Raw genomic sequence first — 56,758 nt, 5'->3', positions numbered from 1 at the left:
ACCCTTGAGCGCCCGGGCGACCCCAAGCCCAAGGAGCCGAAGCACAAGCGGCCCGGACGCGCGAAGCGCCTCCTCGAGCGCGCGCTGCACGGCGACCCGCCGCCGGAGGACGCGCTCGACTCGTACGAGGCGGACGAGGCCTTCGCCCACGCAGCGACCGTCGACCACAGCGAGTTCGACGCGATCATCGACCCCGAGGCGTCCCGCCGCGCCGTCACCGAGCAGATCTCGCCCTACGAGATGGCCGAGGACGTGCCGCCGTGGGACCCCGCGCCCGACGCGGCCGTCGCTCCCGACGATGCGGCGACGCAGCTCATCCAGGTGCCGGGCGCCGAGTCCGGCGACCCGCACCTGCCGCCGGCGACGCACGTCGTGCCGCAGGGGGAGCAGGGCGAGCTCGAGAACTCCAACCCGTACCTGCTGCCCTCGCTGGACGTCCTCGCCAAGGGCGCGCCGCACAAGGAGCGCTCCGCGGCGAACGACCGGGTGGTCGCGTCGCTGCGCGACGTGCTCGAGCAGTTCGGCGTCGACGCGGAGGTCACCGGCTTCACGCGCGGCCCGACGGTCACGCGCTACGAGGTCGAGCTCGGCGCGGGCGTGAAGGTCGAGAAGATCACGCAGCTGAGCAAGAACATCGCCTACGCGGTGGCGAGCGCCGACGTGCGCATCCTGTCGCCGATCCCGGGCAAGTCCGCGATCGGCATCGAGATCCCCAACGTGGACCGCGAGACCGTCGCGCTGGGCGACGTGCTGCGCTCGCAGGTGGCGACCCGCAACGACCACCCCATGGCGATCGGCATCGGCAAGGACGTCGAGGGCGGCTACGTCATGGCCAACCTCGCGAAGATGCCGCACCTCCTGGTCGCGGGTGCCACGGGCGCCGGAAAGTCGTCGTTCGTCAACTCGATGATCACGTCGATCCTCATGCGCGCCACCCCCAACGAGGTGCGCATGGTGCTCGTCGACCCCAAGCGCGTCGAGCTCACGATCTACGAGGGCATCCCGCACCTCATCACGCCCATCATCACCGACCCCAAGAAGGCCGCCCAGGCCCTCGAGTGGGTGGTGAAGGAGATGGACATGCGCTACGACGACCTGGCGCTGTTCGGCTTCAAGCACATCGACGACTTCAACAAGGCGGTGCGCGCCGGCAAGGTCAAGCCGCTGCCGGGCTCCGAGCGCCGCATCAAGACGTACCCGTACCTGCTGGTGATCGTCGACGAGCTCGCGGACCTCATGATGGTCGCGCCGCGGGACGTCGACGAGTCGATCCAGCGCATCACGCAGCTCGCGCGTGCCGCCGGCATCCACCTCGTGCTCGCGACGCAGCGCCCGTCCGTCGACATCATCACGGGCACGATCAAGGCGAACGTGCCGTCCCGCCTCGCGTTCGCGACGTCGTCGCTGGCGGACTCGCGCGTCGTGCTCGACATGCCGGGCGCGGAGAAGCTGATCGGCCAGGGCGACGCGCTGTTCCTCCCGATGGGGGAGTCGAAGCCGATGCGCGTGCAGGGCTCGTGGGTGTCCGAGAGCGAGATCCACGCCGCCGTCGAGCACGCCAAGAAGCAGGCCGACCCGGAGTACCGCGACGACGTCGTGGTCCAGCAGCAGAGCGCCGTGGTCGACGCCGACATCGGCGACGACCTCGACGACCTGCTCGCCGCCGCGGAGCTCGTCATCACGACGCAGCTGGGCTCCACGTCGATGCTGCAGCGCAAGCTCAAGATGGGCTTCGCGAAGGCCGGCCGTCTCATGGACCTGCTCGAGACCAGGGAGATCGTCGGACCGTCGCAGGGTTCGAAGGCGCGTGACGTTTTGGTCACACCTGACGAACTCGCGTCCACGCTTGCTGTCCTGAGGGGTGACTCTGGCGCTACGGTGGGCACGACCACGGCACACCGCGAGCCAGAGGACGGGGAATGGGTGGAGTCCTAGAGCTCTTCGCGCAGCCGGCATTCGTGGCCGGCGTCGGCGCTCTCCTCATCCTGCTCGCGCTCAACGCGTTCTACTTCTTCTGGCGGTCCGGACGCGAGCGCGACGCCCGCGACGCGGCGCTGGCGCAGGAGCGTGCGCTGCGCCGCCAGTTCGAGGCAGTGATGACCTCGTCGCGCGACGGCGTCATCATCGTCACGCAGGCGGGCGAGGTCGCGCTGGTGTCCGACACCGCGTGCGCGATCCTCGGGCTGCGCCAGTCGGACTCGGTGGGCAAGGCCGTCTCGCGCCTGCCCATCCGCGCCGTCGACGCGCACATGCGCCCCATGGTCCCCGCCGCGGCCCTCGCCCGCACCGAGGACGGCCGCCCGCGCGTCATCGGCGTCCCCGGCCGCCGCGGCGCGGACGACATCCGCTGGCTCCACGTGCGCGCCCGTCCCGTGGACGATGCGGCGGACGGCCGTCCGCTCACGATCGTCACCGTGATGGACACCACCGGCCTGCGCGAGGCCGCGGAGGCGCTGAGCCGCTCCGACGCGCAGTTCCGCCGCGCGATGGAGAACGCGCCCACCGGCATGGCGCTCATCGACCTCGAGTGGCGCCTCATGGAGGTCAACCGGGCGTTCGCCGAGATGATGGGCTCGACCGTCGCTGCGCTGCGGGGCACCCCGTTCAGCGCGCTGTCGCACCCGCAGGACCTGCATGCCGAGCGCGACCAGCTGCAGCGCCTCTACGACGGCCACCAGAACCACTTCTCGGTCGAGAAGCGGTATGTCAAGGCCGACGGCAACGTCGTGTGGGCCGTGCTCGACGTGGGCCTCGTGCGGTACGCGGGCGGCGCCCCCGACCACTACGTCGTGCAGGTGCGCGACACCACCGAGGTGCGCATGCGCTCGGAGCTCATGCAGCACCGCGCGATGCACGACCCGCTCACGGGCCTCGCGAACCGCAACCTCTTCAACGAGGTGCTCGGCGACCTGCTCGCGCAGCCCGACGCGGACTCGCGCGTGGGCGTGATCGCGGTCGACCTCGACGGCTTCAAGGGCCTGAACGACCGCTTCGGCCACGCGATCGGCGACAACGCGCTCGTCCACGTGGCGGGCGTGCTGCGCACCGCCACCGGCGGCCGCGGCACCGTCGCACGCCTCGGCGGCGACGAGTTCGTCATCGCGGTGCAGGACACCGACTGCTCGAAGGCGCTCTTCGAGATCGCGGCCGCGATCCACGACGGGCTGCGCTCCCCGCTCGCGGTGAAGCGCCACCAGATCCAGCTCGCGGCCTCGCTCGGCATCGCGATGGCGGACGAGGACACGATCGCGGGCGGCTCGGCCGCGCTGCTCGGCGCCGCCGACGCCGCGATGTACCGCGCCAAGGCGGCCGGCAAGAGCCGCACCGAGGTCTACGAGCCGTCGATGCGGATCGCGGACGACAACCAGACGGCCCTCGCCGCGGAGCTCGCCCGCGCGATCGAGAACGGCGACCTGGTGCTGCACTACCAGCCGATCCTCGAGCTCGCGACGCGCACCGTCGTGGGCTACGAGGCGCTCGTGCGCTGGCAGCACCCCACGCGCGGGCTGCTGCTGCCGGGCGCGTTCCTGCCGCTCATCTCCGACCGCGGGCTCGCCTCGACGGCGGGCGCCGCGCTCGTCGAGCAGGCGGCGCAGTTCCTCGAGCGCTCGCCCTCCGACACCGTGTGGGTGTCGCTCAACGTGTCCGCCGACCAGCTTGGCGACTCGGCCTTCGCGGACGGCGTGCTCGCCGCGATCGGGCGCCACCACCTCAGCCCGCAGCGCGTCGTGGTCGAGCTGACCGAGGCGTCACTGGTCAACCCCAACACCCGCATTCGCCACGAGCTCACCGAGCTGCGCAACGCGGGCGTGCCGATCCTCCTCGACGACTTCGGCACCGGCGTCTCGCCGCTGTCCTACCTGCGCGACCTCCCGGTCTCCGGCGTCAAGCTCGACATGTCCTTCGTCGCCGGCATCCCCGAGGACCCCGCCGGGGCGCGGGTGTCCCGCGCGCTCGGCGCCCTCGCGCGCGAGCTCGGCCTCGCGACCATCGCGGAGGGCATCGAGACCGAGGCGCAGGCGCAGTTCCTCGCGGACTGCGGCTGGCGCTACGGGCAGGGCTGGCTCTTCGGCGTCGCGCAGCCGGCGGCTACCGCGCTGTCGCAGCACCCCCACACCGGGACGAGCCTCATCGACCCGCGGCCGGCCGAGCCGGACCCGGTGCTGGGCGACCGCTAGCGGCCCCGGGCCTCAGCCTGCGTCGCGTCCCAACGCGACCGCCCTGAGGTCGTCCTCGATGGCCCGTGCCGCGGTGGACAGCCGCTCGACGGCCGTCGCGGTGTCGAGCCCGGAGCGGCCGGACACCGTCGCCACGCCGATCGCCGCGTCGACGCCGTAGGCCCCACGGACGGGCACCGCGATCGACCGCAGGCCGTCCTCGAGCTCGCCGTCGACCTCGGTCCACCCGCGCAGGAGCGTGCCCCGCAGGATCTCGCGCAGCGCGTCCGGATCGGTCACGGTGCGCGGCGTGCTGGCAGCAAGGCGCGCGGTGCGGAGGACCCGTTCGCGCGACTCCTCGGGCAGGCGCGCGAGCAGCACCCGTCCCATCGCGGTCGCGTGCACCGGCAGACGGGTCCCGACCGCGATCCTCACGCTGGTGATCCGGCGCGCGGCGGCGCGCGCGACGTAGACGATCTCGCCGCCGTCGAGCACGGCTGCGGAAGCGGACTCGCCGAGCTCCTGCGAGAGCCGCTCGAGGTGCGGTTGCGCGACCGCGGGAAGCCCGAGGGACGACAGGTAGCCCATGCCGAGCTCGAGGACGCGCGGAGTGAGCGCGTACGCCCGTGCCTCGTCGCGGACGTAGCCGAGGCGTCCGAGGGCGTCGAGCGCGTCGCGCGCGGCCCCGACCGCGAGACCGCTCCGTTCCCCGACCTCGTCGAGCGTCAGCGCGGGCCGGCTCGCGTCGAACGCGCGGATCACCGAGAGACCGGTGGCGATGGCGTCCGCCAACGCGTCGGGGGAGAGGGCGGCGTCCTGCTCGACGCCATCCTTCCCGCCGCCCGGTCCCGTCATGACGCGGCGGGCCCCGGCACGCTCGGCGCCGCGCTCAACCACGCGGCGACGACATCCCCGATGATGCGGCGGTGATGGTCGCGCAGCGCCGGATCGAGGAGGTCGCGGTCGAACAGGTGGCCGAAGGTGTGCCGGTTCGCCACCTGGAAGAAGCAGTACGAGCTGATGACGAGGTGGACGTCGAGCGCGTCGACGTCGTCGCGGATGACGCCCTGCTCCCGCCCGCGCGCGAGCACGCCGTCGAGGATGCCGAGCGCGTCGCGGTTGATCTCGCGCAGCGAGCCGAGCCGCGAGATGTACTGCCCGTGGTGGATGTTCTCGATCGAGACCAGGCGGATGAAGTCGGAGTGGCTCAGGTGGTGGTCGTAGGTGAGCTCCGCGAGCCGCCGGACGGCCTCGAGCGGGGGAAGATCGCCGGGGTGGAGGTCGTGCTCCGCCGCGCGGATCCCGCGGTACGCGTGCTCGAGCACCGCGAGGTAGAGCTTCTCCTTCGACCCGAAGTAGTAGTAGATCATCCGCTTGGTCGTGCGGGTACGGTCCGCGATGTCGTCGACCCTGGCACCCGCATAGCCCGAGGCAGCGAAGACCTCGGTCGCCACCGCGAGGAGCTCGGCCCGGGTGCGCTCGGCGTCGCGCCGTCGCGGCGTCGTGTCGGTCACGGCGTCAGCCTACCGATGCGGCTCACGGGCGCCGGTGTGCGTCGCGGGATCATGCGGCCTCCAGGATCCGTCGGGGGTTCGCGACCATCAGCGTCGCGAGAGTCGCGTCGTCGACGCCGGCGTCGCTCAGGCGCGGGAGCACGGTCGTCGGCAGGTGGTCCATCCGCCACCGCGGCGTGACGCGCGCCCGCCACGACGGCGGGGTCACGCGCGAGAAGACCGCCGCATCGTGGGACAGCACGATCCGCTCGGCGTAGCCGAGCTCGAGCAGCGCGAGGAGCGTGGCGATCCGCACCTCGTCCGACTGCACGTGCTCCATCCCGAACCGGTCGAACCCCAGGTAGGAACCGCGGTCCGCCAGTCGTCGCAGGTAGTCCAGGTCGTCCGTGTCGCCGCAGTGGCCGATCACGACGCGATCGAGCGCGACGCCGTGGGCGGCCAGCAGATCCTGCTGCGGCACCCCGCCGTGGGACGCCGCGTGCGAGTGCGTCATGATCGGGGCGCCCGTCCGGCGATGCGCCGCCGCGGCAGCGGAGAACACCCTGGTGACGTCCGGGGTCAGCCCGGCGACATCCGAGACGACCTTGACGACGGCCGCCCTGACGCCCGTGCCTGCGATGCCCTCCTCGAGGTCGCGGACGAAGAGCTCCTCGAGCGGGTCGGCCCCGGCGAGCAGCCGGCCGGGCCCGTGGGTGCCGAAGTACGGCGGGAGGGCGTGCGTCGCGTACCAGCCCGTCGCCGCGACGATGTGGACCGGAGCGCCCTCGGCCGCACGTCTCACGCGCGCGACGTCCCTGCCGATGCCCGGGACGGTGAGATCGACGACGGTGCGGATCCCGAGCTCCGCGAGCCGTGCGAACGTGTCGCGCGCCGCGGTGACCGCGGCCTCCTCGTCCCACTCGGGGTGCGGCAGGTCGCGGTCGAGCTGCGGGTCGAGCACGAACACGTGCTCGTGCATGAGCGTGGTGCCGAGCTCGTCGCCCGGCACCACGCCCATCACGGTGGGCACGTCACGCGCCATGGTGTCGTCCGTGTCAGCTCGCGGTCGCCCGCATCGCCTCGTAGACCTCGAGCGACTCGCCCGCGAAGGTGTCCATGAAGAAGGCCTCGGCCTTCTCGGAGAACGCGTCGCGGTCGACGTCGTCGACGATCTCCCACTCATCGCCGTCGCGCCATTCCTGAAGCGTGACCTCCTCGTCCGCGGTGACGCACCCGGTCACCTCGGTCACAGCGGTCTCGACGGCGGCGGTGAGCGCCTCCTGCTGCTCGGCCGAGAGCTCCTGCCAGATGGGGCTCATGATCACGAGGTTGGTGTTGAGCTGGTGGGCGGACAGGCTGAGGTAGTCCTGCACCTCTGCGAAGTTCTGCGCCACGATGTTCGTGATCGGGTTCTCCTGGCCGTCGACGGTGCCGTTCTGCAGCGCGAGGTACAGCTCCTCGTACGCGACCTCGGTCGCGGTCGCGCCCAGCGCCTCGGCGTTGAGGAGGTACTGCGGCGACCCCGGGAAGCGCATGCGCACCCCGTCCAGGTCCTCGGGCGTGCGGATGGGCGCGTCGACGGTGGTGAAGTGCCGTGCGCCCGCCGACCAGGCGCCCAGCGTCTGCACGCCCGTCGCCTCCGCGAAGCCGTCGATCAGCACCGAGGACTCGTCGCTCGCCATGAAGGCCGCGAGGTGGTCGGCGTCGTCGAAGCCGAAGGCCGCGTCCAGGACGCTGATCGGCTCGTACACGGCGCCGAGCGCCGATGCGCCCTGGATGTCCATGTCGATGTCGCCCGACACCACGGACGCGATGCGGTCCGCGTCGCCGCCCAGCTGGCTCGCCGGGAAGATCTCGATCGTGAGGCCGACATCGGCCGCCGCGACCTCGTCCGCGATGACCTGGGCGCCGCAGCGGTGCTGCGGCTGGTCCTCGGTGTAGCTGTGCGCGAGGGTGATCTCGATCGTCTCGGCGGTCTCCATGCCGGCGTCGGCGGTGCTCGACTCGTCGTCGGTGCTCCCGGCGTCGCCGCTGGAGCATGCGGCGAGCACCAGTGCTGGTGCGGCCGCGAGGGCGATCCACGTCGATCGCCGGGCTCGTGTTGCGGTCATTCTGCCTCCCCTTTCCTATGGCCCCGCGTCGCGGGGCTCCCGGCCGCCTCGGCGGCGATCAGGTCCTCGAGATCCGCGAGCATCGCCCGCCGATCCGCAGCTTCTCCGGTGAAGATCTCGAACGCATCGGCGGCCTGGTGCATGGCCATGCCGGTGCCGGCCATCACGCGGCATCCTCGAGTGCGTGCGCCCGCGAGGAGCGCCGTCTCCACCGGCCGGTAGACGACGTCGGCGACGAACATGGCCGGCCGCAGCAGCGCGGCGTCGACGGCGGCGCCCGGGTGCGCCTCCATGCCCATCGGCGTGGCGTTGACGAGCCCGTCGGCCTCCGCGAGAAGCGCCGGAAGGTCCGCCTGCTCCGCGGCGCGGGCGCCGCAGGACTCCGCGAGCGCGCGTGCGCGGCCGTGGTCGACGTCGACGATGACGAGGTCCGACACCCCGCGGTCGATCAGGGCGCCGGCGACCGCGGCGCCCGCGCCGCCCGCGCCGAGCAGCACGACATGCTCGCGCGCGCATCCCGCCAGCTCCTCGTCCATCGCCGCCCCGAAGCCGGTGACGTCCGTGTTGTGGCCGACCGTCCGGTCGCCGTCGAACACCACCGTGTTGACGGCGCCGACCGCGGCTGCGCCGGGCGACAGGGCGTCGAGCGCGCCGAGCACGGTCTGCTTCGCGGGGTGCGTGATGTTGAGGCCGTCGAAGCCCATCCGACGCGCGGACCCGAGCAGCGCGGCGACGTCCGCGGGCGCGGCCTCGCGCGCGCTGATCTCGATCGTCCGGTAGACGTAGTTGAGGCCGTGGCGCGCGCCCTCGAGCTCGTGCAGCGCCGGCGTGAGGGAGGGGGCGATGCCCTCCCCGATGAGCCCCACGAGGACCGAGCGGCGGCGGGCCGTCGAGGTCGTCATAGCCCGAGCACCCCCGGGAGCCACAGCACCGACGACGGCGCCAGGATGACGACGAGCACGATCAGGGCGATCGGCACGATGAACGGGAGGGTCCCGCGGAAGACCTCGCCCACGCGGGTGTGGGAGACGGACGCGGTCACGAACAGGACGGTGCCGACCGGCGGCGTGAGGAGCCCGATCATCAGCGACAGGATCAGCACGACGCCCATCACGATCGGGTCGACGCCGAACTCGGTCGCGATGGGCAGCAGGATCGGGACCACGAGCACGAGGATCGCGGTCGCGTCGATGACCGTGCCGAGGATCAGCATCATGATCGCGGACAGCAGCAGGAACATGACGGGGCTGCTGGTGACGGAGAACGCGAGCTCGGTGAGCATCTGGGGGAGCCGCTCGCGCGCCAGGATGTAGCCCAGCAACGACGCGGTCGCGACGATCAGCATGATGCCCGCCGTGGTGGTCACGGCGTCCTTGAGGGCCTCGATGAAGCCCTTCAGGCTGAGCGACCGTTGGATCACGCCCACCACGATGATGAAGACGACGCCCACGGCCGCCGCCTCGGTGGGGGTGAAGAAGCCGCCCAGGATGCCGCCGAGGATGATCACGGGCGCCAGCATCGGCAGGAGCACGCCCTTGGCCGACTCGCGCAGCTCGTGCACGTCGAAGTCGCCGGCCGTGACCGTCTCGCGCCTCCGCACGAGGATGTAGACCACGATGCAGAGGCCGACGGCGATCGCGAAGGCGGGTACCACCGATGCGGCGAAGAGCGCCCCGGTCGACACAGCCGCGAGACCCGCGAAGATCACGGCGGGGATCGACGGCGGCATCACCGGCGCCACCAGGGAGGACGATGCGGACACGCCGGTCGCGAAGCGCCGGCTGTACCCGTGGCGCAGCATCGCGGGGATCTGCACCTTGCCGAGCGCGGCGGCGTCGGCGACCGCGGAGCCGCTCATCCACGAGAAGGCCAGGCTCGTACCGATGGACACGTATCCGAGTCCTCCCCGCACGCGGGCGAGCAGTGCGAGCGCGAAGCGGAAGAAGCGCTCGGCGATCCCGGCGTGGTTGGCGAGCGTGCCCAGCAGGACGAAGAGCGGCACGGCCAGCAGCGGGAAGCTCGCGGCCGCGTTCGTCACGTGGCGCAGCGACATGCCCGTCGACTGGCCGATCGTCGCCATGTAGACGAGGGACGGGCCGAGGAACGCGAAGGCCACCGGCACGCGCAGGTGCAGGAGCGCGGCGATGGCGAGCGCCATCAGGGCGAGCGTCATGCGGCCGCCCCCTCGGACTCGGTGGTGTCCCGCAGCACGGGTCCGTGGATCGCGACGTCGACTGCCGCGACCGCCGCGCGCACCGTGATGGAGATGGCCCCGAGCAGCACCGGGACGTACACCCACGACATGGGCAGGCGGAGCACGGGGGACTTGATGATCCCCTGGGTCGTGACGAGCGCCCACGCCTCGACGGTCAGCCCCACGCCTGTCGCGGCGACGACTGCCATGGCGAAGACCTGCACGGCGCGCACGACCATGGGCCGGGGGATCGCGTCCGCGATCTCGAGGGTGATGTGGCCGCGCATCGTCACGAGCAGGCCGGCCACGATGAACGTGAGCCATACGAGCGAGAAGCGCGAGATCTCCCCGGTCCATGCGATCTGGTCGATGGGCAGGTAGCGCTGCAGCGCCTGGTGGAACACGAGCACGAGGATCGTGAGCATCGCGAGTGCGCCGAGCGTCAGCTCGACGGCGCCCATCACGGCTCCGATGCGCCGCAGTACGCGGAACCGGTGCGCGCCAGCGTCAGTGTCGGTCACGAGACGTCCTTGTCTCCTCCGTGGGCGCCGCGGGGTCGGCGTCCCGATGTGAACGTACCGGTGATTACATTAGCCGCGCAAGGGCCGTGACACGATTGTCACCAATCTATGTACCGTCTGTTACATTGCGGACATGCGCACCTCGATCGCGACGGTCTGCCTCTCCGGGGGGCTGGTCGAGAAGCTGCACGCCTGCGCGGAGGCGGGCTTCGACGGCGTCGAGATCATGGACGCGGACCTCATCGCCGCGCACGAGTCCCCCGAGGAGATCCGTGCCCTGTGCGACAGGCTGGGGCTCCGCATCGAGATGTTCCAGCCCTTCCGGGACCTCGAGGGCGTCGACGACGTCACGTTCGCCGACAACCTGCGCCGCGCCGAGGCGAAGCTCGAGGTGATGGAGCGGCTCGGCACGGACCTGCTGCTGGTGTGCAGCAACGCGGGGACCGCGACGGTCGGCGACGACGCGGTCGCGGCCCGCCAGCTGGCGGCGCTCGCCGACCTCGCCGCGCCGCGAGGGATCCGCATCGCCTACGAGGCTCTCGCCTGGGGGCGGTACGTCTCCGACTACCGCCACGCATGGCGGCTCGTGCAGCTCGCCGATCGCCCGAACCTCGGCACCTGCCTCGACAGCTTCCACATCCTGTCGCGAGGCCACGACCCGGCGGGCATCGAGGAGATCGACGGCGACCGCATCTTCTTCCTGCAGCTCGCGGACGCGCCGGCCCTCCGGATGGACGTGCTCTCGTGGAGCCGCCACCACCGCCTCTTCCCGGGCGAGGGCGCCTTCGACCTCACCGGCTTCCTCGGGCACGTGCTGCGCGCCGGCTACGGCGGACCGCTCTCGCTCGAGGTGTTCAACGACACGTTCCGCCAGACGGACGTCGTGCGGACGGCCGCGCACGCCCGCCGCTCCCTCACGTGGCTCGCGGACCGCACCGCGGCGCGTGCGGGCTGGACGGCGGACCGGCTCGAGGAGCCGCAGCCCGCCCGCGGGGTGGACTTCGTCGAGATCGCCGGCGCCCGCCTCGACGAGGTCGATCGCGTGCTGGACCAGCTGGGCTTCACGTTCCGCGGACGCCACCGCAGCAAGCCCGTGCGCCTGTGGAGCGCGGGCGAGGCGCGGCTCATCCTCAACGAGCAGCGGCAGGAGGAGGCGCCGGCCCTGACCGCGATCGGGCTGACGGTCGACGATGCCGCCGCCGCGGCGTCGCGCGCCCGCGCGCTCGGCGCGCCGTCGGTGTTCCGCCGCACGTATTCAGGGGAGCAGGAGCTGCCCGCGGTCGCGGCGCCGGACGGCACCGAGGTCTACTGGAACGACCGTCCCGACGACCGCTCGTGGATCGGCGAGTTCGTCGGCGGCGAGGAGGTCGCCAGGCCGCTCGACGGCGTGGTCGACCACATCAACCTCGGCTACCGGTGGCAGGACTTCGACGAGGCCGTGCTCTTCGCGAGCTCCGTCCTGTCGCTCACGACCGAGTCGACCGAGGACGTCCCCGGGCCCGTCGGCCTGCTCCGCAGCCAGGTGATGCGCACGGCCGACGGCGTCGTCCGGGTGCCGATCAACCTCGCACCCGCGGCCGCGCCGGCCCCGGCGCGCCACGTCGCGATCCGCTGCGACGACGCGCTGGCCGCCGCGCGCCGCGCGCGCGCCGCGGGCCTGGAGTCGCTCGCGGTGCCGGACAACTACTACGACGACCTGCGTGCCCGTTTCGGGTCGTCGCTCGACCCGGCGCTGCTCGACGAGCTCCGCGAGCTCGGCCTCTTCTACGACCGCGATCCGAGCGGCGAGTTCCTCCACTTCTACTCGCCGATCGTCGGCGGTGTCTTCGTGGAGATCGTCGAGCGGCGCGGGGCCTACGACGGCTATGGCGCCGCGAGCGCGCCGGTGCGGCTCGCGGCACAACGCCCTCGCCCGGCCTGAGGCGTCGTCAGGCCCCGGTCCGCGGCACGACGACCACGTCGTCCGCGAGGGACCTCACCGGCTTCCGGCGCATCGGCGCCTCGTCGCCCACCGCGTCGCGCACCGCCGTGAGCCGGCTGGTCACCTCCGCGGCCGACAGGGTGCCCGCGCCGTCGCGGATGTCCGTGAGCACGTGCATCGCGTGGCGGTCGAGCCGGTCGACGGTGGTGGCGGTCCAGGCCGCGTCCACCGCGACCTCGCCGTCGGGATCCACCGTGAAGGCCGCGGACAGCAGCACGCCGTTCGAGGTCGCGGCCACGCAGCACTGCGTGCCCTGGTTCGACAGGAAGTTGCCGAGCCCGAACGCGGTCCACATGCCGTTGCCCGACGGTCCGCCGGGCAACAGCTCGATCGGCTGGGGCACGTGCGCGTGGTGGCCCACGTACAGGTCGACCTGGCCCGACTCGGCGATCTGCGTCGCGATGGACCGCTGCGCGTCGGTGGGCTCGGTGCGGTACTCGACGCAGCAGTGCACCGACGCGATCACCACGTCGGCGCCCTGCTTGCGCGCCTTCCTGGCGGCGTCGATGATCGGCCCCGCGTCCGCATCGTCCGCATCGAAGAGGCCCACCTGCCACGGCGACGCGACCGGCATGCCGTTGGTGCCGTACGCGAAGCTGATGTTCGCGACGGTGACCGTGCGGTCGCCGGACGTCACCTCGTACATCGCGGTGGTGGCCGCCTCCTTCTTGGTGCGCGCGGACCCGGAGTGCTGGAGGCCGGCGGCGTCGAACGCGTCGAGCGTCGCCTCGACGCCCGCGGTGCCGCGGTCGACGGTGTGGTTCGAGGCGGTAGAGCAGCCGTCCCAGCCGACCTTCGCCAGGTCCCGCACGAGCGCCTTCGGGGCCGAGAACAGCGGGTAGCCCGACGGCTCGACCCCGCCGGGGGAGACGGGCACCTCCATGTGGCACAGCGCGAGGTCGGCGCCCGCGATGTAGCGCTTCACGCCCTTCATGAGCGCGGTGTAGTCGTACCCGTCGGCGGTGCGCGCCGAGTCGTTCACGGGGGTGTGCGGCAGCACGTCGCCCGCGGCGACCAGGGTGAAGCGGACCGGCTCCGGCTCGGGGCTCGGCGTCGGCGTGGGGCTCGCGGTCGCGGGGGACGATGCGGCGGCGTCGGGCTCCTCGGCCGTCGCGGAGGCGGTGGCGACCGCCGCGACGGGGGACCCGTTCGCCAGCGGCTCGGCCGACGCCGGCCGGGTGACGTCGCGCGCGCTCAGCAGGCCGACCGCCGCGCCGGCGACCAGCGCCACGGCCGCCGCGGCGGCGAGGCGGGGGGCCGCGCCGCGCGTGCGGGCATGACCGGGGCTCGCGGGATGGGGCATGGCTCCAGTATCGCCGCCCCGGGGCGGGTGCCTTCGCACCCCGCCGCGGCGTCGGCGCGACCTCGGCCGCATTAAGGTGGTGCGCGTGACTTCCGCAGTTCCGAACGTGCTCACCGTCGCGCGCCTCATCATGGTGCCGGTGGTGCTCGTCCTGCTCGCGCTCGACGCGGGCGAGGAGGGCCCGCTGCGCTGGTGGGCGCTCGTGCTGTTCATGATCGCGGCGGCCACCGACTTCTTCGACGGCTATCTCGCGCGGCGCTGGGGCGTCGTCAGCCCGTTCGGCAAGCTCGCGGACCCGATCGCGGACAAGGCCCTCGTGCTCGGCGTGCTCGCGGTGCTCGTCGTGGTCGACGGCATCCCGTGGTGGCCGGTCGCGATCATCGCGGTCCGGGAGCTGTGGGTGACCGTGGGGCGCCTGCTCGTCGCGGCGGGCACGGTGATCCCGGCGTCCCCGGGCGGCAAGGCGAAGACCATGGCGCAGCTGCTCGCGATCTGGCTGTACCTCATCCCCGGGACCCCGGCATGGGTCGACTCGGTCGCGTGGTGGGTCCTGCTCGTCGCGACCGCGCTCGCGCTCGTGACGGGGGTCGACTACACCGTCAAGATCGTCCGGGCGGCGCGCGAGCAGCGCGCCGAGGGTCATGCCACGGCCTGACGAGGTCGTCGCGCGCCTGCGCGATCTCGGCGTCACGATCGCCACGGCCGAGTCGATCACCGGCGGCGCCGTGTGCTCCGCGCTCGTGTCGGTGCCGGGCGCCTCGACGGTCGTGCGCGGCGGCATCGTCGCCTACACCGCCGCCATGAAGGCGCGCCTGCTGGGAGTGGATCCCGACGTCATCACCGAGGCCGGGCTGGTGTCCGAGGACGTCGCCGAGGCGATGGCCCGCGGCGCGCGCGAGGCGACCGGCGCGACCCTCGCCGTGGCGACCACCGGCGTCGCCGGTCCGGAGCCTCACGACGGCGCGCGCCCGGGGTGCGTGTGGGTGGCGGTCGCGGGCCCGGCGGGGGAGGCCAGCAGCCGCCGTGACATCCCCGGCGATCGCGCCGCCGTGCGCGCCGGCACGGTGGACGCCGCCCTCGCCCTGGTCCTCGAGTCCCTTGCGGGGGATGTCACATTGCTGTAACCCCCTCGCGACCGGGGCGGAACAAGGGTGGGGTATGGTGCGTTGTGTCAGCATGGACAAGGGCCGCATGACGACGATGAGGGGAGGGCGCATGCCTGTGCTTCGCAACGAGATCGGCGAGGTCCTCCGCGACGCGCGCCTCACGCAGGGCAAGACCCTGCGCGACGTCTCCTCGGGAGCGCGCGTGTCCCTGGGCTACCTCTCCGAGGTCGAGCGCGGCCAGAAGGAGGCGTCCTCCGAGCTCCTCGCGTCGATCTGCGACGCGCTCGAGCTGCCCATGTCGACCATCCTGCGCGAGGTCTCCGACCGGTTCGCGCACGCCGAGTCCCTCACCGACGTGCCCGTCATGCCGTCGATCCCCGACACGGTGCCCGAGCTGCTCAGCTCGATGCGGTCCCGCTAGGGACGTGCGGCTCAGCGAGTTCTGGTCCCTGGCCGACGCGGTCTTCGGGCCCGCCTACTCCCGCACGCTCGCGGGCGAGCTGTCCCTGGACGCGCTCGACTCGCTCACGCCCGCCGCGGCGCTCGAGGCGGGCGTCGCGCCGAGGGACGTGTGGCACGCCTGGTGCGAGCAGATGGACGTGCCCGTCGACCGCCGCGACGGCGGCGACCGGGAGCGCATGGTCCCCCCTCCGCGGTGACCCGACACGCCCGGGCGGCGTGTCGTTTCCCTTCGAACAGTTGTTCGATATACCGTGATCCCCAGGACGCCGCGCGACGGCGGCGCCTCCCCAGGGAGGGCCGACGCCGTCGCGGTGTCGGAGGGTCGGCGTAGCGTCGTCCTCGACACACGGCAGACCAGCCACGGATGGATGTGAGGAAGCGACATGGCAGCAGCAGCGGACCGCAGCAAGGCCCTCGAGGCGGCGCTCGGACAGATCGACCGCCAGTTCGGCAAGGGCTCGGCCATGCGCCTCGGCGAGCAGCAGCGCGTCGCGGTCGAGGCCATCCCCACGAGCGCCCTCGCGCTCGACATCGCGCTCGGAATCGGCGGCCTGCCGCGCGGTCGCATCGTCGAGATCTACGGCCCCGAGTCCTCCGGTAAGACCACCGTCGCGCTGCACGCCGTCGCGAACATGCAGAAGGCCGGCGGCACCGCGGCGTTCATCGACGCGGAGCACGCGCTCGACCCCGAGTACGCGAAGAAGCTCGGCGTCGACACCGACAACCTCATCGTCTCGCAGCCCGACACCGGCGAGCAGGCGCTCGAGATCGCGGACATCCTCGTCCGCTCGGGCGGCATCGACATCCTCGTCATCGACTCGGTCGCGGCCCTCGTGCCCAAGGCCGAGATCGAGGGCGAGATGGGCGACAGCCACGTCGGCCTCCAGGCCCGCCTCATGTCGCAGGCGCTGCGCAAGATCACGGGTGCGCTCAACACCACGGGCACCACCGCGATCTTCATCAACCAGCTCCGCGAGAAGATCGGCGTGTTCTTCGGCAGCCCCGAGACCACCACGGGTGGAAAGGCGCTCAAGTTCTACGCGTCGGTCCGTCTCGACGTGCGCCGCATCGAGACCCTCAAGGAGGGCACGGAGCCGGTCGGCAACCGCACCCGCGTCAAGGTCGTGAAGAACAAGATGGCCCCGCCGTTCAAGCAGGCCGAGTTCGACATCCTCTACGGCCAGGGCATCTCGCGCGAGGGCGGCATCATCGACCTCGGCGTCGAGCACGGCTTCGTCAAGAAGTCGGGCGCCTGGTACACGTACGAGGGCGACCAGCTGGGCCAGGGCAAGGAGAACGCCCGCAAGTTCCTCAAGGACAACCCGCAGCTCGCGGACGAGATCGAGCGCAAGGTCAAGACCAAGCTCGGCGTCGGCGTCCCGGTGGGCGAGGAGAGCCAGGAGGCGCCCGCGCCCGAGGAGGCCGCCGCCTCGGCCCGCGGCAAGAAGGACCGTGGCGCCGACTTCTAGGCCATGACCGAGCAGTCCGACAGCCCGCGCGGGCGGCGTCGCAGCCGACGCACTCCCGCGCGGGACGAGGCGCCCATCACGGACCCGGAGAAGGCGCGCGAGATCGCGCTCGGGATCCTCACGCGCGCCTCCCGCTCCACCACGCAGCTGCGCGACGGTCTCGTCGCGCGACGCGTCGAGCCCGGGCTCGCCGAGGAGATCGTCGCGCGCTACGTCGAGGTCGGACTGGTGGACGATGCGGGGCTCGCCGCGACGATCGTCCGCACGCGTCACGCGGAGCGCGGGCAGTCGCGCCGCGCGATCCGTGTGGAGCTCGCGCGCAAGGGCTTCGACGAGGGCGCGATCGGCTCCGCCCTCGACCAGATCGACGAGGACGACGAGCGCGAGCGCGCCGCCGCGCTCGCCCGCCGGCGCTGGGACCAGCTCGCCGCGCATCCCCCCGAGGTACGCACGCGCCGGGTGGTCGCCATGCTCGGCCGCAAGGGATATCCGAGTTCTCTCGCTTTCGCCCTCGTGAAACACTTGCGGGATGCCGATAGCGAGGATGACTAGTCTCGCGCGACAGGGAAGGAGCGGCCGGTGGGGCAGACCCTGACGATCCTGGTGCTCCTCGGCGCCAGCCTCGTCGCGCTGCTGCTCGTCGTCTTCGCGCGGCGCGAGGCGCGCGCCGAGCGCGACGCCGGCCGCCGCGAGGTCGAGCTGCTGCGCGAGGACGCGCAGGCGAGGCTCGCGGACGCCAAGCGGCGTGAGGACCTCGCGCACGAGCGCGAGAAGGAGGTCGCCAGCGACCACCGGCACGCGCAGCAGTACGCGCGCCTGCTCGAGGAGCGCGCCGCGGTCGTCGTCCGCGACGAGAAGCGCCTCGCCGCCGAGCGCGCGCGCATCTCCCAGGACCGCGCGAAGGCCCTCGCCGAGGTCGCGCAGACCACCCCCGAGGAGGCCCGCGCCGAGCTCATCGCGGAGCTGGTCGACTCGGCCCGGCACGACGCCGAGGTCAAGCTCCGTCGCCTCGAGCGACGGACCGAGGCGACCGCGGACAAGCGCGCCCGCGAGATCCTCGTGGAGGCGATGCAGCGGCAGGCGGCGGCGTCCTCCGCCGAGCACGCGACCACCTGGATCGAGCTGCCGAGCGACGAGATGAAGGGCCGCATCATCGGCCGCGAGGGCCGCAACATTCGCGCCTTCGAGGCGCTCACCGGCGTGACGGTGCTCGTCGAGGAGGGCGTCAACGCCGTTCAGTTGTCGAGCTTCGACCCCGAGCGCCGCGAGATCGCCGAGGTCACGCTGAACGCGCTCGTCGAGGACGGCCGCATCCAGCCGCAGCGCGTCGAGGCGGCGTACGCACGCGCGGTCGCGGGCGCCTTCCAGCGTCACCGCGCGGCGGGGCTCGACGCGCTCACCGAGGCGGGGGTCTCGGGCGTCCCCTCGGAGATCGTCGACGTGCTCGGCAAGCTGCGGCTGCGCACCTCGTACGGCCAGAACGTGCTCGCGCACCTGGTCGAGACCTCGCAGATGGCCGCTGACATCGCCGCCGCGATCGGCGCCGACGTCGAGCTGGCCCGTCGCGGCGCTCTCTTCCACGACCTCGGCAAGGCCTTCACCCACGACCAGGCGGGCACGCACGCCGCGCTCGGCGCCAGGTTCCTCGCCGAGCACGGCGAGGAGCCGCTCGTCGTGAACGCCGTCGCCGCGCACCACGACGAGGTGCCCCAGGAGTCGCTCGAGGCTGTCATCGTGCAGGTCGCGGACGCCCTCTCGGCGGCCCGGCCCGGCGCACGCCGCGAGGACCTCGACTCCTACATCAACCGCATGGAGAACCTCGAGAAGCTCGTGCTCGAGCACCACGGCGTCACGCGGGTGCTGGCGATGGCCGCGGGCCGCGAGGTGCGCGTCATCGTCGAGCCGGAGGAGATCGACGACGAGGGGACCCAGGCGCTGGCGCGTACAATTGCCGAGCACATCAGCAAGGACTTCACCTTCCCCGGAGAGATCAAGGTGACGGTGATCCGCGAACTACGGGCGGACGCCGTCGCAGGTTAGAGCATGACCCAGACTTCCCCCGCACCCACGTACCTCGTCAGGACGCTCGGGTGCCAGATGAACGTGCACGACTCCGAGCACATGGCCGGCCTCCTCGAGGGAGCCGGCTACGCGGCCGCCCCCGCCGATGCGGACGTGGCGGACATCGTCGTCATCAACACGTGCGCGGTCCGCGAGAACGCGGCGACCCGCCTCTACGGCAACCTCGGCCAGCTCGCGTCCGTGAAGGCCCAGCGGCCCGGCATGCAGATCGCCGTCGGCGGCTGCCTCGCCCAGAAGGACCGTGGCGAGATCGTCAACCGCGCCCCCTGGGTCGACGTCGTCTTCGGCACGCACAACATCGACGTGCTCCCGGTGCTGCTCGAGCGCGCCCGCCACAACGCCGAGGCGCAGGTCGAGATCGAGGAGTCCCTCAAGGTCTTCCCGTCGACGCTGCCGTCGCGCCGCGACGCGATCGCGTCCGGCTGGGTGTCCATCTCCGTGGGCTGCAACAACACCTGCACGTTCTGCATCGTGCCGTCGCTGCGCGGCAAGGAGCGCGACCGTCGCCCGGGCGAGATCCTCGCCGAGGTGGAGGCGCTCGTGTCGCAGGGCGCCGTCGAGGTGACCCTCCTCGGCCAGAACGTCAACTCGTACGGCGTCGAGTTCGGCGACCGCGGCGCGTTCGCCAAGCTGCTGCGGGCCTGCGGCGAGATCGAGGGCCTCGAGCGGGTGCGCTTCACCTCGCCGCACCCGGCCGCCTTCACCGACGACGTCATCGAGGCGATGGCCGCGACGCCGAACGTCATGCCCAGCCTCCACATGCCGCTGCAGTCCGGCTCCGACCGGGTGCTGCGGGCGATGCGCCGCTCGTACCGCTCGGAGCGCTTCCTCGGCATCATCGACCGCGTGCGCGCCGCGATGCCCGACGCCGCGATCACCACCGACATCATCGTGGGCTTCCCCGGCGAGACCGAGGAGGACTTCCAGGAGACGCTCCGCGTGGTCGAGGCCTCGCGCTTCACCTCCGCGTTCACGTTCCAGTACTCGCCGCGCCCCGGCACCCCCGCCTACGAGCTCGAGCCGCTGCCCAAGGCCGTCGTGCAGGAGCGCTTCGAGCGGCTGATCGCGCTCCAGGAGCGCATCACGCTCGAGGACTCGCACGCGCTCGTCGGCCGGGACCTCGAGCTGCTCGTGCTCGACTCGGGCGGCCGCAAGGACGGCGAGTCGGCGCGCATGAGCGGCCGCGAGCCCGGCAACCGGCTCGTCCACTTCGCGGTGCCCGAGGGCGCCGAGGTGCCGCGCCCCGGCGACATGGTGCGCGTGCGCGTCACGCACGGCGCCCCGCACCACCTCATCGCCGACTCGGGCCTCGACTGCGGTCCCTATGAGGTCCGCCGTACCCGCGCGGGCGACGCGTGGGACGCGGCGCAGGGCGGCGAGCACGACCATGGCGGCTCGTGCGGCACCGGCGACGGCGCGCCCGCGGGTCCCGTCGGCCTCGGCATACCGACGCTGCGCCGCGCGTGAGCGGGGACGATGCGCCGGTGATCGTCGCGGTCGTCGGCGCCACCGCGACGGGCAAGTCCGCGATCAGCCTCGACCTCGCCGAGGCGCTGGACGGGGAGATCGTCAACGCTGACTCGATGCAGTTCTACCGCGGCATGGACATCGGCACCGCCAAGCTCCCCGTCGCGGAGCGCCGCGGGATCCCTCACCACCAGCTCGACATGCTCGACGTCCACGAGGACGCCTCGGTCGCGCGCTTCCAGGAGGAGGCGCGCGCGGACATCGCCGCGATCCACGCCCGCGGGCGCCGCGCGATCGTCGTGGGCGGCTCGGGCCTGTACCTGAGGGCGCTGCTCGACCGCTTCGAGTTCCCCGGCACCGACCCGGAGCTGCGCGCCGCCCTCGAGGCCCGCGCCGACCGCGAGGGGCCCGGCGCGCTCCACCGCGAGCTCGCGGCCCTCGACCCCACGGCCGCGGCGAAGATCCCCGCCCAGAACGTCAAGCGACTGGTGCGTGCGCTCGAGATCATCGCGCTGACCGGAGCGACCCAGAGCTCGCTGCCGCGCCACGAGTACCACGCGCCCGCGCTCACCATCGCGCTCGACCTCCCGTACGAGCTGCTCGATCCGCGCATCGACGCCCGCGTCGACGCGATGTGGGAGCAGGGACTCGTCGACGAGGTGCGCGCGCTCGAGGCGCGGGGCCTGCGCGAGGGTGTGACGGCGCGCCGCGCCGTCGGCTACGCCGAGACGCTGCGGCATCTCGACGGCGAGCTCGACGCCGCCGAGACCCGGGCGCTCATCGCGCAGCACACGCGTCGCCTGGCCCGCAAGCAGGCCCAGTGGTTCCGCCCCGACCCGCGGGTGCGCTGGATCGACGCGCCCCGCGACCACGGCGACATCGCGCGCGCGGCCGAGGACGCATCGTCCCTGGTGAGGCAGGCCGACCGGGACCGCGCCGCGCGCTGACTACGCTGGTGGGCATGACGCTCGCCTTCACCAAGGGACACGGCACCGAGAACGACTTCGTGCTGCTGTTCGACCCCCGCGGGGACCTCGACCTCAGCCCCTCGCGGGTGCGCTTCCTGTGCGACCGGCGCGCCGGGATCGGCGGCGACGGCGTCATCCGCGCGGTCCGGGCGGGCGCGCTGGACGCGGGCGCAGGGCTCGAGCCGGCGACGTGGTTCATGGACTACTGGAACTCCGACGGCACCACGTCCGAGATGTGCGGTAACGGCGCGCGCGTGTTCGGGGCGTTCCTCGAGGCCGAGGCGGGGGAGGACCTCGCGGCGGGCCTCGAGTTCGGGACGCGCGGCGGGCCGCGCACCGTCACATCGCTCGGGGGCGGCCGCTACGCGATCGGCATGGGCCGCTACGTCGTCGGCGACGCGACCGAGGGCTTCGACTCGGAGGTCGCGGCGCGCGGCCTCGACCCCGTGCGGCCCGCGCTGTCGGTCGACATGGGCAACCCCCACCACGTGGTCGCGCTGCCCGACGTCGACGAGCTCCGCGGCCTCGACCTCACCGAGGCGCCTCAGGTGCACCCGGTCCCGCCGCACGGGACGAACGTCGAGTTCGCGGTCGCGCTCGGCCACGCCGAGGTCGACGGCGAGGCGCACGGCCGCGTCCGCATGCGCGTCCACGAGCGCGGCTCGGGGGAGACGCGGTCGTGCGGCACCGGCGCGTGCGCGGTCGCACTCGCGATGCGCACGTGGGCCGGCGCCGGCGCGCCCGACGTGTGGGACATCGAGGTGCCCGGCGGCGAGGTCACCGTGCGGATCGTGGGGGACACGACCGTGCTCGAGGGGCCCGCGGTGCTCGTCGCGACCGGCGAGGTCGACGCGCCCGCCTGACATGCATCCGATCGAGCCCGGCGAGGACGGCGCCCGGAGGATCCACCCCGAGGACGCCGACGAGTGGCGTGCCTGGCTCGCGGCCCACCACACCGACACCACGGGCGTGTGGGTCGCGACGTGGCGCAAGGCGTCGGGGAACGTGGGTCTCACATACGACGAGCTGGTGCGCCAGGCGCTGTGCTTCGGCTGGATCGACGCGGTCACGCGGAAGCTCGACGACGACAGGACGCTGCAGTACTGCGCGCCACGCAAGCGCGGGTCCGGGTGGGCGCGCACCAACAAGGCGCGCCTTGAGGAGCTCGAGGAGGCGGGGCTCGTCATGCCGGCGGGCGCGGCCGTGATCGCCGCCGCGAAGGCCGACGGCTCCTGGACGCTGCTCGACGACGTCGAGGACCTCATCGTCCCCGCGGACCTCGCCGCTGCGCTCGCCGCCCGTCCCGGCGCGCGCGAGCACTTCGACGGCTTCCCGCCGTCGGCGCGCAAGCAGATGCTCGCGCACGTCGCGCTCGCCAAGCGGCCCGCGACCCGCGACGCCCGCATCGCCGCCATCGCGGACGCCGCGGCGCGCGGCGAGCGGCTCTGACGGCTCCCCCCGCGGACCCCGCCATACCGCTGAGGGTGCGTTTCCGGCCCTCGTCGGTCCTTCCCGTACCGCTGAGCGTGCGGTGGCGGGATGAGCGAGTCGTGGCACCCGGACCCGCGTTGCCCGAAACGGTCGCAGCTCAGCATCACGGCCGGCCGGGAGACCGACACGAATCGGCACCACAAGGCCCTCGCGCCGCCACCAAGCGACACGATCCCCGGCCTTAGGCAGGACGCAGGTGTGGAGGCGCCGGGCGGCGGCACCCAGGAGGCGTCGCTACGCCGAGATGCGCAGGACGCGGAAGCCCTTGGAGCTGCCGACCTTCTCGACCGTGCCCCAGCCCTGCTCGGCGATCCATCGCGCGAGGGAGTCGGCGCCCAGGTTCTTCTGGACCACGAGGTAGGCCTCGCCGCCGGGCGCGAGGCGCGGCAGCCACGTGGTGAGGAGCGCGTGCAGCGCCTCCTTGCCGATCCGGATGGGCGGGTTCGACCAGATGGTGTCGAAGGTGGCCCCTGCGGGCACGTCGTCGGGCAGCGCGGCCGCGACCGCGACACCGAGCCGCGCCGCGTTGCGCCGCAGCAGGTCCAGCGCGCGCTCGTTGACGTCGACGGCCGTGACGGAGTCGGCGCCGCGCAGCGCCGCCTCCAGAGCGATCGGCCCCCAGCCGCAGCCGACGTCGAGGACGCGGCCCCGGGGGTCCGGCACCTGGCGCAGCAGCACCTGCGTGCCGAGGTCGACGTGGCCGGGGGAGAAGATGCCGGGCGCCGTCTCGACCTCGACGTCGCGTCCCGCGAGCGTGACGCGGATGGTGCGGCGCTCGTCCGCGGAGGCGGGGCGCGCGGTGAAGTAGTGGTCCTCGGTCACGCCCCCGAGCGTATCGCCAGCGTGGGCCGCCCGGCCGCGCCGCGCATCGTCCCTCCGGCGACCTGGGGAGGCGAGAGGGGAGGTCGGACGGGGGTGAGACAATGGAGGGGTATGAGCGACACAGCAGCAGACGACCAGGACATGCCCGCGACCAGCCGCGCCGACGCGGTGATCGACCGGGTGCTCTCGCGCGCCGGCACGGCCGTGGCCGAGGGCGGCACCGCCGCGACCGACTACGACGGCGACCAGTACGACCGCGAGGAGCGCGCCGCGCTGCGTCGCGTCCAGAACCTCTCGACCGAGCTCGAGGACATCACCGAGGTCGAGTACCGCCAGCTGCGCCTCGAGAAGGTGGTGCTGGTGGGCCAGTGGTCGCACGGCAGCGCCGAGGACGCCGAGATCTCGCTGCGCGAGCTCGCCGCCCTCGCCGAGACCGCGGGCTCCGAGGTGCTCGACGGCGTGCTGCAGCGCCGCCCTCACCCGGACCCGGCGATGTACATCGGCAAGGGCAAGGCGCGCGAGGTGTGCGACATCGTTGCGGCCGTCGGCGCGGACACCGTCATCGTCAACGACGACCTCGCCCCCAGCCAGCGCCGCGCGCTCGAGGACGTCGTCAAGGTCAAGGTCATCGACCGCACCGCGCTGATCCTCGACATCTTCGCGCAGCACGCCAAGTCCAAGGAGGGCAAGGCGCAGGTCGAGCTCGCGCAGCTCGAGTACCTGCTGCCGCGCCTGCGCGGCTGGGGCGAGTCGATGTCCCGCCAGGCCGGCGGCCAGGTCGGCGGCGCCGGCGCGGGCATGGGCTCGCGCGGTCCCGGTGAGACCAAGATCGAGCTCGACCGCCGCCGCATCCACACCCGCATGGCGCAGCTGCGGCGCGACATCAAGGCCATGGAGCCGGCACGCCAGGTCCGCCGCGAGAAGCGCCTCGGGCTGCCCAACGTCGCGATCGTGGGCTACACGAACGCCGGCAAGTCGTCGCTGCTCAACCGCGTGACGGGCGCCGGCGTGCTTGTCGAGAACGCGCTGTTCGCGACCCTCGACCCGACCGTGCGCCGGTCGCAGACCCCCGACGGGCGCGAGTTCACGGTGTCCGACACCGTCGGCTTCGTGCGCGACCTGCCCCACCAGCTCGTCGCGGCGTTCGCGTCGACGCTCGAGGAGGTCTCGTACGCGGACCTCATGCTGCACGTCGTGGACGCGTCGCACCCGGACCCCGAGAGCCAGATCCGCGCCGTGCGCGACGTGCTGTCCGACGTGCCGGGCGCGGACCAGGTCAAGGAGATCCTGGTCCTCAACAAGGCCGACATCGCCGACCCCGAGACCCTGATGCGCCTGCGCGGCCGCCGCGAGATCACCATCGAGGTCTCGGCGCTCACGGGCGAGGGCATCGACGAGCTCATGGAGCTCATCGGCCGCGAGCTGCCGCGCCCCGAGGTCACGGTCGACGTGGTGGTGCCCTACACCCGCGGCGACCTCGTGAGCGAGGTGCACCGCCACGGCGAGGTGCTCGCGCAGTCGCACGTGCCGGAGGGCACACACCTGACCGCGCTCGTCGACGCCGGCCTCGCCGCGCGTCTCGAGGAGGCCGGCGTCCCCTCGGCCTCCGTGTGAGCGGGCACGACGCCGACGCGCTGCTCGAGAGCGCCGTCGGTGCCCTCGGCGGCGAGCCGCGCGAGGGCCAGCTGCTCATGGCGCGCGCCGTCGCCGACGCGCTGAACGACGACGAGCACGCGCTCGTCCAGGCAGGCACGGGCACGGGCAAGTCGCTCGGCTACCTCGTGCCCGCGGTCGCGCACGCGGTCCGCACCGGCAGCCGCGTCGTGGTGTCCACCGCGACGCTCGCGCTGCAGCGTCAGATCTTCACCAAGGACCTCCCGCTCGTCGCGGAGGCGCTCGAGCCGGAGCTCGGCCAGCGCGCCCGCATCGCGCTCCTCAAGGGCCGCGGGAACTACCTGTGCCTGCACAAGATGGCCGGCGGCTACCCCGACGAGGGCGACGACGACATGCTCCCCATCGGCCCCACCAGCGAGCTCGGGCGCGAGGTGGTGCGCCTCAACGAGTGGGCGGACGAGACCGACACCGGGGACCGCGACGACCTCGTGCCGGGCGTGAGCGGACGCGCGTGGGCGCAGGTCTCTGTGACCGGACGGGAGTGCCTCGAGTCGAAGTGCCCCGTGCTCGCCGAGTGCTTCTCCCAGCGGGCCCGCGAGTCCGCCGCGAAGGCGCACGTGGTCGTCACCAACCACGCGGTGCTGGGCGTCCAGGCCACCGGGCACGACATGCTCGGCGACCACAGCGTCCTCATCGTCGACGAGGCGCACGAGCTCGTCTCCCGCATCACGTCCTCCGCGACCCACGAGCTCACCGTGATCGCCGTCGACCGCGCCGCGCGCGACGCCCGCCGCTGCGGCATCGTCTCCGAGGACCTCGACCGCGCCGCCCGCCACCTCGACGGCGCGCTCGGCGACTGCACGCCCGGGCGGCTGCGCCTCGGCCTTCCCGAGCCCCTCGCCACGGCTGTCGAGGAGGTCAGGGCCGCCGCCCGCGCGCTCGTGTCGGAGCTCACCAAGCGTTCCGAGGAGCTCGGCGCCGGCGGCAAGGTGGCCGGCGCATCGCTCGGCACCATCGTCGACGTCTGCGAGGAGCTCCAGGGCGAGCACGGCCGCTACGTCATCTGGCTCGCGCCGCGCGACGGGGACTACGACGCGCCCATCCCCGAGCGCATCGTCGCGGCCCCGCTCGATGTCGCGGGCCTGATCCGCGAGAAGCTGCTGGACGAGAAGGCGTCCGTGATGACGTCCGCGACGCTGGCGCTCGGCGGCGACTTCGGTGCCATCTCGCGCCACCTCGGCGTGGACCACGCCACCACCCTCGACGCGGGCAGCCCGTTCGACTACCCCAAGCAGGGCATCCTCTACGTCGCCAAGCACCTCCCGAAGCCCGGCATGGGCGGCATCTCGGAGGAGGCGCTCGACGAGCTCGCCGCCCTCATCGAGGCGGCCGGCGGCCGCACCCTCGGCCTGTTCTCGTCGCACAAGGCCGCGCAGATGGCCACGGAGGCGATGCGGGAGCGGCTCGACGTGCCGGTCCTCTACCAGCTCGACGACCAGCTGCCCACGCTGGTGTCGCGGTTCAAGGAGGACGAGTCGGCCTGCCTGTTCGGGTCGACGTCGCTGTGGCAGGGCATCGACGTGCCCGGGCGCACCGCGAGCCTCGTGGTGATCGACCGCATCCCGTTCCCGCGCCCCGACGAGCCCGTGGCGCAGGCGCGCACCGAGGCCGTCGCGGCCGGCGGCGGCAACGGCTTCATGGCGGTCTCGGCGACGCACGCGGCGCTGCTGCTCGCGCAGGGCGCCGGCCGGCTCATCCGCGCGAGCTCCGACCGCGGGGTCGTCGCCGTGCTCGACCCGCGGCTCGCGACCGCGCGCTACGGCGGGTTCCTCACCCGCTCGATGCCGGACCTGTGGCCGACCACCGACCGCGACGTGGCGCTGGGCGCGCTGCGGAGGCTCGCCGCGTCCTAGCCGCCTTGCGCGCGACCGGACGATGCGGGCGTCGCCCGCCCGCGCATCGTCCGGTCAGACGCGGCGCAGGACCGAGACGACCTTGCCCATCACGCGCGCATGCGTGCCGTCGATCGGGGTGTAGGCGGGGTTGTGCGGCATCAGCCACACCTGGCCGTCCTTGCGGCGGAACGTCTTGACGGTCGCCTCGTCGTCGAGCAGGGCCGCGACGATGTCGCCGTTCTCGGCGCTGTTCTGACGGCGCACCACCACCCAGTCGCCGTCGCAGATCGCCGCGTCGATCATCGAGTCGCCGGAGACCTGCAGCATGAACAGCTCGCCGTCGCCCGTGAGCTGGCGGGGGAGCGCGAAGGTGTCCTCGACCTCCTGCTCGGCCAGGATCGGGCCACCGGCCGCGATGCGGCCCACGAGCGGGACCATGTGGACGGAGTCGTCGTAGGCGGACGATGCGGCGGGCGCCGGGGGAGCGGCGGGCGCCTCGGTCGTCGGCTCGGCGGCGGCCTGCTCGCCCGGCAGGACCACCTCGATCGCGCGGGGCCGGTGCGGGTCGCGCCGCAGCACGCCCTTGGCCTCGAGCGCCGTGAGCTGGTGCTTGACGGAGGAGGGCGACGTGAGGCCGACGGCGTCGCCGATCTCGCGCATCGACGGCGGGTAGCCGCGCTCCAGGACCGTCGCGCGGATGAAGTCGACGACCGCGCGCTGGCGCGCCGTGAGCCCGGTGGCGGGATCGCGCAGCTCGTGCACGGTCGCGCCGGCGCTCGTCGCGTCCCGGCTGTCGTCGCGTCCCGTGCCCTGCGTCATCCCTGGCCTCCCGTCGGGTGGATGTCAGACCCCGGTGGTCCTCTTGTCTCACGACGCTAGGGCAATCCCTGGTGGAAATCAAACATATGTTCGAGCGTGTCTTGTCAGTGTCGGAGCACGGTGCTACAACTAGAACACACGTTCGATAGAACACCTGTTCGAATCGAGGAGGCAGAGATGAGCATCTACGCACCGCAGACCGCCGAGGCCCAGGCCCGGCGCACCCGCACGGGCCGCATCCTGGCCGTGCTGCTGCTGCTCGTCGCGGCGGCCGTGGTGGGCCCGCAGGCGTTCGCGTCGGACGGCCCGGCCGAGCCCGTCGCGGTCGACGTCTACACCGTGGGCACGGGCGAGACGTTGTGGGACATCGCGGCCGCGCTCACGTCGGCGGGCGACGACGTCCGCGACACGATGGTCGACATCCAGCACCTCAACGCGATGCCCGACACCGCGCTGATGGCGGGGGAGCAGATCTACCTGCCGGTCGAGTGAGGATCGTGGCGTCCCGGCCGGGACGCCACGCGCCGCGGGCGGGCGTGTTGGGTCGGCGCGTCGCTTCGTGGCAAAGTGATCGCATGCACTGCCCGTTCTGCAGGAACCCGGACTCCCGTGTGGTGGACTCGCGCACCGCGGACGACGGCTCGTCGATCCGCCGCCGCCGCGAATGCCCCGCGTGCGGCAAGCGCTTCTCCACGGTCGAGACCGCGAGCCTGGCGGTCGCCAAGCGCAACGGCGTGACCGAGCCCTTCAGCCGCGACAAGATCGTCTCGGGTGTGAAGAAGGCATGCCAGGGCCGTCCCGTCAGCGACGACGACCTCGCCCTGCTCGCGCAGAAGGTCGAGGAGACCATCCGCGCGAGCGGTCAGGCCGAGGTCAACGCGCTCGACATCGGCCTCGCGATCCTGCCGCCGCTGCGGGACCTCGACGAGATCGCCTACCTCCGCTTCGCGAGCGTCTACCAGGCCTTCGACACCCTCGACGACTTCGAGGCCGCGATCGCCCGGCTCCGCGAGGAGGACGCGGCTAGCGCCCGCTCCTCGGCTTCCGAGGCTTCCGAGTAGAGCTGTCGTAGCCGCCCTTGGCGGGCTTCTTGCCGTACGGCTTGTCGCCCTTCTTGTACGGCTTGTCGCCGTCGCGGCCCTTGCGCGCGCCCTTGTCGTAGCCGCCCTTGCTCGGACGGTCGTCGTAGCGGCGCGAGCCGCGGTCGTCGAGCTGCGCCTCGCGCTCGGCCAGCCGGCCCTCGCGCGCCTGCAGCGCCGCCTCGCGGTCCGCGAGGTCGCGCTCGATGCGGGCGAGACGCTCCTCCATGCGCTGCTGGGTGGCCACCATGTCGTCGGCGCGCGAGTCGTCGCGGCGCGGGCGGTCGTCGCGACGGGGCCGGTCGTCCCGGTCCCACTTGCGCGGCGGACGCTCCTCCCAGCGGCGGTCGGAGCGCTGACGGTCTCCGCGGCCGGGGCGGTCGCCCCGACCGGGCCGCTCGTACTTGCCGCGACGCTCGGGACGCTGCGGGCGGGGCTCGCGGACGGGCTGCCACGACGGCTCGCGGCCGCCGGTGAGGTCGTCGACCATCGCGAGCGACTCCGCGTCCTCGCCGCGGACCTTGCGGAACGTCACGTCGACGCCGGCGCGCTCGAGCATGCGGTCCGTGGAGCGGCGCTGGTGGGGGAGCACCAGCGTGACGACGAGGCCCTCCTCGCCGGCGCGCGCGGTGCGGCCGGAGCGGTGGGTGTAGTCCTTGTGGTCCGCCGGCGGGTCGATCTGCATGACGAGGTCGACGTGGTCGACGTGGATGCCGCGGGCGGCGACGTCGGTCGCCACCAGCACGGGCACGTCCCCGGCGCGGAAGGCGCTGATCGCGAAGTTGCGCTCCGCCTGCGAGCGGTCGCCGTGGATCGCGAGGGCGAGCACGCCCGCCTCGCGCATCTCCTCGGCGATGCGCTCGGTCGCCAGCTTGGTGCGCACGAACACGATGGTGCGGCCCTCGCGCGCCGCGATGCGGGTCGCGATCTGGTACTTCGCGTTCGGCGGCACGTTGAGGACCACGTGGCGCATCGTCGCCGGCTGGTCGTCGCCGCCGGTGACGTCGTGCGTCACGGGGTCGTGCATGTACTGCTTGACGAGGCGGTCGACGTCACCGTCGAGCGTCGCCGAGAACAGCAGGCGCTGCCCGCCCTCGGGCACGCCCGCGAGGATCTCGGTGATCTCGTCCATGAAGCCCATGTCGGCCATGTGGTCGGCCTCGTCCATGACGATGAGCTCGAGCTCGGAGAGGTCGGCGTGGCCGTTGCGCACCAGGTCGGCCATGCGGCCCGGCGTCGCCACCACGAGGTGGACGCCGCGCTCGAGCGCCTGGATCTGCTTCGACATCGACAGGCCGCCCGCGACGAGCTTGAGCGAGACGTGCATGGCGTGCGCGTACGGCTCGAGCGCGTCGGACACCTGCATGCCGAGCTCGCGGGTGGGCACGAGCACGATCGCGCGGGGGCGACGCTTCTCGGGGCGCGGTCCCTCGGACAGGCGCACGATCGCGGGCAGGCCGAAGCCGAGCGTCTTGCCCGACCCGGTGCGGGCCTTGCCGAGCACGTCGCGGCCCGCCAGCGCATCGGCGATGGTCGCGGCCTGGATGGGGAAGGCCGTCACGATGTCGTGGCGCTCCAGGGCGTCGACGAGAGCGTCGGGCAGCCCGAGCTCCGCGAACGGGACGGCGTCGGTGGGATCGATGGCGTTTATGAGAGCACCCGCAGACGCACGGTGCCCGGCATGCTCGACAGAGCCTGCACCGCGTCCTTGTCGAGGCCCGACGCCACGTCCGTCACCACGTATCCGAGCTCGCCTCGCGTGCCGAGGAGCTGGGCGTCGATGTTGACGTTGTGGGCGGCGAAGACCTGGTTGACCGCGGCGAGCACGCCGGGGATGTTCTCGTGCAGGTGGGCCACGCGGTGCGAGCCCTGGACCTGGTCGAGCGAGAGGTTGGGGAGGTTCACGCTGAGGGACGTCGACGCGTGGTTGACGTAGTCGCGCAGACGCGTCGCCACGAAGATGCCGATGTCCCGCTGCGCCTCCTCGGTCGACCCGCCGATGTGCGGGGTGAGGATGACGTTCGGCATGTTCTGGAGGGGCGACTCGAACGCGTCGCCCGTCTTCTTGGGCTCGTCGGGGAACACGTCGACGGCCGCGCCGCCGATCGCGCCCGACTCGAGGCCGGCCTTGAGGGCCTCGAGGTCGACGATGAAGCCGCGCGACAGGTTGAGGAAGATCGCGCCGTCCTTCATGGCGGCGAACTGCTCCGCGCCGAAGAAGCCGCGGTTGCCGCTGCGGCCGTCGACGTGCAGCGTGACGACATCCGCCTCGGACAGCAGGGCCTGGAGCGACGGCATCGGCGTGGCGTTGCCCAGCGCGAGCTTCTCGGCGCTGTCGTAGAAGATGACGTTCATGCCGAGGGCCTCGGCGATCACGGACAGCTGCGAGCCGATGTTGCCGTAGCCGACGATGCCGAGCGTGCGGCCGCGGATCTCGTGCGCGCCCGACGCGGACTTCGACCACACGCCCTCGTGGAGGCTGCGGTTGTGGTCGGGCAGGCGTCGCGTGAGCGAGATCATCTCGGACACGGCCATCTCGACGACCGAGCGGGTGTTCGAGAACGGTGCGTTGAACGCCGCGATGCCCTTGCGCGCCGCGTGCGCGAGGTCGATCTGGTTGGTGCCGATCGAGAAGGCGCCCACCGCGATGAGGTCGGGACACGCGTCGATGACGCGCTCCGTCAGCATGGTCTTGGACCGGATGCCGAGCAGCTCGACGCCCTGGAGGGCCTCGATCAGCTCGTCCTCGTCCATGGCGCCGCCATGGTTCTCGACGGCGATGCCGGCGGCCTCGAGGATCTCGGTGGCCTTGACGGAGAGGTTCTCTAGAAGGAGTGCGCGCACGGGCGCTATCGTCTCGCATTCCCTGCCCCTTCTCCAACTCCTAGGGCGCTATGGGCCCTTCCCGGACCGGTGCCGCGGGCGCCCCCGCGTGTGCAGGCGGGGGTCCCCGGCCGTGGCAGAGTGTCTGCATGAGCTCGGCGGGCAGGACGGTCATCGTGACCCTGGCGTGCGCCGCGCTGTTCGTCGCCGGCGCCTCGTGGCGCGGCGTCACGTGGTCCGACGTGCGTCACTGGGGCACGCCCCGCAACGTCATCGAGGCGGAGGGCGAGACCGTCCGCATCCCCGTCGCGCAGGGCGCCGAGGAGCGCCGGCTGCCCGAGGTGACGGTCGAGACCACCGGCTCGTACGACTTCCTGTTCCCCGACGGCGGCTCCGGCGGCGGCCCGGTCCGCTACGACCCGTGCACGGTGCTGTCGTACGTGATCTCCCCGGCGCACATGCCCGAGGGCTTCGAGGGCGTGGTGCACGAGGCGGTCGCCGACGTGTCCGACGCGACGGGGCTCGAGTTCGCCTACGAGGGCTTCACCGACGAGTCCGCGTCGTTCGACCGCGCGCTCGTGCAGGACCGCTACGGCGACCGCTTCGCGCCGATCGTGATCGGCTTCCAGAGCGCCGCCGACAACCCCGACCTCGAGGGGACCGTCACGGGCCTGGGCGGCTCGAGCGCGGTGCCCGGCGCCTACGGCCCCGAGCGCTACCTGCGGTCCGGGGTGGTCATCGTCGACTGGGAGGACGTGGCGCGCATCCGCGAGGACGGCGGCGGCGAGGAGCTCGCGCGCGCGGTCGTGGAGCACGAGCTCGGCCATGTCGTCGGCCTCGCGCACGTGGGGGACAAGGACGAGCTCATGCACGAGTCCAACCTCAGCCTCCTGCACTGGGGCCCGGGCGACCTCGCCGGGCTCGCGCTCGCGGGCGCGGGGGAGTGCGAGGCCCGCTAGGGGCGGGAGCCGCCGGCGGCGTCGCCGCGCGCGCGGTCACCACGTGCGCGGTCACCACGTGCGCGGTCACCACGTGCGCGGTCACCACGCGCCTCGGGGACGATGCGCGGCCCGGGCGGGCGCGCATCGTCCCGTGGCACGGCGCTAGAGGGACAGGCCCGTCGGCAGCGGGTCCGCGTGCACGACCTCGAGGCGGCGCGTGGGCCGCGTGAGCGCGACGTACAGGTCGCCGGGTCGCTCCGCGATCGCGGAGGGCTCCACGACCACGGCCACGTCGAACTCGAGGCCCTTCGACTCGCGGGCCGTGTAGACCTCGATCGCCGGCGTGCCGAGCGCCTTCCGCAGCGCGCCGTGCAGTCGCGGCGGCGCGATCACGGCGACGAGGCCGCCCTCGCCCTCCGTGAACGAGTCAGCGTGGCGGTGCGCGATGCGGGTCGCGGTCGCGATCGGGTCGCGGTGCCGCGTCGCGGCGGTCGCGTCGTCGAGCTCGCGCGCCGCGCGCAGCTCGCTGACGGGCAGGCCCGCGGCGCGCGCGTAGGCCTGCGCCGCATCGGCCACCGCGGCCGGGATGCGGTACGAGATGGTGAGCTCGCGCAGCTCCCAGCCTGTCTGGAACAGCGGGTCCATCGTCTCGGGCCACCAGCGCGTGCCCGCGACCGAGGTGGTCTGCGCGACGTCGCCGACGATCGTGAACGAGCGGGTGGGGCAGCGGCGCAGCAGCATGCGCCACGCCATCGGGCTGAGCTCCTGGGCCTCGTCGACGACCACGTGGCCGTACGTCCACGTGCGGTCGCCGCGGGCGCGCTCCGCCACCGACAGCCGCGCGGTGCCGCCCTTCATGCGGGCGGCGAGCGCCTCGGCGGTCACCATGCCGCCGTCGCCGAAGGTCTCGAGCACGTCCTTGGCGTACTGGATCTCCTCGTCCGAGGGCTCGTCGGGGCGGCGGCCGCGGCCGCCGGGCATCTCGCCGAGCAGCTCGGCCGCCTCGTCGAGCAGCGGCACGTCCGCCTCGGTGAACGGCGCCGCGGACGGCCGGAGCAGCAGGTCGCGCTCGTGCTCGGGGACCATACGGGCCGCGTGGTCGAGCAGGTGCGGCTTCGAGAAGAGGTCGCGCAGGAGCTGCTGCGGGGTGATCGGCAGCCAGCACAGGTTGATGGCGATGCGCACGTTGCGGTCGTCGCGCACGTCGCGCTCGAGCTCGATCCGGTCCTCGTCCGAGTACACCTCGAGCTGCTCGACCAGCTGCTTCGTGAGGCGCCCGATCATGTCCTTGGCGAACGAGGCGCGCGCCTCGTTGTGCGGGCGGCCCTCTCGGCGCGCGCGGCCCTGCGCGTCCTTGACGTCGGAGCGCTTGATGACCACCGTGCGGCCGTCGATGCGGATCTCCGTGTCGGCGCGCGGCACGCGCTGGCGCTCGCGGACGGCGGCCTTGATCACGTCGCCCATCACGGTGCGGCCCTTGATCTCGGCGGACGCGTCGGGCTCGACCGCGGTGACGTCGATGCCGGGCACGAGGCCCGCGAGCGTGGTCGACACGGCGCCGGTCTCGCCGAGCGAGGGCAGCACGTGGTCGATGTAGCGCAGGAAGGTCTTCGACGGTCCGATGAGGAGCACGCCGCGCGACTCGAGCTGCTCGCGGTGGTGGTACAGCAGGTAGGCGGCGCGGTGGAGCGCGACCGCGGTCTTGCCGGAGCCGGGCCCGCCCTGCACCACGAGCGCCCCGCTCATGGGGGCGCGGATGACGGCGTCCTGCTCGGCCTGGATGGTCGCGACGATGTCGCCCATGCGTCCCGTGCGGCGCGCGCCGAGCGCGGCCAGCAGGGCGCCCTCGCCGGCGAGCGCCTCGTCGGCACCCATCTCGCGCAGCGCGTCCACGTCGAGCACGTCGTCCTCGACCGCGGTGACGCGGCGGCCCTGCGTGGTGAGATGGCGGCGGTTGACCACGGGGCCGGGGTTGGCGGCGGTGGCGGAGTAGAAGGCCCGCGCGGCGGGCGCGCGCCAGTCGGTCAGCAGCGGCACGTGCTCCGAGTCGGACAGGCCGATGCGGCCCACGTAGAACCGCTCGCCGTCGCGCAGGTCGAGGCGGCCGAAGCACAGCCGGTCCTCGACGGCGTCGAGCTGCGCGATGCGGTCCTCGTACAGCGTCGCGAACGCGTCGCGCTCGGAGCGGTTCTGAGGCGAGCCCGAGGGCCCCTCCTTACGGATCGCGGCGAGGCGGTCGTCCGCCTCGTCCCGCAGCTCGTCCAGACGCGTGTACAGGCCGTCCACGACCCCCTGCTCGGCCGCGAGGCCGCTCCGCTCGGCGGTCAGTCCGCGCTCGTTCGCCATCGGCATACCCTCCGCACGCCCTGTGTTGACTCTGCAGGGCAGTCCCTCATTATCGCGCGTCCTGGCGCTGCTCGGAAGCACCCGCGCCGCTCGCGGGTTTCGCGGAGGGCGAGAACGGCAGACGCGCACCGGCGTCGGTGCAAGGATGGATGATCATGGAACGACCGCTGTTGAGCTGGGACCCGGACGGCGTCCAGGCGTGGGCCGACGTCGCACCGGAGCACGGCTCCGTGCTGGTCCACTCCCTGCGAGGCTTCATCGACGCGGGCCGCGCGGGCGCGCTGGTCGCGGACCACATCCTCGAGACCGGCGACCCGCAGCGGATCGCCACGTTCGACATCGACCAGCTGCTCGACTACCGCTCGCGACGACCCGAGATGACGTTCTCCGTCAACCAGTGGACCGCGTACGACGAGCCGCACCTCGCGCTCGACATGGTGCACGACCAGGAGGGCTCGTCCTTCCTGCTGCTGCACGGCTTCGAGCCGGACATCCAGTGGGAGCGCTACATCCAGGCGGTGCGGGAGGCGGTCGAGCGGCTCGGCGTGGGCCTCACGCTCGGCTCGCACGGCATCCCCATGGCGGTGCCGCACACGCGCCCGCTGACCGTGACCATCCACGGCACGGACCCCGACCTGCTGCCGGACTCGGCCTCGATGTTCGGCACGGTCACCGTGCCCGCCTCGGCGCAGAACCTCCTCGAGTACCGCTTCGGGCAGTGGGGCCTGCCGGCGGTGAACGTCGCGGTGCACGTCCCGCACTACCTCGCGCAGTCCTCGTACCCGCAGGCCGCGCAGCGCGCCCTCGAGGGGCTCGAGGACCTGTCGGGGCTCGACCTCGACCCGGCCGCGCTCGACGACGCCGCCGCGATCGCGTCGGAGGAGATCGACCGCCAGCTCGCGGAGAGCGAGGAGGTCCAGGCCCTGGTCGAGGCGCTCGAGAACCAGTACGACGCGTTCCACGAGGCGCGCGGGCGCGGCCTCGAGGTCGAGGGCGGGCTGCCCTCCGCGGACGAGATCGCGGCGGAGTTCGAGAAGTTCCTGGCGCAAGAGCGCAGGGATCCCCCCACTCAGCCCTGATTTCTGCCACACTTGGCGCGGTTGCAAGAACGTAGTGTGCAGGAACCTGTCTCACCTGGGTCGGGGAGTGGCATTGCGGCGACAAGGCGGGGCACGGGGTCCCGCCTTCCCGTCCTCCGGGCAAGAAGGTAAGGAATGACAGGCATGGCACAGGGCTCTGTGAAGTGGTTCAACGCCGAGAAGGGTTACGGCTTCATCGCGCAGGACGGCGGCGGCGCCGACGTCTTCGTCCACTACTCGGCGATCGAGACCGACGGCTACCGCAGCCTCGAGGAGGCGCAGCGCGTCGAGTTCGAGGTCACCAACGGCCCCAAGGGCCCGCAGGCGGAGAAGGTTCGCCCGCTCTAAGGCGTCGAGCATCCGACGGCCGTCGTCCCCTTCCGGGGCGGCGGCCGTCGGCGTTCCCGGGGACGATGCGCGGGGGCCGCGCGCTCAGCCCGACCAGGCGTCCGTGACGCCCGTCGGCAGCGGGGCCGACGCGGCGTAGCGGCGCAGCGCCGCCGTGTCGAGCGTCCCGCCGCGGACCGCGGCGATCACCACGTTGCCCCGGCGGCGCCCCTTGAGCACCGCGTGCTCACCGATCGCGACGACGTGCCCCAGCGCGGCGCGCGCCGCCTCGACATCGGCGGCGGCGCTCCGATCGCCCGGGCGCGTGCCCACGTTGGCGAGCGCGAGCCCGCCCGGCCGGAGCGCGCGTGCCGCGTGCGCCCACCACTCGGGGGAGGCCAGCGCCGCGGGGGTCGTGTCCCCGGCGAAGGCGTCGCGCACCACGAGGTCGAGGCTCTCGTCCCGGCGGGACGCGACCGCCTCGAGGCCGTCCTGGGCGCGGATGCGCAGGCGCGGCGCGCGCGGCAGGTCCCACCACGTGCGCACCAGCTCCGGCAGCGTCGCGTCGACGTCCACGGCGATGTGGCCGGAGTCGGGAAGACGATGCGCGAGGTGGCGCGGGAACGCGCACGCGGCGGCGCCCACGTGGAGCGCGAGCATGCGCGGGGGAGGGCCCCACGCGTCGACCGCGGCCGACAGATGGCGCATGTACTCGAAGGCCAGCGCCTCCGGATCCGGATCCAGCGGAGAGCTGGGAACTCCGTTGACCCATAGGAACGTTGTCCCATCGGGCTCGTCGCGCAGCTCCGCGACTCCGGTGGCGATCGCGAACTCGACGCCGCGCGGCGCGTCCGGGGCGACTCGTGCGGTCCGCTGACGTGCCATGGGGTCACCCTAGACGCTCGTCTGGTCTGCGGGACGTGCGACGGATAGACTTGACAACACGGTGCAGGGAAGGAGGGCGAGATGCCGCTGTCGGAATACGAGCAGCGCGTGCTCGAGCAGCTCGAGAGGGATCTCGGCTCGGACGCGAAGCTCGGGTCTGCGATGGCGAGGGCGTCGAGGCCCCGCGGTCGCTACATCTGGGCCGGCGTCGGCGTGGTCGCCGGCCTTGCCATCGTGGTCACCGGTGCGGTGAGCCAGCTCATCGTCGTCGGCGTCGCCGGCTTCGCGGTGATGCTCGCCGCCGCGGTGTGGGCGCTGCTGGCCCCGCGACCCGCGGGAGGCCGCTCCGCCGGCTCGGCCCCCGCCCGTCGCCGCAAGGCCGACAAGAGCTTCATGACCCGCATGGAGGAGCGCTTCGAGCGCCGCCGCGAGCAGGGCGACATCTAGTCTCTGCGGCTCCCTTGCCGGGAGCTGCATCGTGCAGACAGCAGCACGGCCGAGGCCGTGCTGCAGTCGCATGTCGAGGGTCGGCGCCACCCCGCGGCGAATCTCGCCCGCGCGTCAGCCGCGGGTCTGGGCGCCCCGCTCCGCCTCCCGCGCCGCGTGCGCGACGGCGTCGACCCAGCCCTCGAGCACCTCGGCGTCGACCGTGCTCGCCGCCGGCGCGTAGCGCGCGTCCTCGACGGCCGCGCGCAGCTCGCCGAGAGCCGCACGCGCGTCGTCGCCGAGGTCGGGCCCCTCGGCCAGGATCCAGAGCTCGGTCTCGGCGGGGGTGAGGGTGTCGTCGCCCGCCCGATCGCCCAGCCTCCGGCGCATCGTCGCCCATGCGGACTCGGCGTCCGTGATGGCGTCCGCGCGCGAGCGGCGGCGCGCCCACAGCGCCGCCGCCGCGGCGACGACGGCGAGCGCCGCGAGCCCGAGGACGGCGAGCCACGGGAAGCCCCCGGCCTCGTCGGCGGTCGGCGCGGGCGCCGCGGTCGGCGCCGCGGTCGGGAGCTGGCGCTCGGGAGCGTTGGTCGGCCGCACCGTCTCGAGGAGCTCGGGGTCGGTCGGCTCGGTGGTCTCGGGCTCCGCGTACGAGGGGCGCTGGCCCGTCTGCTGGGCGGGCGTGGGCTCGAAGCGCACCCAGCCGTGGCCGGGGAAGTACAGCTCGGGCCACGCGTGGGCGTCGCGCCCGCGCACCACGAACCCGTCGCCGTCCTGCGCGCCGCCGAGGAAGCCGATCGCCATCCGTGCGGGGATGTCGAGCGTGCGCGCCATCACGACCATCGCCGTGGCGAAGTGCACGCAGTAGCCGCGCCCGTCCGCGAGGAAGGTCGACACCGCATCGTCGCCCGTCGGCGTCACCTCGGTGCTGTACTCGAAGCTCGGCCCCCGCAGGTACTCCTGCAGCAGGATGGCGGTCTCGTAGCGGTCGGTGGCCTGGGACGTGACGGTCTGCGCGACCTGGCGCACCTTGTCGATGTCGATCCGCTCGTTGAGGTCGAGGTAGCGCGGGGACACCGCCGCGTCGCCGCCGTCCTCGATGAGCGGGTCGGCGGCCCGCAGCGACTCCTCGGTGTGGAAGTCGAGCGCCTGCCGCACCGTGTAGCGCAGGTTCGCCGTGCCCTCGGGACGATCGATGAGCACCTCGTCGGTCGACGCGTCGTAGCGCCACTCGCTCCCGGCGACGAGCGAGCGCGGTGCGGACGGCACGAGGACGCGGTCCTGCCCCTTGCTCCCCATCTGGATCGACACCGTGCCCGGGTCCGCGATGAGCGGGCTGCCGGTGTCCTCCGGCCAGAGCACGCCCGTCGCCGGCGCGGTGTCGCCCAACGGGTCGCGGTCCCACCGCGTGCCGTCGAACGTGGCGAGGGCGAACCCGCGCAGCACGTCGACCTTGCCGGAGTCCGACGTGTACGTCAGCACCGGCGTCGCGGACTGCTCCGTGAGCGAGTTGCGCAGGTCGATCTCGAGGTCGAGGCGGGCGCCGCCGCCGAGCGACGCGGGCAGGGTCAGCCGCGGCATCGCGCCCCAGCCGGGCCCGCCGATCGCGAGGGGCGCGGCGACGAGCGCGACGAGCAGGGTCGCGGCGGTCGCGGCGAGCGCCGCCGCGGGGGCCGCGGGGGAGGCGCCGTCGCGCGCGCGGGCGCGCCAGGACCCGCGATCGCTGCGGCGCGACAGCGCGATCACGGCGAGCCACGCGCCGAGCGCGCCGGCGAGGGCGAGCGTGGGCACGCGTCGCTCGAGGGTGAGGGCGGGCAGCCACGGCGCCAGCAGGACGAAGCCGGACGATGCGGCGAAGCCGGCGCCGACGGCGAGCGCGTCGACCACGAGGAACAGCGCGACGACCGCGAGCGTGATCGCGCCCGCGAGCGACGCCTCGACCTCGGCGGGCGGCACGCTGTTCTGCGCGTACCAGTACGCGCGTTCCGCGACCTCCCGCAGCTGGTCCAGCGTCTCCCCGCGCGGGATCCAGGTGGTGCCGCCGTCGGGCCGGGGCACGTACGCGACGATGATGAGCCACGCGCCGGCGAGGGCGCCCGCGACGGTCGGGAGGAAGGGCCGGCCGGTGGCGAGGCGGGCGAGCACCACGACCGCCGCGGTCGCGCCCAGCACCGCGCCGACGGGGCGCAGCCAGTCGCCGAAGACCACGAGGCCCGACAGGCCGCCCATGCCGAGGCCCGCCGCGATCGCGATCAGAGGCGTCGCGAGGAGCCGCCAGCGCCCGCCGGTCACGACTCCTCCTCGGCGAGGAGGCGCGCCCACGCCTCCTCGAGCGGCTCCGGCTCGAGCGTCGCGACCGCGCGCCACCCGGTCGCGCGCAGCGACTCGACCGTGCGCTCGGCGCGCGCCCGCGCCGCGAGCGGCGCCCGCACGAGGGCCCACGCCCGGCCGCCCTCGCCGAGCGGCGCGAGCGCACGCAGCGCCACCGGACCCGAGGGCTCGAGGACCGCCATGACGACATCGCGGTGGCCCGGGTCGAGGCGCGCGGCCGCCGCGGCCATGAGCCGGTCCGCGTCCGCGGTGCTGTCCGTGGGGCCGAGGTCGACGGTCGCGTCGAGCAGCGTCGCGCGGGCCGACTCGGCCGCGCGGCCGTGCGTGTCGTGCACCGAGGTCTCCTGGGTGCCCGCGAGGAGGCGGACCGGGTGGCCGGCCTCGACGACCGACAGCGCGACCGAGGCAGCTGCCGTGATGGCCCACTCGAGCCCGGTCTGCGCCGAGGGGAGGCCCAGCAGGATGGTCGCGGCCGTGCGTCCCTGCTGCTCCTCCGAGCGCACGAGCAGCGTCCCGCGCCGCGCGGACGACGCCCAGTGGACGCGGCGGAGGTCGTCGCCGTCGCGGTAGTCGCGCAGCGACGCGTCGTCGGCGGCGGGGGTCCGGGCGCCGGCATGCGCGCGGTCGGCCGTGCCCATGAGCTCGCCGGCGCTCGCGGCGAGGTCGACCACGGTCGGCCACACGGCGACCTCGAGCGAGCCGCCCACGGCGCGATCGGACCACGCGAGCCCGAACGGGTCCGCGGTGCGCGCGAGCGCGGGGCCCAGCAGCCATCGTCCGCGGCGCGTCGGGGCGAGCCGGTAGCGCAGCTCGATCGCGCCGGGCCGGCGCGCGATCGCCGCGCGCGTGCCCGCGCCGCCCGTGAGCTCCGCGGCGGCCTGCTCGCGCAGCCGCAGCCCGCGGGCGAGCGCGCCGCGCGCGGCCACCCGCACCACGACGTCGCCCGGCGTCCCCGCGCTGAGCGTCGCGGGCGACACCGCGCGCGTCACCTGGTCGACGCGGGCGCGGGTCGCGAGCACCTGGGCCAGGATCCACGCGGCCGCGACCGCGACGGCGGCCACCACCGTCGCGCCGATGAGCACCAGCGGGGCCGAGGCGAAGCCGACCCCCACGAGCAGCAGCGCGCCGCCGCCGGCGGCGAGGCCGACGCCCCGCGGGGTCACGACGGTCTCGGCGCCCTCGGCACGGCGCTCGGGGACCGGACGGCGGATCATCCCCGGGACATCGCCTCGGGCGCCCGCGCGGCCGGCACCGCGACGCGCGCGAGGATGTCGCGGATGACGGTCTCGGCCGAGCGGCCCGCCGCGCGCGCCTGCGCCGCCGGGATCACGCGGTGCGCGAGCACCGGCACCGCGAGCACCTTGACGTCGTCGGGAAGCACGTGGTCCCGTCCCGCCATCGCGGCACGCGCCTTGGCGGCGGCCAGCAGCTGCAGCGACGAGCGCGGCGACGCGCCCAGCCGCAGGTCCCCGCTGTCGCGCGTGCCCCGCACGACGTCGACGAGGTACTGCTTGACCGCCGGCGACGCGTAGATGCCGCGCACGGTGGCGATCGCACGCTGGAGGTCCTCCGCGGTCGCGACGGCGCGCACCTCCGCGAGCGGGTCGTGCCCGTCGTGCGCGTCGAGCATCGCGATCTCGTCGCCCGAGCTGGGGTAGCCGACCGCGATCCTCGTCATGAAGCGGTCGCGCTGCGCCTCGGGCAGGGGATAGGTGCCCTCCATGTCGATGGGGTTCTGCGTCGCGACCACCAGGAACGGGCTCGGGAGCGGCCGGGTCTCGCCGTCGACCGTGACGGCCCGCTCCTGCATCGACTCGAGGAGCGCGGCCTGCGTCTTGGGCGAGGCGCGGTTGATCTCGTCGGCCACCACGATGTTCGCGAACACCGGGCCCGGCCGGAACTCGAAGCGGTGCTCGTCGCCGCGGAAGACGCTCACGCCGGTGACGTCCGACGGGAGCAGGTCGGGCGTGAACTGGATGCGGCCGACCGTGGTGTCGAGCGCACGCCCGAGCGCGCGGGCGAGGGTGGTCTTGCCGACCCCGGGGACGTCCTCGAGCAGCAGGTGCCCCTCGGCCAGGATCGTCGCCAGCGTCGCGTCCACCGCATCGTCGAGACCGGACAGCACCGTGTGCAGCTGCTCGCGTACGCGACGGGCGAGGTCGGCGACCTCGGCGAGCTGCGCGGCGGTCGGGACGGTCGTCGTCATGGTTCCCCTCTCCCTTGTTCCGAGCCTAGTTGAGCAGAAAGGGCCGTGGGGAGGCAATTTCCCTCCACCGCACTCCACCGCTTCTACCTGGGTTTTCATGGAGATTTGAAAAGAATCTTGCCGATTTCCCGCGACAGGTGGAGAGAAGTGGAGTAAAGTGGAGGCACTGGGAGGGACGGGAAGCCTGAGGGGAGGGCCGATGTCTGAGACCACGACGTTCGGGCTAGGCCCCACGGGCGTGTTCCTCGGCACGTTCACGCCTCGGCTCGACGACAAGGGCCGCCTCATCCTCCCGGCGAAGTTCCGCGGCCGGCTCGCGTCGGGGCTGGTCGCAACCCGCGGTCTCGACCGCTGCGTGTTCCTCTTCCCGCTGGACGAGTTCGCGCTCATCCACGACCGGCTGCGCCGCGCGCCGCTCGAGAACAAGGCGGCGCGGGACTACCTGCGCAGCTTCCTCGGGCACGCGAGCGACGACATCCCCGACAAGCAGGGCCGGATCCTGCTGTCGCAGCCGCTGCGCCGCTACGCGGGGCTCGAGCGCGAGGTCGCCGTGGTGGGCATGGGTTCGCGTGTCGAGGTGTGGGACGCGGAGCGGTGGGAGCAGTACCTCGAGGCCGGCGAGGACGCGTATGCGGAGACGGCGGCGGAGATCTTCGACGACATGTAGCAGCAGCGCGTGCCCTGTGGCCTCCTCCCGGATCGCTCTGGCGGACTTCCCCCCGCCAGAGGAGCTCGGAGGGAGACCACGGGGCACGGGCCGGACCCGGAGAGGAGGGTCGATGGGCGAGCAGGAGCACGAGGCACGTGAGGCCGCGGCGTCGCGGCACACGCCGGTGATGCTCGAGCGCTGCGTCGACCTCCTCGCGCCGGCCCTCGACCACGACGGCGCGGTCGCGATCGACGGCACGCTCGGCATGGGCGGCCACACCGAGGGCATCCTCGAGCGCTGCCCCCGGGCGCGCGTGGTCGGCATCGACCGCGACCCCCAGGCCATCGCCCTCGCCTCCGCGCGGCTCGCGCGCTTCGGCGACCGTTTCATCGCCCACCACGCCGAGTACGACGACATCCCGGGCGCGCTCGCCGCGGCCGGCGTCGACCGTGCCGACGGCATCCTGCTCGACCTCGGGGTCAGCTCGCTGCAGATCGACGATGCGGAGCGCGGCTTCTCCTACGCGCAGGACGCGCCGCTCGACATGCGGATGAACCCGGGCGACCCGGTGTCGGCGGCGGACCTGCTGCGCGACGCCGACGAGCGCGAGCTCACGCGCATCCTGCGGGTCTACGGCGAGGAGCGCTTCGCCTCCAAGATCGCCCGCTCGATCGTGCGCCGACGCGAGACCGACCCGATCACGCGCTCCGGCGCGCTCGTGGACCTCGTGCGGGCCTGCATCCCCGCGGCGACGCGCACGCCGGGCGCCGGCAACCCCGCCAAGCGCACCTTCCAGGCGCTGCGCATCGCCGTGAACCGCGAGCTCGAGGTGCTCGAGCGCGCGATCCCCGCCGCGATCGAGGGCGTGGGCGTGGGCGGCCGCGTGGTCGTCGAGTCCTACCACTCGCTCGAGGACCGCATCGTGAAGCGGGCCTTCGCGGAGGGCGCGGAGACGCAGGCGCCCCCCGGGCTGCCCGTCATCCCGGACTCCGCGCAGCCCTACCTGCGGCTCCTCACGCGCGGCGCCGAGAAGGCGTCGCCCGAGGAGGCCGAGGCCAACCCCCGATCCAAGCCCGTCCGCCTGCGAGCCGCCGAGCGGCTCCGTCCCACCCCGCCCGAGCGTCTGAGGAGGACCGCATGAGCGCCGCGCCCCTGCGTCAGCAGCGTGCCCACGCGCCCCGGCCGGAGGCGGCGCCCCGCCGCCACCTGCGCGCGGTCGCGGCCCCCGAGACGGCGCGCTCGCTCGTGCCGTTCGCGATCGCGTGCGTCGCCGTCGTGCTCGCCGCCCTCGCCTCGGTGCTGCTCATCAACACGACGATGGCCGAGGGTGCGTACGAGCGCCGCGACCTCAAGATCCAGATCGCCGACCTGCACGTCCAGCAGGCCGCGCTCCAGGAGACGCTCGACACGAACGCCTCGCCCGCCGAGCTCGCGAAGCGTGCGGTGCGGCTCGGCATGGCTCCCGCCTCGTCGCTGGGCTTCGTGTCACTATCGGACGGCATCGTCCTCGAGACAGGGGAGAAGTAGACCGCATGCCCTCGCCCCGCGCTCCGCGCCTGGCGGACCCGCGGCTGCGACAGCGGATCATCGCGGCGGGTCTGCTGCTCGTGCTGCTCGTGTTCGCCGCCCGGCTCGTGATGATCCAGGCGGTCAACGCGCAGGCCATCGCCGAGACTGCCCTGTCCGAGCGCCTCGTCACCAAGGAGATCACCGTCCCGCGCGCCGACATCGTCGACCGCGACGGCGTGGTGCTCGCGACGTCGGTCCAGCGCTACAACGTGGGCGTCAACCAGCAGAAGATCAAGGACTTCACGCGCACCGAGGACGGCGTCGTCGTCGCCTCGGGCCCCGTGGGCGCGGCCGAGATCCTCGCGCCGATCCTCGACATGGACCCGGACGAGCTGGGCGCCAAGATGGTGGGGGACAGCACGTTCTCCTACCTGGTGAAGGACATCTCGCCCGAGACGTGGGACCTCATCGCCGCGGAGAAGGTGCTCGGCATCGAGCCCGAGCTCGTCGAGAAGCGCATCTACCCGAACGGCACGCTCGCGGGCAACGTCGTGGGCTTCATGGGCGGCGCCGCCGAGGGCTCCGGCACCGTGGGCCTCACCGGCGTCGAGGCGGCCTACGAGGACGTCCTCGAGGGCACCCCGGGAGAGATCACGTACGAGCGCGACTCGACCGGCGCCTACCTCATCCCCACGGGCGTCCAGGAGGAGATCGAGGCGATCCCCGGCGACGACGTGGTCCTCACGATCGACCGCGACATCCAGTGGTACGCGCAGCAGCGCGCGCAGGAGGCGATCTCCGAGACCGGCGCGAGCCAGGCGACCGTCGTGGTGCAGGACACCGAGACGGGCGAGATCCTCGCGCTCGTCGACTCCGACAGCGTCGACCCCAACGACCCCTCCGCCTCCGACTCCGACGACCGCGGCGCGCGCTCGGTGTCGACCGTGTTCGAGCCCGGCTCGACGGCGAAGGTCATCACGATGGCGGCCGCGATCGAGGAGGGCGTCGCGACGCCGCTCACGCACTTCACCGCGCCGTACAAGTACACGACCGAGAACGACCAGACCTTCACCGACTCCCACGAGCACGACAAGGAGAAGCTCACGCTGTCGGGCATCCTCGCGACGTCGTCGAACACCGGCACGGTGCAGGTGGGCGAGCTCATGAGCTCGGAGACGCGCTGGAAGTACCTCAAGAAGTTCGGCTTCGGCGAGACCACCGGCGTGGGCCTCTACGGCGAGTCGGCGGGCATCCTCGCCGACTGGGACCAGTGGGACGGCCGCCAGAAGTGGACCACCACGTTCGGCCAGGGCCTCGCGGTCACGGCGCTGCAGACCAGCCAGGTGTTCTCGATCATCGCGAACGAGGGACTCAAGGTGCAGCCCTCGGTGGTCAAGGGCTACCAGGACGAGGACGGCACGTTCACCGCGCGCGAGTCCGAGGAGCCCAAGCGCGTGATCTCGAAGTCGACGGCGACGCAGGTGCTGACGATGCTCGAGGACGTCACCCAGGACGGCGGCACCGGCGTGCTCGCGCGCATCGACGGCTACCGCGTCGCAGGCAAGACCGGAACCGCGCAGGCCGCGGGCGCCGACGGCCGCCTCACGAGCATCGTCGCGTCGTTCGTGGGCATCGCGCCGGCCGACGACCCGCGTATCGTCGTGTCCGTCATCCTTCGCGACCCGAAGACCGAGATCTGGGGCGGCACCACCGCCGCGCCCGTCTTCAAGGATGTGGCAACCTTTGCGTTGCAGTCCCTGCGGGTGCCTCCGTCCACGTCGGAGCCCACGCTGTACCCGACCACCTGGAAGTGAGAATGCCGGACCTCTCGATGCGTCCCTCCCGCGTCGCCGGCGCCCTGCTGACCGCCATCGAGGCGCGCGTGGGCGCGGACCTGCACGGACCAGACGTGCGCGTGACGGGCGCGACCGTCGACTCGCGCGACGCCCGGCCGGGCGACCTGTTCTGCGCGCTGCCGGGGGAGAACGTCCACGGCGCGCGCTTCGCGGCGCAGGCCGTCGCGAACGGCGCCGCCGCGATCCTCACGGACCGCGCGGGCGCCGAGGAGGCGCGCGCGACCGGCGTGCCCGTGCTCGTCACGACCCACCCGCGCCGGGCCTGCGCCCTCGCCGCCGCGGAGGTCTACGGCGACCCCTCGCGCGACGTCCCGCTCATCGGGCTCACCGGAACCAACGGCAAGACCACCACCGCGTTCCTCACCGAGGGCGCGCTGCGCACGGTCCACGAGAAGGTGGGCCTGCTCGGCACGGTCGAGATGCGCATCGGCGACGAGGCGGCGCCCGCGGCCCGCACCACCACCGAGGCGCCCATGCTCCAGGGGCTGCTCGCGCGCATGCGCGAGGCGGGCGTGACCGCCGCCGTCGCCGAGGCCTCGTCCCAGGCGATCGCGCTCGAGCGCGTCACCGGCACCCGCTTCGCGGTCGTGCTGTTCACCAACCTCTCGTACGAGCACCTCGACTTCCACCACACCATGGAGGAGTACTTCGAGGAGAAGGCGCGCATCTTCACGCCCGAGTTCGCCGACCGCGCCGTCGTGCTGGTCGACGACGAGTGGGGCCGTCTCCTCGTCGACGAGGTGACGGTGCCGGTCGAGACCGTCGCGACCCGCCCCGGCTCGCCCCGCGCGGACTGGAACGCGGTCGACGCGCAGCCCACCGCGCGCGGCGGCATGCGCTTCGTGCTCGTCGCGCCGGACGGCTCGCGTCACGACGTCGACATCCCGCTGCCGGGCCTCATCAACGTCTCCAACGCGACCGGCGCGATCGTGTCCGCGTACGCGCTCGGCGTGCCGCTCGAGGACGCGATCCGCGGCGTCGAGATCGCGCGCCCCGTGCCGGGCCGCACCGAGATCGTCACCACCCGCGACGCGGACACCCCCATGACCGTGGTCGACTACGCGCACACGCCCGACGGCATCGCGAGCGTCCTCGAGGCGATGCGCCTCGTCACCCCCGGACGCCTCATCATCGTCTTCGGCTGCGACGGTCTGCGCGACGACTCGAAGCGCCCGGGGCTGGGCACGGCCGCCGCGACCCACGCCGACGTGGTCATCGTGACCGACGAGAACCCCCGCACCGAGCCGCCCGAGCACATCCGGGCCCGCATCCTCGAGGGGGTCGACGCCGAGCGGCCCGACCGCCGCGACGTCCTCGAGGTGTTCCCGCGCACGGCCGCCGTCGAGGCCGCCGTGCGCATGGCAGGACCCGACGACACCATCATCGCCACCGGCAAGGGACACGAGACCACGCAGGAGATCGACGGAGTGCATCACCCGTACACGGACGCCGGCGCCTTCCTGGCCGCCCTCGCCACGGTCCGCGAGGAGCGCGCGTGAGGCCGGTCACCGCGCAGTGGATCGCCAACGCGGTGGGCGGCACGCTCGCCGCGGACGTCGACACCCCGGTGAGCGGCGTCGAGAAGGACTCGCGCGCGATCGAGCCCGGCTTCCTCTACGTCGCGTTCGTGGGGGAGCGGGTCGACGGGCACGACTACGTGCCCCAGGCGGTCGCCGCCGGCGCGTCGCTGTGCCTGGTCTCCGAGCCGGTCGACGCGCCGCACGTGCTCGTCGCGGACGTGCAGGCCGCGCTCGGCTCGCTCGCCCGCGCGTACCTCGCGCTGCTGCGCGCCGAGGGCGGGATCACGGTCATCGGCATCACCGGGTCCAACGGCAAGACCACCACCAAGGACCTCCTGTCGCAGGCGCTGCCCGACGTGGTCGCGCCGGTCGGCAGCTTCAACAACGAGATCGGCATGCCGCTCACCGTGCTCCGCGCCGACCTGTCGACCCGCTTCCTCGTGCTCGAGATGGGCGCGAGCGGGCTCGGCCACATCGACTACCTCACGTCGATCGCGCCGCTCGACGTCGCGGTCGCGCTCACGGTCGGCACCGCGCACATGGGGGAGTACGCCTCCCCGGACGACGTCGCGGTGGCGAAGAGCGAGATCGTCACGGGCCTCGTCCCCGGCGGCGTCGCCGTCCTCAACGCGGACGATGCGCGGGTCGCCCCGATGGCCGCGCTCGCCGAGCGCGCCGTCATGTTCGGCGTCGGTCACGGCGACCTCGCCGCGCACGACGTCACCTCGGACCGCGGACGCGCGTCGTTCGAGGTGGTGCGGGCGGGCGAGCCGCCGCTCGAGCTGCCGCGGCGCACGCTCGCGCTCGTGGGCGAGCACCACGTCACCAACGCGCTCGCCGCGCTCGCGGTGTGCCTCGAGGTCGGGCTCGACCCCGCGACCGCGTGGGAGCGCGTCGCCGCCGCCGGGCCGGTCTCGGCGCACCGCATGGCGCTGACCGAGCGCGCGGACGGCGTCACGATCATCGACGACGCCTACAACGCCTCGATCGAGTCCGTGCGCGCCGCGCTGCGCGCGCTCAAGCTCGTCGCGGACGGCGGCCGCACGGTCGCGGTGCTCGGCGAGATCCGGGAACTCGGGGACGCCTCCGTGACCATCCACGAGCAGATCGGCACCGACGTCGTGCGGCTGCGCATCGACCGCACGATCATCGTCGGCGCGGGCGCCCGCCCCGCCTTCGTGGCGGCGGTCCGCGAGGGCTCGTGGGGCGACGAGGCGGCCTACGTCGATACAATCGGCGAGGCGCGCGCGCTCCTCGAGGAGACGCTGCGCCCCGGGGACACCGTCCTCGTCAAGGCCTCCCACGGCTCCGGGCTGTGGGAGCTCGCGGACCAGCTCGTGGGAGGAGTCGGATGAAGGCCGTCGTCTTCGCGGCAGGGCTCGGAGTGCTGCTGTCGCTGCTCGCGACCCCGGTACTCATCCGGTACCTGACGCACCGTCAGTTCGGCCAGTTCATCCGTCAGGACGGCCCGGCCAGCCACCACGTCAAGCGCGGCACCCCCACCATGGGCGGCGTCGTCATCATCCTGGCGGCGGTGCTGGCGTGGCTCGGGGGCAACCTCCTCGTCGGCCGTGCGCCCAGCGCATCGTCCATCCTGGTCGTCTACCTCATGGTCGGCCTCGGCCTCGTCGGCTTCCTCGACGACGCGATCAAGATCTCGCGCGAGAGGTCCCTGGGCCTGAGGGCGCGGTGGAAGTTCCTCGGCCAGGGCGTCGTGGGCATCTCGTTCGGCATCCTCGCGCTGCAGTTCCCGGACGGCCGCGGCGTCACGCCCGCCTCCACGGCGATCTCGTTCCTGCGCGACACCAGGCTCGACCTCGCGATCTGGGGGCCGACCATCGGCCTCATCCTCTTCGTGGTGTGGTCGAACCTGCTCATCACGGCCTGGTCCAACGCGGTCAACCTCACCGACGGCCTCGACGGCCTCGCGAGCGGCACCGCCGTGATCTTCTTCGTGGCGTACATCCTCATCAACCTGTGGCAGATCAACCAGGCGTGCGGCGCCCCCGGCGCGGGCACCACGTGCTACGAGGTGCGCGACCCCTGGGACCTCGCCATCCTGGCGGGCGCCATCGCGGGCGCATGCCTGGGCTTCCTGTGGTGGAACGCGAGCCCCGCGAAGATCTTCATGGGCGACACCGGCTCGCTCGCGATCGGCGGCGCGATCGCGGGCATGACGATCGTCACCCGCACCGAGCTCCTCGGCGTCATCGTCGGCGGCCTGTTCGTGCTGGTCGTCGCGAGCTCGGTCCTGCAGATCGGCTGGTTCAAGATCTCGGGCGGCAAACGCCTCTTCAAGATGGCGCCGCTGCACCATCACTTCGAGCTGATGGGCTGGGGCGAGGTCACCATCGTGGTCCGGTTCTGGATCATCGCGGCGATGTTCACCGGCCTCGGGGTCGGGATCTTCTACGCGGAGTGGGTGGCCTCGCTGTGACGGACCTGACGACCCTCGAGGGCCGTCGCGTCCTCATCCTCGGAGTCGGCATCGCGGGCACCTCCGCGGCCGAGGTGACGCGCTCGCTCGGAGGCACGGCCGTGACGGTCGACGCCAACGGCGCGGCCGACCACCGCGACGTGTCGGAGGTGGACCTCGGCTCGTTCGACGTGGTGATGGCGTCCCCCGGCTTCGCGCCGCACTCCGACGCCGTCCGCGCGTGCGAGGCCGCGGGACTCGAGATCTGGTCCGAGATGGAGTTCGCGTGGCGCGTGCGCCGCCCGGGCATCCCGTGGGTGATGGTCACCGGCACCAACGGCAAGACGACGACGGCGCAGATGGTCGGGGCGATCGCGCGGGCCGGCGGGCTCGACGTGCGCGTGTGCGGCAACATGGGCATCCCCGTGATCCACGCCGCGCGCGAGGAGTCGGACCTGGTGGCCGTGGAGATCGCGAGCCTGCAGCTGCACTTCGCGCACACCATCTCGCCGCACGCGGCCGTGTGCCTCAACGCGGACGACGACCACACGGACTGGCACGGCAGCCTCGAGGCGTACCGCGCCGACAAGGCGAAGGTCTACCAGCACGTGCAGGTGGCGTGCGTGTACCCGGCGGCGGACGCGCTCGTCGAGTCGATGGTCGCCGAGGCGGACGTGGTCGAGGGCGCGCGCGCGATCGGCGTCACGCTCGGGTCCCCCGCGCCGTCGCAGCTCGGCATCGTCGAGGGGCTGCTGCTCGACCGCGCCTTCGTGCCCGACCGCCACCGCCAGGCCGCCGAGCTCGGCGAGGTCGACGACCTCGCGCACCTCGTCGCCGGCGACGTGCCGCCCTACCTCGCCACCAACGCGCTCGCCGCGGCCGCGCTCTGCCGCGCCGTGGGCGTGCCCGCCGAGGCGGTGCGCGACGGGCTGCGCTCCTTCCGCCTCGACCAGCACCGCACCGCGTGGGTGCGCGACCTCGACGGGGTGTCCTACGTCGACGACTCGAAGGCGACCAACGCGCACGCCGTCGAGGCGGCCTTCGGCGGGCGAGCCGACAAGTCGGTGGTGTGGATCGCCGGCGGCCTCGCGAAGGGCCAGGAGTTCTCCGGGCTCGTGCGCGCGCTCGCGGGCCGCGTGCGGGCCGCCGTGCTGATCGGCGTGGACCAGGAGCCGCTCGCCTCGGCCCTCGCGACACACGCGCCCGAGATACCGGTGGTCCCCGTGCCCCCGGGGGAGGATGTGATGAGCCGGGCGGTCCAGGCCGCGCGGGGGCTCGCGGAACCGGGGGACACCGTCCTCCTGTCACCCGCCTGCGCATCGATGGACCAGTTCCGCAGCTACGCGGACCGAGGAGAGGCGTTCACCAGGGCGGTGGAGGCGTGGGACCGCTAGGAGGCGGCATGACGGCGACCGCGGCACGGCCCGAGAGCACCGTCAGCGCCTGGCGCTCGCCCCTCGCCTCGTACTACCTGCTCGTCGCGGCGACCGCGATCCTGGTGCTCGTGGGCCTCGCCGTCGTGCTGTCGAGCTCGTCGGTCGCGTCCATCCGGACCACCGAGGGCAACGCGTACGCGGGCTTCATCACGCAGCTCATCGCTCTCGCGGCCGGCATGGCGGCGCTCGTCGTCGGCTCGCGCCTGCCCATCAAGGCGTGGCGGATCGTCGCGCCATGGGTGCTGTACGGCTCGATGGCGCTGCTGACCGTCGTGCTCGCCACCGGCTTCGCGGTGGGCGGCAACAAGGCGTGGATCCGCGTCGCCGGCTTCAGCCTGCAGCCGTCCGAGATCGCCAAGCTGGGCCTCGCGCTCTACCTCGGCGTGGTGCTGTCGCGCTTCCGCCACCGCCTCACGAACCCGCGCGACATCATGATGCCCGGCGGGCTCATGGCGATCGCCGTGATCGGCCTCGTGCTCGCGGGCAAGGACATGGGCACCGCGATGATCCTCATGGTCATCGTGCTCGTCGCGTTCTGGGTCGCGGGCGTGCCCGCCCGCTTCTTCGGCATGGTCGGCGTGGTGGGCGTCGTGGGCCTCACGGCGCTCGTCTTCTCCGCGCAGTCGCGCGTCGCCCGCATCGAGCAGTGGCTGACGGGCGAGTGCGTGAGCGACGCGTGCTGGCAGCAGACCCACGGCACGTGGGCGCTCGCGCAGGGCGGCCTGTGGGGGCTCGGCCCCGGCATGAGCCGCGAGAAGTGGGGCTGGCTGCCCGCCGCCGACAACGACTACATCTTCGCGATCATCGGCGAGGAGTTCGGCCTGCTCGGCACGCTGCTCATCCTCGCGGCCTTCGCCATGATCCTCGTGGCCGTCACGCGCATCGTCACCCGCAGCACCGACCGCTTCGTGCAGATCGCGGGCGCCGGGATCGGCGCGTGGATCGTCATCCAGGCCGTCGTCAACATCGCGGTCGTCCTCGAGTTCCTGCCCGTCACGGGCGTTCCGCTCCCGCTCGTCTCCTCCGGAGGTTCGTCCCTCATCATGTCGCTCGCCGCCATGGGCGTCCTGCTCTCCTTCGCCCGTCACGAGCCCGGCGCGGCCGAGGCGCTCGCGGCCCGCCCGTCCGTGGTGCGCCGCTCGCTCGCCGTGCTGTCCCGGGGGACCCGGCGTGGCTAGGCTCCTGCTCGCCGGCGGGGGCACCGCCGGCCACGTCAACCCGCTGCTCGCGACCGCCTCGACGCTGCTCGAGCGGGGCCACGACGTCACCGCGGTCGGCACGCCCGACGGCCTCGAGGCGGACCTCGTGCCGCGCGCGGGCCTCGAGCTCGTCGAGATCGAGAAGGTGCCGTTCCCGCGCCGCCCCGACGGCGCCGCGCTGCGCTTCCCGTCGCGGCTGCGGCGGGCCATCCGCGACTGCGAGGCGGCCATCGACCGGCTCGAGGCCGATGCGGTGGTGGGCTTCGGCGGCTACGTGTCCACCCCCGTGTACCTCGCGGCGCGACGCCGCGGGCTTCCGATCGTCGTGCACGAGGCCAACGCCAAGCCCGGCATCGCCAACAAGCTGGGCGCGCGCCTGACCGAGCGCGTCGCGGTGACGTTCCCCGGCACCCCGCTGCGCCACGCGACGGTCACGGGCCTGCCGCTGCGCCCCGAGCTCGAGTCGCTCGCCCGCACCCTCTCGGACCCGGACAGCCGCGCCCGCGCGGCCGCCGCGGCGCGCGAGTCCCGCGGCTGGGCGCCGGACGCCCACGTCCTGCTCGTCTTCGGCGGCTCGCTCGGCGCCGCGAGCGTCAACGCGGCGCTCGCCCGGGCCGTCGGCGCGCTCGTGTCCCACGGCGTGCACGTCATCCACCTCACGGGCAAGGGCAAGACCGAGGACGCCTACCGCGCCCTCGCGGAGCTGCCCGCCGCCTCGCGCGGCATGTACGCGGTGTCCGAGTACGCGCACGACATGGCGAGCGCGTTCGCCGCGGCCGACGGCGTCGTGTGCCGCTCCGGCGCCGCCACCGTGTGCGAGATCGGGGCGCTGGGCCTGCCCGCGCTGTACGTGCCGCTGCCGCACGGCAACGGCGAGCAGGCGCTCAACGCCGCCGCCGCGGTCGAGGCCGGCGCGGCCGTGCTGGTGCGGGACGCCGACCTCACGCCCGCCTCGCTCACCCTGCACGCCGAGCACATGCTGCTCGACGCCGACGCGCGCGAGACGATGCGCGAGGCCGCACGCGGCATCGGCATCGCCGACGGCGCCGCGCGCCTCGCGGACCTCATCGAGGGGGCCCTGTGAGCGAGCGGATCCACTTCATCGGCGTCGGCGGCTCCGGCATGTCGGCGGTCGCGCGGCTCATCGCGGCGCGCGGCTACACGGTGTCCGGCACCAACCTCGCCGAGACCGCGTACTTCCAGGCGCTCGCGGACGCCGGCATGGACGTGCAGCTCGGCCACGACGCGGCGCTCGTCGACGGCGCCGCCGCGGTCGTGGTGTCGACCGCGGTGCGCGAGACCAACGTCGAGCTGGCGCGCGCCCGCGCGCTCGGCATCCCCGTCTGGCACCGCTCGGAGGCGCTCGTGCGCGCGCTCGAGGGGCAGCGGCTGGTGGCGGTCGCCGGCTCGCACGGCAAGACCACGACCTCCGCGATGGTCGCCCACGCGCTGCACGCGGCGGGCGTCGACGCGGGCTTCGCGGTGGGCGCGCGCGTGTTCGGCATCGAGGGCGCGGTCGCCGGCGGCTACGCGGGCACGGCCGGCATCTCGGTGCTCGAGGCCGACGAGTCCGACGGCTCGTTCCTGCGCTACCACCCCGAGGTCGCGATCCTGCTCAACATCGAGCCCGACCACCTCGACTTCCACGGCACCGTCGAGAACCTCCACCGCGCGTTCGCGGACTTCGCGTCGCAGTCCCGCACCGTTATCGCGTGCGTGGACGATGCGGTGGTGCGGGGCCTCGCGGACGCCGCGCGGGCCGCCGGCACGCGGGTCCTCACGTACGGCTCGGAGGGCTCGGGGGCGGACGCCGTCGTCGGGCCGGACGCGATCGCGTACGACGGGCGCGAGATCCCGCTCGCGGTGAGCGCGCCGGGCGCGCACAACCGCCTCAACGCGACCGCGGCGTGGCTCGCCGCGGTCGAGATGGGCGCGGACCCCGACGCGGCCGCCGCCTCGTTCGCCTCGTTCGCGGGCACGGGCCGCCGGTACCAGCTGCGCGGCGAGGCCGCGGGCGTGCGCGTCATCGACGACTACGCGCATCACCCGACCGAGGTGGCCGCGCTGCTGCGCGCGGCACGGGACGGGGGAGCGGGCCACATCGTGGTGCTGTTCCAGCCCGCGCTGTTCACGCGGACGCAGATGCACGCCGAGAACTTCGGGCGGGCGCTGTCCGTCGCGGACGCCGACGTGGTGCTCGCGCCGGTCCACGGCGACCGGGAGGACCCGATCCCGGGCGTCTCCTCGGCCTCGATCGCGGAGCACGCGGTCATGCCCGAGGGCTCGACCCTCACGCTCGCCGACGACCTCGAGCACGCCGCGCGGCTCGCGGCGGATGCCGCGCGGGCGGGGGACACCGTCTACACCGTCGGCTCGGGCACCGTGACGCTCGCGGCCGACTGGATCCTCGCGCGCCTCGCGGAGCGCGATGTCTGAGGTCCGCCGCCCCCCGCGTCCGGCCGCGCGCCGGTCGCCGGGCGACGCGCCCACCGCCTCCACCGCGCCCACCGCGCCCACCGCGTCGACCGACCGCCCGCGGTCGGGCAGCGTCGCCACCGGCACGCGGCCGCGCTCGACCGGGGTGCCGGTCACCGCGGAGACGGACGAGCTCGCGCGCGCGTGGCGCCGGGACGGCGAGCGCCGCCGGAGCACCGGCACGGGCGCGACCCGCACGACCGAGACCGCGCCGCCCTCGCGCGGCCGCCGCTGGGGCGGCCTGCTGAGGCGCCGCACCACGCGGGGCGCGGAGGCTGCGGCCGAGCAGCTCGGCAACGTGACGCTGCGCCTGCAGTCGCGGCTCAAGGAGCGCGCGGCCGCGCAGCGCCGGCTGTCGGCGCTGGTCTGGGCGCGACGCGCGGGCTACGTCGCCATCGCGGGCGCGCTCGCCTGGGTCGTGCTCGCCTCGCCCGTGCTCGCGCTCGATCCCGAGCAGGTCGAGGTCACGGGCTACGGCACCGTCGTCGACCCGGAGGACGTCGCGAAGGTGGTGGACGCGCACGAGGGCGACTCGCTGGCGACCCTCGCCTCGTCGCGCGTGGCGGACGAGCTGCGCGAGGTGCCCGGGGTGCGCGACGCCGCGGTCGAGCGCGTGTGGCCCCGAGGGCTGCTCATCGAGCTGACCTCGCGCGAGCCCGTCGCCGCGGTGCCGAGCACCGACGGCGGCTACGACCTCCTCGACTCCGAGGCGACCCGGGTGGGCCGCTCGGACGCGACCCCTGCGCGTCTCCCCGTCGTCACCATCCCGACGGGCAAGGGCAACGAGCGCATCCTCGAGTCCGTGCTCGGCGTCGTGAACCAGCTGCCCGCCAGGCTCCGCAACCGGGTCCAGGACATCAGCGCGACCACGGAGGACACCGTGACGTTCGTGCTGCGCGACGGGCCCCGCGTCGACTGGGGGAGCGCCGAGGACTCCGCGCTCAAGGTGAGCGTGCTGCAGGTGCTGCTGCGCTCCGCGCAGGCGAAGGACGCGACCGAGATCGACGTCTCCGCGCCGACGCTGCCCGTCATCACCTGACGCGGCAGGCGGCCGGGCCCCGCGCTTCACGATGCGCGCCGATAATTCTTCGCGACACGCGCGTGTCGGCCTCGGGAACGGGGCGACCCGCCCGTACCTTCGTCAGTGAACGACTTGACATAACTATAACCCTCAACTTGAGGGTTAAGGTTGAAGGGACAGGCACATGGCCGCACCGCAGAACTACATCACGCACATCAAGGTCGTCGGCGTGGGCGGTGGCGGCGTCAATGCCGTGAACCGCATGATCGACGTCGGCCT

Annotated in this window: 52 protein-coding genes (2 of these 52 cut by a window edge); 35 read left to right on the top strand and 17 right to left on the bottom strand. The window is 73.4% G+C overall.

Annotated elements, in window-relative coordinates; translation table 11 throughout:
• Both AOM02_RS04755 and AOM02_RS04750 read left to right on the top strand, forming a co-directional pair.
• On the top strand, positions 1 to 1,935 hold the 3' portion of the coding sequence (locus AOM02_RS04755) for an FtsK/SpoIIIE family DNA translocase (protein ID WP_082104880.1). 744 nt of this gene lie to the left of the window's left edge; the window shows 1,935 of its 2,679 coding nt (coding positions 745-2,679); its start codon lies off the left edge, out of view; it ends in the stop codon at positions 1,933 to 1,935.
• Positions 1,920 to 4,178 carry a putative bifunctional diguanylate cyclase/phosphodiesterase gene (locus AOM02_RS04750; RefSeq protein ID WP_082099681.1) on the top strand — a complete coding sequence of 753 codons (2,259 nt, stop codon included), beginning with the start codon at positions 1,920 to 1,922 and terminating at the stop codon, positions 4,176 to 4,178. The genes AOM02_RS04755 and AOM02_RS04750 overlap by 16 nt, the downstream gene beginning before the upstream one ends.
• Positions 4,179 to 4,190: 12 nt before the next feature.
• Here the strand turns inward: AOM02_RS04750 and AOM02_RS04745 are convergent, their stop codons facing one another.
• Genes AOM02_RS04745 through AOM02_RS04715 form a run of 7 tightly spaced genes read right to left on the bottom strand, consistent with a single transcriptional unit; the run spans position 4,191 to position 10,476 of the window.
• Entirely contained in the window at positions 4,191 to 5,054 is an 864-nt protein-coding gene (locus AOM02_RS04745; RefSeq protein WP_228373773.1) for an IclR family transcriptional regulator domain-containing protein, read from the bottom strand.
• The gene (locus AOM02_RS04740; protein ID WP_062297182.1) at positions 5,009 to 5,671 is read right to left on the bottom strand and encodes a TetR/AcrR family transcriptional regulator; all 663 of its coding nucleotides are present in this window, start codon (positions 5,669 to 5,671) and stop codon (positions 5,009 to 5,011) included. Before AOM02_RS04740 ends, AOM02_RS04745 begins: the two co-directional genes overlap by 46 nt.
• A gap of 49 nt (positions 5,672 to 5,720) precedes the next feature.
• Positions 5,721 to 6,692: a phosphotriesterase family protein gene (locus AOM02_RS04735; protein WP_062297181.1), complete on the bottom strand. Its 972-nt coding sequence runs from the start codon at positions 6,690 to 6,692 to the stop codon at positions 5,721 to 5,723.
• A gap of 13 nt (positions 6,693 to 6,705) precedes the next feature.
• Entirely contained in the window at positions 6,706 to 7,761 is a 1,056-nt protein-coding gene (locus AOM02_RS04730; RefSeq protein WP_062297180.1) for a DctP family TRAP transporter solute-binding subunit, read from the bottom strand.
• Positions 7,758 to 8,663: a shikimate dehydrogenase gene (locus tag AOM02_RS04725; protein ID WP_062297179.1), complete on the bottom strand. Its 906-nt coding sequence runs from the start codon at positions 8,661 to 8,663 to the stop codon at positions 7,758 to 7,760. The genes AOM02_RS04730 and AOM02_RS04725 overlap by 4 nt, the downstream gene beginning before the upstream one ends.
• Entirely contained in the window at positions 8,660 to 9,934 is a 1,275-nt protein-coding gene (locus AOM02_RS04720) for a TRAP transporter large permease (protein WP_062297178.1), read from the bottom strand. Before AOM02_RS04720 ends, AOM02_RS04725 begins: the two co-directional genes overlap by 4 nt.
• On the bottom strand, positions 9,931 to 10,476 hold the full coding sequence (locus AOM02_RS04715) for a TRAP transporter small permease (protein WP_156156084.1): 546 nt from the start codon (positions 10,474 to 10,476) through the stop codon (positions 9,931 to 9,933). Before AOM02_RS04715 ends, AOM02_RS04720 begins: the two co-directional genes overlap by 4 nt.
• A gap of 133 nt (positions 10,477 to 10,609) precedes the next feature.
• Between AOM02_RS04715 and AOM02_RS04710 the strand changes: the two genes are divergently transcribed.
• Positions 10,610 to 12,397: a sugar phosphate isomerase/epimerase and 4-hydroxyphenylpyruvate domain-containing protein gene (locus AOM02_RS04710; RefSeq protein WP_062297175.1), complete on the top strand. Its 1,788-nt coding sequence runs from the start codon at positions 10,610 to 10,612 to the stop codon at positions 12,395 to 12,397.
• A 7-nt stretch (positions 12,398 to 12,404) separates the two neighbouring features.
• Here AOM02_RS04710 and AOM02_RS04705 read toward each other — a convergent pair whose 3' ends face one another.
• Entirely contained in the window at positions 12,405 to 13,760 is a 1,356-nt protein-coding gene (locus AOM02_RS04705; RefSeq protein WP_082104879.1) for a CapA family protein, read from the bottom strand.
• Between the two features lie 85 nt (positions 13,761 to 13,845).
• Here AOM02_RS04705 and pgsA point away from each other — a divergent pair, with 85 nt between their 5' ends.
• From pgsA to AOM02_RS04650, 11 genes are all read left to right on the top strand, one after another.
• Positions 13,846 to 14,415: a CDP-diacylglycerol--glycerol-3-phosphate 3-phosphatidyltransferase gene (gene pgsA, locus AOM02_RS04700; RefSeq protein WP_228373772.1), complete on the top strand. Its 570-nt coding sequence runs from the start codon at positions 13,846 to 13,848 to the stop codon at positions 14,413 to 14,415.
• A complete protein-coding gene (locus tag AOM02_RS04695) occupies positions 14,402 to 14,884 on the top strand; it encodes a CinA family protein (protein WP_062297174.1) in 483 nt (160 codons plus the stop codon). Before pgsA ends, AOM02_RS04695 begins: the two co-directional genes overlap by 14 nt.
• 91 nt (positions 14,885 to 14,975) lie before the next feature.
• Positions 14,976 to 15,287 (top strand): helix-turn-helix domain-containing protein, encoded by a 312-nt coding sequence (locus AOM02_RS04690; protein ID WP_062297581.1) that lies wholly within the window; start codon positions 14,976 to 14,978, stop codon positions 15,285 to 15,287.
• Between the two features lie 4 nt (positions 15,288 to 15,291).
• Positions 15,292 to 15,525 (top strand): DUF3046 domain-containing protein, encoded by a 234-nt coding sequence (locus AOM02_RS04685; protein ID WP_062297173.1) that lies wholly within the window; start codon positions 15,292 to 15,294, stop codon positions 15,523 to 15,525.
• Positions 15,526 to 15,711: 186 nt separating this feature from the next.
• On the top strand, positions 15,712 to 16,797 hold the full coding sequence (recA, locus tag AOM02_RS04680; RefSeq protein ID WP_062297172.1) for a recombinase RecA: 1,086 nt from the start codon (positions 15,712 to 15,714) through the stop codon (positions 16,795 to 16,797).
• Between the two features lie 3 nt (positions 16,798 to 16,800).
• Entirely contained in the window at positions 16,801 to 17,349 is a 549-nt protein-coding gene (locus tag AOM02_RS04675) for a regulatory protein RecX (RefSeq protein ID WP_062297170.1), read from the top strand.
• A gap of 27 nt (positions 17,350 to 17,376) precedes the next feature.
• On the top strand, positions 17,377 to 18,837 hold the full coding sequence (rny, locus tag AOM02_RS04670) for a ribonuclease Y (RefSeq protein WP_062297168.1): 1,461 nt from the start codon (positions 17,377 to 17,379) through the stop codon (positions 18,835 to 18,837).
• 3 nt (positions 18,838 to 18,840) lie between these two features.
• Entirely contained in the window at positions 18,841 to 20,346 is a 1,506-nt protein-coding gene (miaB, locus tag AOM02_RS04665; protein WP_062297166.1) for a tRNA (N6-isopentenyl adenosine(37)-C2)-methylthiotransferase MiaB, read from the top strand.
• On the top strand, positions 20,343 to 21,293 hold the full coding sequence (gene miaA / locus AOM02_RS04660) for a tRNA (adenosine(37)-N6)-dimethylallyltransferase MiaA (RefSeq protein ID WP_062297164.1): 951 nt from the start codon (positions 20,343 to 20,345) through the stop codon (positions 21,291 to 21,293). Before miaB ends, miaA begins: the two co-directional genes overlap by 4 nt.
• A gap of 14 nt (positions 21,294 to 21,307) precedes the next feature.
• Complete coding sequence (gene dapF / locus AOM02_RS04655; protein ID WP_062297162.1) at positions 21,308 to 22,177, top strand: diaminopimelate epimerase; 870 nt, start codon at positions 21,308 to 21,310, stop codon at positions 22,175 to 22,177.
• 1 nt (position 22,178) lies between these two features.
• Entirely contained in the window at positions 22,179 to 22,763 is a 585-nt protein-coding gene (locus AOM02_RS04650) for a YdeI/OmpD-associated family protein (protein ID WP_062297160.1), read from the top strand.
• Between the two features lie 276 nt (positions 22,764 to 23,039).
• On the opposite strand, the gene AOM02_RS04645 is transcribed toward AOM02_RS04650, so the two are convergent.
• Positions 23,040 to 23,627 carry a class I SAM-dependent methyltransferase gene (locus tag AOM02_RS04645; RefSeq protein WP_062297158.1) on the bottom strand — a complete coding sequence of 196 codons (588 nt, stop codon included), beginning with the start codon at positions 23,625 to 23,627 and terminating at the stop codon, positions 23,040 to 23,042.
• 111 nt (positions 23,628 to 23,738) lie between these two features.
• Between AOM02_RS04645 and hflX the strand changes: the two genes are divergently transcribed.
• Together hflX and AOM02_RS04635 are read left to right on the top strand one after the other, a co-directional pair.
• On the top strand, positions 23,739 to 25,241 hold the full coding sequence (hflX, locus tag AOM02_RS04640) for a GTPase HflX (RefSeq protein WP_062297156.1): 1,503 nt from the start codon (positions 23,739 to 23,741) through the stop codon (positions 25,239 to 25,241).
• Positions 25,238 to 27,154 carry an ATP-dependent DNA helicase gene (locus AOM02_RS04635; protein ID WP_062297155.1) on the top strand — a complete coding sequence of 639 codons (1,917 nt, stop codon included), beginning with the start codon at positions 25,238 to 25,240 and terminating at the stop codon, positions 27,152 to 27,154. The genes hflX and AOM02_RS04635 overlap by 4 nt, the downstream gene beginning before the upstream one ends.
• 54 nt (positions 27,155 to 27,208) lie before the next feature.
• On the opposite strand, the gene lexA is transcribed toward AOM02_RS04635, so the two are convergent.
• The gene (lexA, locus tag AOM02_RS04630; RefSeq protein ID WP_062297152.1) at positions 27,209 to 27,955 is read right to left on the bottom strand and encodes a transcriptional repressor LexA; all 747 of its coding nucleotides are present in this window, start codon (positions 27,953 to 27,955) and stop codon (positions 27,209 to 27,211) included.
• 177 nt (positions 27,956 to 28,132) lie between these two features.
• On the opposite strand from lexA, the gene AOM02_RS04625 reads away from it, so the two are divergent.
• The gene (locus tag AOM02_RS04625; RefSeq protein ID WP_062297150.1) at positions 28,133 to 28,447 is read left to right on the top strand and encodes a LysM peptidoglycan-binding domain-containing protein; all 315 of its coding nucleotides are present in this window, start codon (positions 28,133 to 28,135) and stop codon (positions 28,445 to 28,447) included.
• An 83-nt stretch (positions 28,448 to 28,530) separates the two neighbouring features.
• Positions 28,531 to 29,016 carry a transcriptional regulator NrdR gene (gene nrdR / locus AOM02_RS04620; protein WP_062297148.1) on the top strand — a complete coding sequence of 162 codons (486 nt, stop codon included), beginning with the start codon at positions 28,531 to 28,533 and terminating at the stop codon, positions 29,014 to 29,016.
• Here nrdR and AOM02_RS04615 read toward each other — a convergent pair.
• Positions 28,979 to 30,595, bottom strand: a complete 1,617-nt coding sequence (locus AOM02_RS04615) for a DEAD/DEAH box helicase (RefSeq protein WP_062297146.1) — start codon at positions 30,593 to 30,595, stop codon at positions 28,979 to 28,981. The genes nrdR and AOM02_RS04615 overlap by 38 nt on opposite strands.
• Before the next feature lie 86 nt (positions 30,596 to 30,681).
• Positions 30,682 to 31,887: a phosphoglycerate dehydrogenase gene (serA, locus tag AOM02_RS04610; protein WP_062297144.1), complete on the bottom strand. Its 1,206-nt coding sequence runs from the start codon at positions 31,885 to 31,887 to the stop codon at positions 30,682 to 30,684.
• A 119-nt stretch (positions 31,888 to 32,006) separates the two neighbouring features.
• Between serA and AOM02_RS04605 the strand changes: the two genes are divergently transcribed.
• Positions 32,007 to 32,816 (top strand): hypothetical protein, encoded by an 810-nt coding sequence (locus tag AOM02_RS04605; protein ID WP_062297142.1) that lies wholly within the window; start codon positions 32,007 to 32,009, stop codon positions 32,814 to 32,816.
• 144 nt (positions 32,817 to 32,960) lie between these two features.
• Here AOM02_RS04605 and AOM02_RS04600 read toward each other — a convergent pair whose 3' ends face one another.
• The gene (locus tag AOM02_RS04600) at positions 32,961 to 35,144 is read right to left on the bottom strand and encodes a HelD family protein (RefSeq protein WP_062297141.1); all 2,184 of its coding nucleotides are present in this window, start codon (positions 35,142 to 35,144) and stop codon (positions 32,961 to 32,963) included.
• A 155-nt stretch (positions 35,145 to 35,299) separates the two neighbouring features.
• Between AOM02_RS04600 and AOM02_RS04595 the strand changes: the two genes are divergently transcribed.
• Both AOM02_RS04595 and AOM02_RS04590 read left to right on the top strand, forming a co-directional pair.
• The gene (locus tag AOM02_RS04595) at positions 35,300 to 36,223 is read left to right on the top strand and encodes a PAC2 family protein (protein WP_062297579.1); all 924 of its coding nucleotides are present in this window, start codon (positions 35,300 to 35,302) and stop codon (positions 36,221 to 36,223) included.
• A gap of 144 nt (positions 36,224 to 36,367) precedes the next feature.
• The gene (locus AOM02_RS04590; protein ID WP_062294355.1) at positions 36,368 to 36,571 is read left to right on the top strand and encodes a cold-shock protein; all 204 of its coding nucleotides are present in this window, start codon (positions 36,368 to 36,370) and stop codon (positions 36,569 to 36,571) included.
• A gap of 84 nt (positions 36,572 to 36,655) precedes the next feature.
• Here AOM02_RS04590 and AOM02_RS04585 read toward each other — a convergent pair whose 3' ends face one another.
• Entirely contained in the window at positions 36,656 to 37,435 is a 780-nt protein-coding gene (locus AOM02_RS04585; protein WP_062297139.1) for a spermidine synthase, read from the bottom strand.
• Between the two features lie 81 nt (positions 37,436 to 37,516).
• On the opposite strand from AOM02_RS04585, the gene AOM02_RS04580 reads away from it, so the two are divergent.
• Positions 37,517 to 37,882 carry an SCO2097 family morphological protein gene (locus AOM02_RS04580; RefSeq protein WP_062297137.1) on the top strand — a complete coding sequence of 122 codons (366 nt, stop codon included), beginning with the start codon at positions 37,517 to 37,519 and terminating at the stop codon, positions 37,880 to 37,882.
• 114 nt (positions 37,883 to 37,996) lie between these two features.
• Here the strand turns inward: AOM02_RS04580 and AOM02_RS04575 are convergent, their stop codons facing one another.
• From AOM02_RS04575 to AOM02_RS04565, 3 genes are read right to left on the bottom strand one after another with little or no spacing between them, the layout of a single operon-like run.
• Positions 37,997 to 40,153, bottom strand: coding sequence for a transglutaminase TgpA family protein (locus AOM02_RS04575; RefSeq protein WP_062297135.1), 2,157 nt, complete (start codon positions 40,151 to 40,153; stop codon positions 37,997 to 37,999).
• Positions 40,150 to 41,406, bottom strand: coding sequence for a DUF58 domain-containing protein (locus AOM02_RS04570; RefSeq protein ID WP_062297132.1), 1,257 nt, complete (start codon positions 41,404 to 41,406; stop codon positions 40,150 to 40,152). The genes AOM02_RS04575 and AOM02_RS04570 overlap by 4 nt, the downstream gene beginning before the upstream one ends.
• The gene (locus tag AOM02_RS04565; protein ID WP_062297130.1) at positions 41,403 to 42,398 is read right to left on the bottom strand and encodes an AAA family ATPase; all 996 of its coding nucleotides are present in this window, start codon (positions 42,396 to 42,398) and stop codon (positions 41,403 to 41,405) included. The genes AOM02_RS04570 and AOM02_RS04565 overlap by 4 nt, the downstream gene beginning before the upstream one ends.
• 238 nt (positions 42,399 to 42,636) lie before the next feature.
• Here AOM02_RS04565 and mraZ point away from each other — a divergent pair, with 238 nt between their 5' ends.
• From mraZ to ftsZ, 13 genes are all read left to right on the top strand, one after another.
• Positions 42,637 to 43,065 carry a division/cell wall cluster transcriptional repressor MraZ gene (gene mraZ / locus AOM02_RS04560; protein ID WP_500778322.1) on the top strand — a complete coding sequence of 143 codons (429 nt, stop codon included), beginning with the start codon at positions 42,637 to 42,639 and terminating at the stop codon, positions 43,063 to 43,065.
• A 112-nt stretch (positions 43,066 to 43,177) separates the two neighbouring features.
• A complete protein-coding gene (rsmH, locus tag AOM02_RS04555) occupies positions 43,178 to 44,188 on the top strand; it encodes a 16S rRNA (cytosine(1402)-N(4))-methyltransferase RsmH (RefSeq protein ID WP_062297126.1) in 1,011 nt (336 codons plus the stop codon).
• Positions 44,185 to 44,574 carry a cell division protein FtsL gene (gene ftsL, locus AOM02_RS04550; RefSeq protein ID WP_062297124.1) on the top strand — a complete coding sequence of 130 codons (390 nt, stop codon included), beginning with the start codon at positions 44,185 to 44,187 and terminating at the stop codon, positions 44,572 to 44,574. The genes rsmH and ftsL overlap by 4 nt, the downstream gene beginning before the upstream one ends.
• Positions 44,575 to 44,579: 5 nt before the next feature.
• Entirely contained in the window at positions 44,580 to 46,370 is a 1,791-nt protein-coding gene (locus AOM02_RS04545) for a peptidoglycan D,D-transpeptidase FtsI family protein (protein ID WP_062297122.1), read from the top strand.
• Positions 46,371 to 46,372: 2 nt separating this feature from the next.
• Positions 46,373 to 47,911 (top strand): UDP-N-acetylmuramoyl-L-alanyl-D-glutamate--2,6-diaminopimelate ligase, encoded by a 1,539-nt coding sequence (locus AOM02_RS04540; protein ID WP_062297120.1) that lies wholly within the window; start codon positions 46,373 to 46,375, stop codon positions 47,909 to 47,911.
• On the top strand, positions 47,908 to 49,287 hold the full coding sequence (locus AOM02_RS04535) for a UDP-N-acetylmuramoyl-tripeptide--D-alanyl-D-alanine ligase (protein ID WP_062297118.1): 1,380 nt from the start codon (positions 47,908 to 47,910) through the stop codon (positions 49,285 to 49,287). The genes AOM02_RS04540 and AOM02_RS04535 overlap by 4 nt, the downstream gene beginning before the upstream one ends.
• A complete protein-coding gene (gene mraY, locus AOM02_RS04530) occupies positions 49,284 to 50,369 on the top strand; it encodes a phospho-N-acetylmuramoyl-pentapeptide-transferase (RefSeq protein ID WP_062297116.1) in 1,086 nt (361 codons plus the stop codon). Before AOM02_RS04535 ends, mraY begins: the two co-directional genes overlap by 4 nt.
• The gene (gene murD, locus AOM02_RS04525; protein WP_062297114.1) at positions 50,366 to 51,742 is read left to right on the top strand and encodes a UDP-N-acetylmuramoyl-L-alanine--D-glutamate ligase; all 1,377 of its coding nucleotides are present in this window, start codon (positions 50,366 to 50,368) and stop codon (positions 51,740 to 51,742) included. Before mraY ends, murD begins: the two co-directional genes overlap by 4 nt.
• A gap of 8 nt (positions 51,743 to 51,750) precedes the next feature.
• Positions 51,751 to 52,962 carry an FtsW/RodA/SpoVE family cell cycle protein gene (locus tag AOM02_RS04520; protein ID WP_062297111.1) on the top strand — a complete coding sequence of 404 codons (1,212 nt, stop codon included), beginning with the start codon at positions 51,751 to 51,753 and terminating at the stop codon, positions 52,960 to 52,962.
• A complete protein-coding gene (locus tag AOM02_RS04515) occupies positions 52,955 to 54,067 on the top strand; it encodes a UDP-N-acetylglucosamine--N-acetylmuramyl-(pentapeptide) pyrophosphoryl-undecaprenol N-acetylglucosamine transferase (RefSeq protein ID WP_228373771.1) in 1,113 nt (370 codons plus the stop codon). Before AOM02_RS04520 ends, AOM02_RS04515 begins: the two co-directional genes overlap by 8 nt.
• Complete coding sequence (gene murC / locus AOM02_RS04510) at positions 54,064 to 55,419, top strand: UDP-N-acetylmuramate--L-alanine ligase (protein WP_062297108.1); 1,356 nt, start codon at positions 54,064 to 54,066, stop codon at positions 55,417 to 55,419. The genes AOM02_RS04515 and murC overlap by 4 nt, the downstream gene beginning before the upstream one ends.
• Positions 55,412 to 56,497 carry a cell division protein FtsQ/DivIB gene (locus tag AOM02_RS04505; protein WP_062297106.1) on the top strand — a complete coding sequence of 362 codons (1,086 nt, stop codon included), beginning with the start codon at positions 55,412 to 55,414 and terminating at the stop codon, positions 56,495 to 56,497. The genes murC and AOM02_RS04505 overlap by 8 nt, the downstream gene beginning before the upstream one ends.
• 166 nt (positions 56,498 to 56,663) lie before the next feature.
• Positions 56,664 to 56,758, top strand: the 5' end (the start) of a protein-coding gene (gene ftsZ, locus AOM02_RS04500) for a cell division protein FtsZ (RefSeq protein ID WP_062297104.1). It continues 1,078 nt past the right edge of the window; only the first 95 of its 1,173 coding nucleotides appear in the window; its start codon is at positions 56,664 to 56,666; its stop codon lies off the right edge, out of view.

The sequence above is a fragment of the Demequina maris genome, from assembly GCF_000971155.1.
GTDB classification, from domain to species: Bacteria; Actinomycetota; Actinomycetes; order Actinomycetales; family Demequinaceae; genus Demequina; species Demequina maris.
This window is presented reverse-complemented; position numbering and strand designations above follow the sequence as displayed.

Coding starts and splice junctions, on each gene's coding strand:
- AOM02_RS04675 (WP_062297170.1), top strand. CDS start 16,801: ATGACCGAGCAGTCCGACAGCCCGCGCGGGCGGCGTCGCAGCCGACGC.
- AOM02_RS04590 (WP_062294355.1), top strand. CDS start 36,368: ATGGCACAGGGCTCTGTGAAGTGGTTCAACGCCGAGAAGGGTTACGGC.
- mraY (WP_062297116.1), top strand. CDS start 49,284: ATGAAGGCCGTCGTCTTCGCGGCAGGGCTCGGAGTGCTGCTGTCGCTG.
- AOM02_RS04540 (WP_062297120.1), top strand. CDS start 46,373: ATGCCGGACCTCTCGATGCGTCCCTCCCGCGTCGCCGGCGCCCTGCTG.
- AOM02_RS04505 (WP_062297106.1), top strand. CDS start 55,412: ATGTCTGAGGTCCGCCGCCCCCCGCGTCCGGCCGCGCGCCGGTCGCCG.
- AOM02_RS04595 (WP_062297579.1), top strand. CDS start 35,300: ATGGAACGACCGCTGTTGAGCTGGGACCCGGACGGCGTCCAGGCGTGG.
- AOM02_RS04720 (WP_062297178.1), bottom strand. CDS start 9,934: ATGACGCTCGCCCTGATGGCGCTCGCCATCGCCGCGCTCCTGCACCTG.
- nrdR (WP_062297148.1), top strand. CDS start 28,531: ATGCACTGCCCGTTCTGCAGGAACCCGGACTCCCGTGTGGTGGACTCG.
- AOM02_RS04650 (WP_062297160.1), top strand. CDS start 22,179: ATGCATCCGATCGAGCCCGGCGAGGACGGCGCCCGGAGGATCCACCCC.
- AOM02_RS04570 (WP_062297132.1), bottom strand. CDS start 41,406: ATGATCCGCCGTCCGGTCCCCGAGCGCCGTGCCGAGGGCGCCGAGACC.
- AOM02_RS04600 (WP_062297141.1), bottom strand. CDS start 35,144: ATGGCGAACGAGCGCGGACTGACCGCCGAGCGGAGCGGCCTCGCGGCC.
- AOM02_RS04580 (WP_062297137.1), top strand. CDS start 37,517: ATGCCGCTGTCGGAATACGAGCAGCGCGTGCTCGAGCAGCTCGAGAGG.
- AOM02_RS04705 (WP_082104879.1), bottom strand. CDS start 13,760: ATGCCCCATCCCGCGAGCCCCGGTCATGCCCGCACGCGCGGCGCGGCC.
- AOM02_RS04625 (WP_062297150.1), top strand. CDS start 28,133: ATGAGCATCTACGCACCGCAGACCGCCGAGGCCCAGGCCCGGCGCACC.
- ftsL (WP_062297124.1), top strand. CDS start 44,185: ATGAGCGCCGCGCCCCTGCGTCAGCAGCGTGCCCACGCGCCCCGGCCG.
- hflX (WP_062297156.1), top strand. CDS start 23,739: ATGAGCGACACAGCAGCAGACGACCAGGACATGCCCGCGACCAGCCGC.
- dapF (WP_062297162.1), top strand. CDS start 21,308: ATGACGCTCGCCTTCACCAAGGGACACGGCACCGAGAACGACTTCGTG.
- AOM02_RS04605 (WP_062297142.1), top strand. CDS start 32,007: ATGAGCTCGGCGGGCAGGACGGTCATCGTGACCCTGGCGTGCGCCGCG.
- rsmH (WP_062297126.1), top strand. CDS start 43,178: ATGGGCGAGCAGGAGCACGAGGCACGTGAGGCCGCGGCGTCGCGGCAC.
- AOM02_RS04585 (WP_062297139.1), bottom strand. CDS start 37,435: ATGGCACGTCAGCGGACCGCACGAGTCGCCCCGGACGCGCCGCGCGGC.
- AOM02_RS04565 (WP_062297130.1), bottom strand. CDS start 42,398: ATGACGACGACCGTCCCGACCGCCGCGCAGCTCGCCGAGGTCGCCGAC.
- AOM02_RS04520 (WP_062297111.1), top strand. CDS start 51,751: ATGACGGCGACCGCGGCACGGCCCGAGAGCACCGTCAGCGCCTGGCGC.
- lexA (WP_062297152.1), bottom strand. CDS start 27,955: ATGACGCAGGGCACGGGACGCGACGACAGCCGGGACGCGACGAGCGCC.
- AOM02_RS04695 (WP_062297174.1), top strand. CDS start 14,402: ATGCCACGGCCTGACGAGGTCGTCGCGCGCCTGCGCGATCTCGGCGTC.
- miaB (WP_062297166.1), top strand. CDS start 18,841: ATGACCCAGACTTCCCCCGCACCCACGTACCTCGTCAGGACGCTCGGG.
- recA (WP_062297172.1), top strand. CDS start 15,712: ATGGCAGCAGCAGCGGACCGCAGCAAGGCCCTCGAGGCGGCGCTCGGA.
- AOM02_RS04730 (WP_062297180.1), bottom strand. CDS start 7,761: ATGACCGCAACACGAGCCCGGCGATCGACGTGGATCGCCCTCGCGGCC.
- AOM02_RS04710 (WP_062297175.1), top strand. CDS start 10,610: ATGCGCACCTCGATCGCGACGGTCTGCCTCTCCGGGGGGCTGGTCGAG.
- AOM02_RS04750 (WP_082099681.1), top strand. CDS start 1,920: ATGGGTGGAGTCCTAGAGCTCTTCGCGCAGCCGGCATTCGTGGCCGGC.
- AOM02_RS04690 (WP_062297581.1), top strand. CDS start 14,976: ATGCCTGTGCTTCGCAACGAGATCGGCGAGGTCCTCCGCGACGCGCGC.
- AOM02_RS04725 (WP_062297179.1), bottom strand. CDS start 8,663: ATGACGACCTCGACGGCCCGCCGCCGCTCGGTCCTCGTGGGGCTCATC.
- AOM02_RS04735 (WP_062297181.1), bottom strand. CDS start 6,692: ATGGCGCGTGACGTGCCCACCGTGATGGGCGTGGTGCCGGGCGACGAG.
- AOM02_RS04545 (WP_062297122.1), top strand. CDS start 44,580: ATGCCCTCGCCCCGCGCTCCGCGCCTGGCGGACCCGCGGCTGCGACAG.